The sequence below is a fragment of the Cohnella fermenti genome, from assembly GCF_004801405.1.
GTDB lineage: Bacteria > Bacillota > Bacilli > Paenibacillales > Paenibacillaceae > Cohnella > Cohnella fermenti.
In genome coordinates this window covers 1-57,671 of the sequence record NZ_SSOB01000044.1, presented here as the reverse complement: position 1 = coordinate 57,671, position 57,671 = coordinate 1, and the positions used below count along the sequence as shown (strand labels likewise).

45 protein-coding genes (1 of these 45 running past the window's edge) are annotated in these 57,671 nt (G+C 60.5%); 20 read left to right on the top strand and 25 right to left on the bottom strand.

The annotated features are described in order from the left end of the window. Positions 1–409 carry the 5' portion of an amidase gene (locus tag E6C55_RS26415; RefSeq protein WP_136372833.1) on the bottom strand. The gene continues 983 nt to the left of window position 1, outside the view, so the window shows 409 of its 1,392 coding nt (coding positions 1–409); it begins with the start codon at positions 407–409; its stop codon lies beyond the left edge, outside the window. A 204-nt stretch (positions 410–613) separates the two neighbouring features. Between E6C55_RS26415 and E6C55_RS26410 the strand changes: the two genes are divergently transcribed. The 7 genes from E6C55_RS26410 to E6C55_RS35120 all read left to right on the top strand — a co-directional run bounded on the left by E6C55_RS26410 (position 614) and on the right by E6C55_RS35120 (position 10,216). Then, complete coding sequence (locus tag E6C55_RS26410; RefSeq protein WP_136372832.1) at positions 614–1,591, top strand: ABC transporter ATP-binding protein; 978 nt, start codon at positions 614–616, stop codon at positions 1,589–1,591. A gap of 845 nt (positions 1,592–2,436) precedes the next feature. Next, positions 2,437–4,095 (top strand): ABC transporter substrate-binding protein, encoded by a 1,659-nt coding sequence (locus E6C55_RS26405; RefSeq protein ID WP_136372831.1) that lies wholly within the window; start codon positions 2,437–2,439, stop codon positions 4,093–4,095. A 34-nt stretch (positions 4,096–4,129) separates the two neighbouring features. Further along, positions 4,130–5,074, top strand: coding sequence for an ABC transporter permease (locus E6C55_RS26400; protein WP_136372830.1), 945 nt, complete (start codon positions 4,130–4,132; stop codon positions 5,072–5,074). A 50-nt stretch (positions 5,075–5,124) separates the two neighbouring features. Next, positions 5,125–6,021 (top strand): ABC transporter permease, encoded by an 897-nt coding sequence (locus E6C55_RS26395; protein ID WP_136372829.1) that lies wholly within the window; start codon positions 5,125–5,127, stop codon positions 6,019–6,021. Positions 6,022–6,033: 12 nt separating this feature from the next. Next, on the top strand, positions 6,034–7,014 hold the full coding sequence (locus E6C55_RS26390; RefSeq protein ID WP_136372828.1) for an ABC transporter ATP-binding protein: 981 nt from the start codon (positions 6,034–6,036) through the stop codon (positions 7,012–7,014). 54 nt (positions 7,015–7,068) lie between these two features. Next, positions 7,069–8,010 (top strand): carbon-nitrogen hydrolase family protein, encoded by a 942-nt coding sequence (locus E6C55_RS26385; protein ID WP_136372827.1) that lies wholly within the window; start codon positions 7,069–7,071, stop codon positions 8,008–8,010. A gap of 202 nt (positions 8,011–8,212) precedes the next feature. Continuing rightward, positions 8,213–10,216, top strand: coding sequence for a DEAD/DEAH box helicase (locus tag E6C55_RS35120; protein ID WP_136372826.1), 2,004 nt, complete (start codon positions 8,213–8,215; stop codon positions 10,214–10,216). A 342-nt stretch (positions 10,217–10,558) separates the two neighbouring features. Here the strand turns inward: E6C55_RS35120 and E6C55_RS26375 are convergent, their stop codons facing one another. Both E6C55_RS26375 and E6C55_RS26370 read right to left on the bottom strand, forming a co-directional pair. Further along, positions 10,559–12,256: a hypothetical protein gene (locus E6C55_RS26375; RefSeq protein ID WP_136372825.1), complete on the bottom strand. Its 1,698-nt coding sequence runs from the start codon at positions 12,254–12,256 to the stop codon at positions 10,559–10,561. After that, positions 12,249–13,310, bottom strand: coding sequence for a glycoside hydrolase family 88 protein (locus tag E6C55_RS26370; protein WP_136372824.1), 1,062 nt, complete (start codon positions 13,308–13,310; stop codon positions 12,249–12,251). Before E6C55_RS26370 ends, E6C55_RS26375 begins: the two co-directional genes overlap by 8 nt. 318 nt (positions 13,311–13,628) lie before the next feature. On the opposite strand from E6C55_RS26370, the gene E6C55_RS26365 reads away from it, so the two are divergent. Beyond that, on the top strand, positions 13,629–17,822 hold the full coding sequence (locus E6C55_RS26365) for a polysaccharide lyase 8 family protein (RefSeq protein WP_136372823.1): 4,194 nt from the start codon (positions 13,629–13,631) through the stop codon (positions 17,820–17,822). A gap of 123 nt (positions 17,823–17,945) precedes the next feature. On the opposite strand, the gene E6C55_RS34290 is transcribed toward E6C55_RS26365, so the two are convergent. The 5 genes from E6C55_RS34290 to E6C55_RS26340 all read right to left on the bottom strand — a co-directional run bounded on the left by E6C55_RS34290 (position 17,946) and on the right by E6C55_RS26340 (position 25,420). Then, complete coding sequence (locus E6C55_RS34290; protein ID WP_211093654.1) at positions 17,946–19,403, bottom strand: prolyl oligopeptidase family serine peptidase; 1,458 nt, start codon at positions 19,401–19,403, stop codon at positions 17,946–17,948. A gap of 36 nt (positions 19,404–19,439) precedes the next feature. Continuing rightward, entirely contained in the window at positions 19,440–21,764 is a 2,325-nt protein-coding gene (locus tag E6C55_RS26355; RefSeq protein ID WP_136372822.1) for a helix-turn-helix domain-containing protein, read from the bottom strand. Positions 21,765–21,875: 111 nt separating this feature from the next. Continuing rightward, on the bottom strand, positions 21,876–23,480 hold the full coding sequence (locus tag E6C55_RS26350) for an extracellular solute-binding protein (protein WP_136372821.1): 1,605 nt from the start codon (positions 23,478–23,480) through the stop codon (positions 21,876–21,878). An 87-nt stretch (positions 23,481–23,567) separates the two neighbouring features. Further along, the gene (locus E6C55_RS26345; RefSeq protein ID WP_136372820.1) at positions 23,568–24,434 is read right to left on the bottom strand and encodes a carbohydrate ABC transporter permease; all 867 of its coding nucleotides are present in this window, start codon (positions 24,432–24,434) and stop codon (positions 23,568–23,570) included. Next, positions 24,434–25,420 carry an ABC transporter permease gene (locus tag E6C55_RS26340; protein WP_136372819.1) on the bottom strand — a complete coding sequence of 329 codons (987 nt, stop codon included), beginning with the start codon at positions 25,418–25,420 and terminating at the stop codon, positions 24,434–24,436. The genes E6C55_RS26345 and E6C55_RS26340 overlap by 1 nt, the downstream gene beginning before the upstream one ends. 286 nt (positions 25,421–25,706) lie before the next feature. On the opposite strand from E6C55_RS26340, the gene E6C55_RS26335 reads away from it, so the two are divergent. Then, positions 25,707–26,624 carry a helix-turn-helix transcriptional regulator gene (locus E6C55_RS26335; RefSeq protein ID WP_136372818.1) on the top strand — a complete coding sequence of 306 codons (918 nt, stop codon included), beginning with the start codon at positions 25,707–25,709 and terminating at the stop codon, positions 26,622–26,624. 242 nt (positions 26,625–26,866) lie between these two features. Next, the gene (locus E6C55_RS26330) at positions 26,867–27,079 is read left to right on the top strand and encodes a YwbE family protein (protein WP_136372851.1); all 213 of its coding nucleotides are present in this window, start codon (positions 26,867–26,869) and stop codon (positions 27,077–27,079) included. A gap of 313 nt (positions 27,080–27,392) precedes the next feature. Here the strand turns inward: E6C55_RS26330 and E6C55_RS26325 are convergent, their stop codons facing one another. Further along, positions 27,393–28,148, bottom strand: coding sequence for a DNA-binding protein (locus E6C55_RS26325; RefSeq protein WP_168735888.1), 756 nt, complete (start codon positions 28,146–28,148; stop codon positions 27,393–27,395). 255 nt (positions 28,149–28,403) lie between these two features. On the opposite strand from E6C55_RS26325, the gene E6C55_RS26320 reads away from it, so the two are divergent. The 3 genes from E6C55_RS26320 to E6C55_RS26310 all read left to right on the top strand — a co-directional run bounded on the left by E6C55_RS26320 (position 28,404) and on the right by E6C55_RS26310 (position 36,318). Further along, positions 28,404–30,719 (top strand): type IA DNA topoisomerase, encoded by a 2,316-nt coding sequence (locus tag E6C55_RS26320; protein WP_136372817.1) that lies wholly within the window; start codon positions 28,404–28,406, stop codon positions 30,717–30,719. Positions 30,720–31,797: 1,078 nt separating this feature from the next. Continuing rightward, a complete protein-coding gene (locus tag E6C55_RS26315; protein ID WP_230986872.1) occupies positions 31,798–34,650 on the top strand; it encodes an EAL domain-containing protein in 2,853 nt (950 codons plus the stop codon). Positions 34,651–34,653: 3 nt separating this feature from the next. Then, positions 34,654–36,318 carry a thiamine pyrophosphate-binding protein gene (locus E6C55_RS26310; RefSeq protein ID WP_136372816.1) on the top strand — a complete coding sequence of 555 codons (1,665 nt, stop codon included), beginning with the start codon at positions 34,654–34,656 and terminating at the stop codon, positions 36,316–36,318. A gap of 66 nt (positions 36,319–36,384) precedes the next feature. Here E6C55_RS26310 and E6C55_RS26305 read toward each other — a convergent pair whose 3' ends face one another. From E6C55_RS26305 to E6C55_RS26295, 3 genes are all read right to left on the bottom strand, one after another. Then, on the bottom strand, positions 36,385–36,996 hold the full coding sequence (locus E6C55_RS26305; protein WP_136372815.1) for a hypothetical protein: 612 nt from the start codon (positions 36,994–36,996) through the stop codon (positions 36,385–36,387). A 442-nt stretch (positions 36,997–37,438) separates the two neighbouring features. Then, positions 37,439–38,827, bottom strand: a complete 1,389-nt coding sequence (thrC, locus tag E6C55_RS26300) for a threonine synthase (RefSeq protein ID WP_136372814.1) — start codon at positions 38,825–38,827, stop codon at positions 37,439–37,441. A gap of 132 nt (positions 38,828–38,959) precedes the next feature. Beyond that, positions 38,960–39,817 (bottom strand): class II fructose-bisphosphate aldolase, encoded by an 858-nt coding sequence (locus E6C55_RS26295; RefSeq protein WP_136372813.1) that lies wholly within the window; start codon positions 39,815–39,817, stop codon positions 38,960–38,962. A 337-nt stretch (positions 39,818–40,154) separates the two neighbouring features. Here E6C55_RS26295 and E6C55_RS26290 point away from each other — a divergent pair, with 337 nt between their 5' ends. Both E6C55_RS26290 and E6C55_RS26285 read left to right on the top strand, forming a co-directional pair. Next, the gene (locus E6C55_RS26290; RefSeq protein ID WP_168735887.1) at positions 40,155–41,144 is read left to right on the top strand and encodes an SGNH/GDSL hydrolase family protein; all 990 of its coding nucleotides are present in this window, start codon (positions 40,155–40,157) and stop codon (positions 41,142–41,144) included. Between the two features lie 69 nt (positions 41,145–41,213). Beyond that, on the top strand, positions 41,214–41,579 hold the full coding sequence (locus E6C55_RS26285; protein WP_136372811.1) for a DUF4180 domain-containing protein: 366 nt from the start codon (positions 41,214–41,216) through the stop codon (positions 41,577–41,579). A gap of 796 nt (positions 41,580–42,375) precedes the next feature. On the opposite strand, the gene E6C55_RS26280 is transcribed toward E6C55_RS26285, so the two are convergent. Both E6C55_RS26280 and E6C55_RS26275 read right to left on the bottom strand, forming a co-directional pair. After that, positions 42,376–42,795, bottom strand: a complete 420-nt coding sequence (locus E6C55_RS26280; RefSeq protein WP_136372810.1) for a hypothetical protein — start codon at positions 42,793–42,795, stop codon at positions 42,376–42,378. A 371-nt stretch (positions 42,796–43,166) separates the two neighbouring features. After that, positions 43,167–44,036 (bottom strand): helix-turn-helix transcriptional regulator, encoded by an 870-nt coding sequence (locus E6C55_RS26275; RefSeq protein WP_136372809.1) that lies wholly within the window; start codon positions 44,034–44,036, stop codon positions 43,167–43,169. Between the two features lie 34 nt (positions 44,037–44,070). On the opposite strand from E6C55_RS26275, the gene E6C55_RS26270 reads away from it, so the two are divergent. Continuing rightward, positions 44,071–44,763, top strand: coding sequence for a DUF4386 domain-containing protein (locus E6C55_RS26270; RefSeq protein WP_136372808.1), 693 nt, complete (start codon positions 44,071–44,073; stop codon positions 44,761–44,763). A 38-nt stretch (positions 44,764–44,801) separates the two neighbouring features. On the opposite strand, the gene E6C55_RS26265 is transcribed toward E6C55_RS26270, so the two are convergent. Both E6C55_RS26265 and E6C55_RS26260 read right to left on the bottom strand, forming a co-directional pair. Continuing rightward, entirely contained in the window at positions 44,802–45,590 is a 789-nt protein-coding gene (locus tag E6C55_RS26265; RefSeq protein ID WP_136372807.1) for a sporulation protein, read from the bottom strand. A 61-nt stretch (positions 45,591–45,651) separates the two neighbouring features. After that, entirely contained in the window at positions 45,652–46,512 is an 861-nt protein-coding gene (locus tag E6C55_RS26260) for an AraC family transcriptional regulator (RefSeq protein ID WP_230986871.1), read from the bottom strand. Between the two features lie 132 nt (positions 46,513–46,644). On the opposite strand from E6C55_RS26260, the gene E6C55_RS26255 reads away from it, so the two are divergent. Both E6C55_RS26255 and lspA read left to right on the top strand, forming a co-directional pair. Next, positions 46,645–47,976: an alpha-L-fucosidase gene (locus E6C55_RS26255; RefSeq protein WP_136372806.1), complete on the top strand. Its 1,332-nt coding sequence runs from the start codon at positions 46,645–46,647 to the stop codon at positions 47,974–47,976. 91 nt (positions 47,977–48,067) lie between these two features. Next, positions 48,068–48,538 (top strand): signal peptidase II, encoded by a 471-nt coding sequence (gene lspA / locus E6C55_RS26250; protein ID WP_230986870.1) that lies wholly within the window; start codon positions 48,068–48,070, stop codon positions 48,536–48,538. A gap of 38 nt (positions 48,539–48,576) precedes the next feature. On the opposite strand, the gene E6C55_RS26245 is transcribed toward lspA, so the two are convergent. Next, the gene (locus E6C55_RS26245) at positions 48,577–49,146 is read right to left on the bottom strand and encodes a beta-class carbonic anhydrase (protein WP_136372805.1); all 570 of its coding nucleotides are present in this window, start codon (positions 49,144–49,146) and stop codon (positions 48,577–48,579) included. 85 nt (positions 49,147–49,231) lie between these two features. Then, entirely contained in the window at positions 49,232–49,897 is a 666-nt protein-coding gene (locus E6C55_RS26240) for a TVP38/TMEM64 family protein (protein WP_136372804.1), read from the bottom strand. Between the two features lie 490 nt (positions 49,898–50,387). On the opposite strand from E6C55_RS26240, the gene rlmH reads away from it, so the two are divergent. Further along, positions 50,388–50,867 (top strand): 23S rRNA (pseudouridine(1915)-N(3))-methyltransferase RlmH, encoded by a 480-nt coding sequence (gene rlmH, locus E6C55_RS26235; protein ID WP_136372803.1) that lies wholly within the window; start codon positions 50,388–50,390, stop codon positions 50,865–50,867. 120 nt (positions 50,868–50,987) lie between these two features. After that, complete coding sequence (locus E6C55_RS26230; protein WP_136372802.1) at positions 50,988–51,872, top strand: putative phage abortive infection protein; 885 nt, start codon at positions 50,988–50,990, stop codon at positions 51,870–51,872. 11 nt (positions 51,873–51,883) lie between these two features. Here the strand turns inward: E6C55_RS26230 and E6C55_RS26225 are convergent, their stop codons facing one another. From E6C55_RS26225 to E6C55_RS26195, 7 genes are all read right to left on the bottom strand, one after another. After that, complete coding sequence (locus E6C55_RS26225; RefSeq protein WP_136372801.1) at positions 51,884–53,542, bottom strand: recombinase family protein; 1,659 nt, start codon at positions 53,540–53,542, stop codon at positions 51,884–51,886. Then, positions 53,539–55,101: a recombinase family protein gene (locus E6C55_RS26220; RefSeq protein ID WP_136372800.1), complete on the bottom strand. Its 1,563-nt coding sequence runs from the start codon at positions 55,099–55,101 to the stop codon at positions 53,539–53,541. The genes E6C55_RS26225 and E6C55_RS26220 overlap by 4 nt, the downstream gene beginning before the upstream one ends. A 2-nt stretch (positions 55,102–55,103) precedes the next feature. After that, positions 55,104–55,538 carry a recombinase family protein gene (locus E6C55_RS26215; RefSeq protein WP_136372799.1) on the bottom strand — a complete coding sequence of 145 codons (435 nt, stop codon included), beginning with the start codon at positions 55,536–55,538 and terminating at the stop codon, positions 55,104–55,106. A 49-nt stretch (positions 55,539–55,587) separates the two neighbouring features. Continuing rightward, positions 55,588–55,809 (bottom strand): hypothetical protein, encoded by a 222-nt coding sequence (locus tag E6C55_RS26210; protein ID WP_136372798.1) that lies wholly within the window; start codon positions 55,807–55,809, stop codon positions 55,588–55,590. Positions 55,810–56,066: 257 nt separating this feature from the next. Continuing rightward, positions 56,067–56,522, bottom strand: a complete 456-nt coding sequence (locus E6C55_RS26205) for a JAB domain-containing protein (protein ID WP_136372797.1) — start codon at positions 56,520–56,522, stop codon at positions 56,067–56,069. Further along, a complete protein-coding gene (locus tag E6C55_RS26200) occupies positions 56,519–56,887 on the bottom strand; it encodes a hypothetical protein (RefSeq protein ID WP_136372796.1) in 369 nt (122 codons plus the stop codon). Before E6C55_RS26200 ends, E6C55_RS26205 begins: the two co-directional genes overlap by 4 nt. A gap of 290 nt (positions 56,888–57,177) precedes the next feature. Then, positions 57,178–57,567: a hypothetical protein gene (locus E6C55_RS26195; RefSeq protein ID WP_136372795.1), complete on the bottom strand. Its 390-nt coding sequence runs from the start codon at positions 57,565–57,567 to the stop codon at positions 57,178–57,180. Between the last annotated feature and the right edge of the window lie 104 nt (positions 57,568–57,671).

Genomic DNA, 57,671 nt, shown 5'->3' with positions numbered 1-57,671 from the left:
TTGTCCCGGAAGCGAACTCATGCGTCTGAACCTTCCCCAGCAGCACCGTCCCGGCCTCAGCCAGCTTGGCGACTGCGGTAGAGTCGTAATCGGGTACGAAGTCCTTCAGAATCTTGGAGCTGGCGGTCGTCCGGATTCCCTTCGTGTAGTAGAGGTCCTTATGGACGATCGGGATGCCGTGGAGGGCGCCTTTATATCGGCCTTGGGCGATGTCCTCCTCGGCTTGCCGGGCTTGCTTCATGGCGAGCTCGGCAGTAACGGTGACGAAGGCATTCAGCGCGGGATTGACCTCTTCAATGCGCAGAATGGCTTGCTCGGCAACCTCGACGGGAGAAATCTCGCGGCTGCGGATACGGTCCGACAGCTCGTGAATGGTTGCGTACGTCAATTCGTGATTCAAGGTTCTCATAAGATCGATCGTCCTCCTCGGAGAATGAACTCAAGGTCGGCGGGCTGTTTGGGTCCGCTCTCCTTGGTGTGAAGAAATATAACACACAATTTCGATTTTGCGTCCCCGAGAGGCTATAGAATGTTTCGATATCCTCCATGCCAAATTAGTGTGTTAGTATTGGTGACACAAACATTCCAACACATTCGCGGGGAGGGAACTGGTATGTCGGAACTGCTGACCATCGACGAGTTAATGACGGAGTTCTCCATTCAGAGAAGAAGCGTCCCGGCCGTTCGGGGAGTGTCGCTGCAGGTACGCAAGGGCAAGACGTTGGTCATTCTCGGAGAGTCGGGATCGGGCAAAAGCGTCATGCTTCGCTCGATCTTGAACCTGAAGCCACCGGGGGCGCGCATCGCCGGCTCGATCAAGCTGGCGGGCGAGGAGCTGCTGACGAAGTCTCCCAGAGAGATGGAACAAATTCGCGGCAACCGGATTGCGATGATTTTCCAAGATGCATTGTCTGCGCTCGATCCGCTGTATCGCGTCGGCGACCAGATCGCCGAGACGATTGTCGCGCACCGCAAAGTCGGCAGAGCGGAAGCGAAGCGACAGGTTGCCGACTTGCTGGGGAAGGTCGGCATTCCATCGCCGGAGGAACGGATGCGAGCCTTCCCCCATGAGATGAGCGGCGGGATGAGGCAGAGAGCCGTCATCGCCATGGCTCTGTCGTGCAGGCCGGACCTGCTGCTGGCGGATGAGCCGACAACCGCGCTTGACGTCACCATTCAAGCGCAAATCCTTCGCTTGTTCAAGGATATTCAAGCGGAATACGGCATGTCGATCGTACTCGTCACGCACGATATCGGAGTTGCGGCCGAGATGGCGGACGATATTGCGGTCATGTATGCCGGCAAGATCGTCGAATATGGACGCGCTCGCCAGATTCTGTCGGCGCCCGCACACCCGTATACCGTAGGTCTGATCGAAGCGACACCGCGGCGCGGACAGAAGGGGAAGCTCCCGGCCATTCCGGGCCAGCCGCCGCTCATCACGGCGATGCCGGAAGGCTGCTCCTTCGCGAGCCGTTGCCCCGTCGCCCGAGAGTCGTGCCGGGAAGGCACGCCGTCGTTCACTCGCTACGGCGAGGCCCATGAGGCGGCTTGTTACTTGCTGGAGGAGGAGCAGCCGATTGCGCAATAAGAACAAGCATGCATGCAGAACAAGCAATAAGAACAAGCAAGCAGAGCAAGCGGGAAGGATTCAGCTATACAAGCTGAACGAATGAATCTCGCCCAGTAAGTTACAACCGCATATCGTTGCGGACCGAAAGCTCTTGAGCTGCTGTCCAGGTCGAGCGAATAAGCAAGCAATTCCGACTACAATCTGTGGCCAACCGCGCGATTCCGCCGAATATATGCGAAATTTCACATTCGTAGCTCGAACCAGCCGCGATTCTGCCGAATATATGCGAAATTTCACATTCGTAGCCCGATTCCGCCGCGATTCTGCCGAATGTATGCGAAATTTCACATTCGTAGCCCGGGTCAGCCGCGATTCCGCCGAATATATGCGAAATTTCACATTCGTAACCCGAGCCAGCCGCGATTCCGCCGAATATATGTGAAATTTCACATTCGTAGCCCGAGTCAGCCGCGATTCTGCCGAATATATGCGAAATTTCACATTCGTAGCCCGAACCAGCCGCGATTCTGCCGAATATATGTGAAATTTCACATTCGTAGCCCGAACCAGCCGCGATTCCGCCGAATATATGTGAAATTTCACATTCGTTGTTCTCGTTTGCGCCCCGAACGAATGAATAAACATGAAATTCCGACTACATTTCGTGACCTGCATCCACATTGCGTGGGGCATGGAAACAGGGGAGTCCGTTAAGTTCGCTAGTTCAGCTTATATAGGACGAGAGAGGGGGAAGGAAGCGCCTATCGTTGGAGGAGAGCTTCATGTTCGGCAATAGAAAACAGAATATTCAGATATAAAGGCTGCGTGCCGCCCATACAAGGGTAAATTGGAGGGGTTCAGGAATGAGACACATACGAATTGCAAACCGCAAGACAGTTGCACGAGCTTGGCTCGCATGCTTGATGGTCGCGGCAATGATCGCTCTTGCCGCCTGCGGCAACGGCAACACGGCCGGCTCCGATGCCGGAGCCTCCGCAGGCGGGGCGTCCTCCGGATCGGGCAAGGAGCAGAAGCTTATTATCGGGATGTCCGCGGCCAATATTCCGGTTCCCGACACATACCCGACCGAAGGCTTTGAGGGAATGCGCTTCGTCGGCTATCAACTCTATGACGCTCTCGTCAACTGGGATCTGAGCGATCCCGACCAACCGGCGGCCTTGAAGCCGGGGCTGGCCGAATCGTGGGAGACGTCGGAGGCGGACCCGACGCTGTGGACGTTCCATCTCCGTCAGAACGCGACTTTCCACGATGGCACTCCGTTTAACGCCGACGCCGTTATCTTCGGCCTCGATCGGATCATGAAGACCGACTTCGAGTATTACGACGCCCAGATCGCGGGCAACAGCGGCTCGGGCCTTCGATACGTCGATTCCTACGAGAAGGTGGACGACTTCACGGTAACGGTCAAGACCAAGGGCGTGTACAGCTTCCTGTTGTACGATCTGACGGGCATTCTGTTCGGAAGCCCGGATGCGATCAAGACAAGCGGGAAGGACTACGCCAATCATCCGGTCGGCACGGGCCCGTTCAAGTTCGTCAGCATGAAGCTGGGCCAGGAGCTCGTTATGGCCAAGAACGAGAGCTACTGGGGAGGAGCTCCGAAGCTCGACCAGGTGATTCTTCGTCCGATCAGCGATTCCTCGGCCCGGCTTGCCGCCCTGCAAGCGGGAGAGATCGATTGGGCGGAAGTGCCGCCGACCGAGTCGATCCCGCAGCTTAAGAACGCCGGCTTCCAGATTATGACCAATCCGTATCCTCATGTATGGCCTTACGTGCTGAACGTGCAGGACGGTCCATGGAAGGATGTCAAGGTTCGTCAAGCCGCCAACTATGCGATCGACCGCGAGGGCATGAGCGCCGCATTGCTGAACGGAGCCGCTACGCCGGCGACGCAGCCGATGTATTCGGGCCACGAATGGTACAGCGAGGACGGGGAGCCGTATACGTACGATCCGGAGAAGGCGAAGCAGCTATTGGCGGAAGCGGGCTATCCGAACGGATTCTCGACGACATTCATCGTGCCGACCAGCGGCTCCGGCAACATGTGGCCGATCCAGATGAACGAATATGTGCAGAAGAACTTGAAGGCGGTCGGCATCGACGTCAAGATCGAATCGATCGAATGGCAATCGCTGCTCAGCTCGTATGTGCAAGGGTTCCCGAAGGATAAGGAGGTCGGGGCATACAACATCTCGTTGCCGACCATCTCGCCATCGTTCTACTCGACCTTCTTCGCGACCTCGGCAATCTTCCCGAACGGCATCAATATCGGCGGCTATTCCAATGCGGAATTGGACGATCTGATCGGCAAGGCCATGGCCGAGTTCGATGTCGTCAAGCAAAGCGAATATCTGAAGCAGGCGTCCGCGATTCTGGCCGATGACGCTCCATGGATCTACGTCGTCCACGATCTCAACCTACGCGCCCTGTCGCCCAAGGTCAAGGGCTTCGTCCAGCCGCAGTCGTGGTTCGCGGATCTGAGCACCGTCTCGATTCAATAATTCATCGGAATCATTCATCAAGGAGGGATCGCGCGTGGCCTCATTCGTTCTCAAGCGTCTTGCACTCATGATACCCACGCTGCTCGGCGTGTCGATCATCGTCTTCCTCATGCTCAAGATCGTCCCCGGGGACCCCGTCAACTCCATTGTCGCCCCGGATGCATCGGAAGCGGAGCGGGCCGTCGTCCGCACTCAACTGGGACTGGATAAGCCGATTGTCGCCCAGTACGGAATCTGGCTCGGCAGGGTCGTTCAGGGCAACCTGGGCGACTCGGTCACCCGCCGCCTTCCGGTGACCGAGCTGCTGCTGCCGGCGCTGAAGAACACGGTTATCCTGACCGCGGCCTCGGCCGCCGCCGCCTTCGTTATCGCGCTTGTTATCGGGGTTTACAGCGCGTACCGCCCCGCCTCCCGAATCGCGGCGCTCTTTAACGGATTGAGTCTGGCCAGCATCGGCTTGCCCAACTTCTGGGTCGCTCTCATCCTGATCGGCATCTTCTCCGTTACGCTCGGCTGGCTGCCTTCGTCCGGCATGTCGACGGTCGGAGGCGGGGGAGGCGGAGATCTGATCAAGCATCTCATTCTGCCGACGGCGGCGACCGCATTGTCGAGCGTAGGCGTGCTTACCCGCATGGTTCGCAGCACCGTCGCCGGCATCCTTCAGCAGGATCACATCTTCGCGCTCCAAGCCAAAGGGGTTCGCCGGACGACCATTCTGGCTCACGTGCTGCGCAACGGCATGCCGACGATTCTGAACGTGACGGGGTTGCAATTCGGAGCATTGCTTGCCAGCTCCGTGCTCGTGGAGACGGTCTTCTCCTGGCCCGGAATCGGCCAAGTGATCTATCAGGCGATCGGCCAGCGGGACTTCCCCGTTGTCCAGGCCGGGGTTCTCGTGATCGCCGTTGCGTTCGTCCTGCTCAACCTGCTCGTGGACGCCATTCACGCCGCCATGGACCCGCGAGTCCGGCACGCTTGAAAGCATCCGCAGTACTATTCGCCAAGACCGATCGGAAAGGAGCCATCCGCATGACGATCCACGCTACGACCGCACGAGATGCGGCGTCTCTCCGCCCGATAAGCCGGGAGCCTTCCCGAGTGCTGCTCATCTGGAGAGCGTTCTCCCGCCGGCGATCCGCGCTCATCGCGCTGGCCGTTCTGACGGTTATCGTGTTCTCCTGTGTGCTTGCTCCCTGGGTTGCCCCTTACGGACCGAGCGAGGGAGAGGTTACCGACCGGCTGATGAAGATCGGCAGCGCCGGCCACCTGCTCGGAACCGACGAGCAAGGCCGCGACATTCTGTCCCGCATCCTCTACGGAGGCAGGCTCAGCCTGCTGTCCGGCGTATTGCCGGTGCTGCTCTCCAGCCTGATCGGCGGAGCGCTCGGCGTCATTGCCGGCTACTTCGGCGGCTGGACGAACACCGTCATCATGCGCAGCCTTGACATCGTCTTCTCGTTCCCGGCGATTCTGCTCGCCATCGGCATCTCCGCCGCTCTCGGGCCGGGCATCACGAATATCATCATCTCGGCGACGGTCGTGTTCATTCCTCCCGTTGCCCGAATTGCCGAGAGTGCGGCCAAGGAGGTGCGCAAGGAGGAATACATCGAAGCCGCCCGGTCCAGCGGAGCGGGCGCCGGGCTGATTATTCGCTCTCACGTTTTCCGCAATATTTTCAGCAAAGTGTTCGTGTTCAGTACGTCCCAGATCGGCGTATGCTTGATGGTCGCCTCCGGTCTCAGCTTCCTTGGTCTCGGAGTCTCTCCTCCGACGCCGGAATGGGGATTCATGCTCAACAACCTGAAGCAACTGATCTTCGTGAACCCGATGGTGACGATCGTCCCCGGCGTGTTCATCTTCCTGACCTCCCTGTCGCTTAACCTTGTCTCCGACGCCCTCAGCGACGCTCTCGAAATCAAACGGTAGGAGGCACCTTGAATGGACAATATCCTCGAAGTTAAAGACATCGGCAAGACATTCCAGGTCCGCAGCCTGCTTGGCCGCGTGAAGGGGGGCGTATCGGCAGTCGACCGCGTGTCGTTCTCGCTCGGAGCCCAGGGCACTCTCGGCATCGTCGGGGAGTCCGGCTGCGGCAAGTCGACGCTGGCCCGGCTGCTGATGCGGTTGATCGAGCCGGACGCGGGCGAGGTGAACTATCGCGGACGCAACGTGCTCGACTTGTCGGGGGCGTCGCTTAAGGAGGTTCGCCGTCAGTTGCAGATGGTGTTCCAGAATCCGTACTCTTCGATCGATCCGAAGATGTCCGTGCTCAATAACGTCGCGTTCTCGCTCTGGGCGAACGGAGTGTCCCGGCAGCAGGCGCGGAAGACGGCTTACGAGTATCTCGATGCGGTGGGCTTGTCGAGAACGCACGCGGATCGGATGCCGGGCAGCCTGAGCGGAGGGCAGCGGCAGCGCGTGGCGATCGCCCGGGCGCTCGTCCTGAAGCCGGAGATCGTGATCGCCGACGAAGCGGTGTCCGCCCTGGACAAGTCGGTGCAGGCGCAAGTGCTGAATCTGTTCCAGGATCTGAAGAAGGAGTTCGCGCTCTCGCTTATCTTTATCTCCCACGATCTTCACGTTGTGGAGTATATGAGCGACGAAGTGATGGTCATGTACCTCGGACGGGTTGTCGAGAAGGGACCGACGGAGAGAATCTTTAACCATCCGGCGCATCCGTACACGCGCGCTCTGCTCGCCTCGGCTCCTTCGCTCGAAGTCGACCGGGCCGCCGGGAGCGGCGCGCCGGCACTGTCCGGGGACCTGCCGAGTCCGCTCAACCCGCCGTCCGGCTGTCGATTCCGCACCCGCTGCCCGATGGCGACCGAACGGTGCGCGATGGAGACGCCGGAGCTGACGGCTGTCGGCCCGGGTCACCAGGCCGCGTGCCTGCTGCTGAAGGAGAGCCTCACCGCTTGACCTCGAGTTAACCGAACACACCATACTTTTTCTATAAGAAGGGATGAATGGACGATGGCCTACGACAATATCGTTAACGTGGCAACGGTCAACTTCAACGCGGAATGGGGCAACAAGGCGGGCAATCTTGCCCGCATGAAGGGATATATCCGAGCGGCCGGCGAACGGGGAGCGAACATCATCCTGTTCCCCGAGACGGCGCTGACAGGCTACAATGTCAAGGGCGAATCCATCGAGATGCAGCTCGCCGATGCGGAGACGGTGCCGGGTCCGGCAGCGAACGAGCTGGCGGAGCTGTCGATCAAGTACGGCGTCTATGTCGTGGTCGGCATGCCCGAGCGGGATGCGGCGACCGGCGATGTGTACAACTCCGCTCTCGCCGCAGGGCCGCAAGGGCTCATCGGCACCTATCGCAAAATCCATCCGGCAGGCAAGGAATCCATGTGGGCGAAGAAGGGAAGCGAGCCGCTGCTGTTCGACACGCCTTGGGGGCCGGTCGGGGTCGGCATCTGCTACGACACATACAGCTTCCCGGAGCTGTTCCGCTATTACGCCGCTCTTGGCTCCCGCCTGTACTTGAACCCGACGGCGGTCTCCGACGTGCACGGCTGGAAGGAATATTACTACACGCTGCTCAAAGCGCGGGTGCTCGAGAACGGTTCCTTCCTCGTCAGCGCCAATCTGGTCGGCCCCGATAAGGACTTGCAGTTCCCGGGCGGCAGCCTGATCGTCGGCCCGAGCGTGACCCCGCTTGGCACCCGCTATTACGCGGAGCCGGTGGAGAACGAGGAGGCGCTGCTGCTGGCGACCCTCGATCTGTCTATTGTCGATAAGACGAGGGGGATGCTGACGCTCTACAACGATAACCCGATAACCGGAGTGCCGGATTGGCGGCCGGATATTTACGAGAGGCTGCTCACCGACTTGAAGAAGCAGAACAAGTGGAGCGGCAAGGTGGTCCCTGTCGGCGCCGTGCAGGCTTCCGCAGCGTTGTAGAGCACCGAGCTGCCCAAGGCCCATTCCGACTCCGTCGCGGCTTCCCCGCCACCTCCGTCCCCGGACGCGAGGTGGTTGTTTGTCTATTGCGAGGCATACCCGGCCCCGGTCGGTATCGGAACAGGCTCCGATATGGTACGATAAGGGGAGCAGCAGAACGCAGATGGGGAAAAGAACGCCAGATGGCGAATGAGGTGCTTACGTGACAGGTTTTGCAAAATTGGGAATATCGGAGGACCGGGTTGCCCGGTTGACCGCGCAAGGCATACAGACGCCGACTCCGGTTCAGGAGGCGGCTATTCCGCTTGTCCTTCAGGGGCGGGACGTGATCGGACAAGCGCAGACGGGCACAGGCAAGACGCTTGCCTTCGTGCTGCCGATGCTCGATCGGATCAACGTGAAGTCGGACAAGCTGCAGGGGCTTATCGTGACGCCTACGCGCGAGCTGGCTCTGCAGATTACGAATGAAGTCAAGCAATTGGTCGGCCCCGAGGAGGGCATCCGGGTGCTTCCCGTGTACGGCGGGCAGGACGTCGAAGCCCAATTGCTGAAGCTGAAGGGCAACATCCACTTGATCATTGCGACGCCGGGACGGCTGCTCGATCACCTGCGCCGGGAGACGGTGTCGCTGTTCGGCGTGCAGATGCTTGTGCTCGACGAGGCCGACCAGATGCTGCACATGGGCTTCCTCGGCGATGTGGAGGAGATTCTGCGGAACATGTCCTCGCAACGCCAGACGCTGCTGTTCTCGGCGACGATGCCGGGGACGATCCGCGAGCTGGCCGGACGCATCCTCCGCAAGCCGGAGGAGGTAACGGTCAAGGCGCAGCAGGTGACCGTCAAGGACATCAAGCAGCAGGTCATCGAGACGTCGGATCGGGCGAAGCAGTCGGCGCTTGTCGAGACGATTCGGGATAACCGGCCGTATTTGGGGATGATTTTCTGCCGGACGAAGCGGCGGGCGGGCACGCTCAACGAGGCGCTGCAGCAGATGGGCTTCGAGAGCGACGAGCTGCACGGCGACCTCTCCCAAGCGAAGCGGGAGCAGGTCATGAAGCGGTTCCGCGAAGCCAAGCTGCAGCTTCTGATCGCGACGGACGTCGCCGCGCGCGGGCTGGACGTGGAAGGCGTCACCCACGTGTACAACTACGACATTCCTCACGATGTGGAGAGCTACATCCACCGGATCGGCCGCACCGGCCGCGCGGGCGGCTCCGGCGTCGCGATCACGTTCGTCGCGCCGAGGGATCGGCCGGAGCTGGCGCGGATCGAGGACGGCATCGGGATGAAGATCGAGCGCCATTCGTACGGCTCGTATATTGGCGACGAGGACGATCTTGAGCCGGGCGGCGGCGAGAGCGCGGAGAACGCTCGCCAAGGCCGGGCAGGGGGAAGAGGCGCGGCCGGCAGCAGGAGCGGAGCCGGTGCCGGCAGGGGCAAAGGCGTCGCGAGCCGCGGCGGTTCGGGCAAGAGCGACGGTTCGGGCGGCGGCTTGGGCCGAGGGGCCGCAGGCAAGGGCGGTTCGGGCCGGGGCGCGGCAGGCAAGGGCGGTTCGGCCGGCTCGGGCAGGGAGCTCGGAGGCAAGGGCGAATCGAGCGCCAAGGTCATGGCCGGGCTGAGCGCCAGAAGCAAAGCCGCGCGAGAAGGCAAGGAGGCGGCGGGCCGAGCCGCCGGAGGGCGTTGGGAAGCCGGGGCGGAAGATGCCGCCGGAGCCGGCGCTTCCCGAAGCGGAGGCGCATCGCGGCCGGGCCTCGGCGTGCAGAAGCGAGCGGGCGGAAGCGACGGCGGGAGCCGCCGAAGCGGGGAAGCGGGCTTCGCGGGCGCAAGCGCCAGGGGAGCGGAAGGCGGCGGGCGCGGCGGAAGCCGCAGCTCCGGAGGCCGCGTCAGGGCGTCCGACGGCGGCGACCGGAACGGCGTCGGCGGTGGACGCAGCCGCGGCGCGCAAGGTTCTGAAGGCGGGCGGAGCGGCGGCGGTCGGGCGCAAGGGCGCGATGGCGGGCGCGGTGCCAATCGCGCGGAGAACGCGGCGGGCGGCAGCGGCCGGAGCGGGCGCAGCGGTTCTGCGGGACGCGGCGGTGCGAGCGCCGGCAGCGGCGGACGAAGCGGCCCGGGCGCGGGCGGCGGGGCCAGGGGCGGACGGCCGTCCGGCGGTTCCGGCGGCAGCGCGGGACGTTCCGGCAAGCCGCCGCGCGGGCGCTCGCGGTAACAAGGAAGCCTCCGGGCTCTGTCCGATCGAACGGACGGAGCTCGGAGGCTTTGTTTATGTTCCGGTAGGAGTGGGAGCCGCGATAGCCGGATTTAATGTGAAAATTCACATTCGCGCTGCCCGATAACGGGTAGTTTGTATGATTTTATGCGAAAAACCGCATTCGTAGAGGAATTCCCGGTACGAAACGCCGGATATATGCGAAAAATCACATAAAACGCCGAGATTGCCCCATCCTCCAAGCCGACGAATGTGAAAAAACGCATAAAATCACAGCAATCGACGGGTCAAGGGTACCGTCAAGAGGGGGCAGAGTCTGTTGCAAACGGGCGTCAGGGGCGGTCAGTCTTCCGCCCCGCCCAGCGATGCGGGCAGACGTACCCGATTCGCTGCGTACAGCACCTGCGTCGCACCGGGCGAGCGCGCGATCTCGATCTCGCCGCCCGAATCGCTTCCGAGGGCCGCCGCTACGGTGCGCTCCGTCTCCCGAACCGTCACGCCGGGCAGAGCCCCGGACGAATCCAGCGACAGCGCGAACAGCCAGGCCGCCTCGCGGATCGCGTGGAAGTCGAAGTCGCGTTCCTCGCCCGCGTAGACGACGTAGTCGAGGCAGATTCGACCCTCTTCGTCCCGCCCGTTCTCGGCGCGCAGCGGGCCTTCGTCGCAGCGCTCCCACACCGGTCCGACCGTCAGCACCGTCGCCTCGCCGAGCGGCAGCCGCCAGACGAGGGACTCGTCGGCCCGCGGCACGGGCAGCGCCTCCGTGTCGCCGCCGAGCGCCAGGCGGATGCGCAGATCGCTCGCCCGGAAGCGGCCGTCGATCTTGTCCAGATCGGAATGCCAAGCGCCGTTGTCGAGCAGCCAGTTGAAGCCGAACAAGGCGCGGGCGCGGTCCTGCACACCCGTGTACATCGCCGAGCAGAAGTCGCGTCCGTTCATCAGGAACTGAAGCTGGACGTAGACGGTGCCCTCGGGAATGCGCACATAGGCGAGCAGGTTGCGCCGCTGGTTCCACATGACGCCCCGGCTGAACGAGCCGAGCGACAGCGCCTCGTTGCGGTACAGCGTCGCGTGCGCCTGATAGCCCGTCTCCGACGCCATCAGCGTGCGTTCGGTCAGGAGGAGCTCTCCCGACTCCGCGAAGAGCGGCCGATACTGCTGCGGGCAGCGTATCGTCTCGCCGTACTCGGACGGCGCATCCTGCAGCGCGTCCGCAAGGAAGCGGCGCTCGACGGGCAGCAGCAGCGTCGAGTAGGAGCGGCTGTGCGGGCCGCCCCATGCGGCGGTCGGCGCATGATAGTGCAGCGCCGTCGCCCGCCAGGCCAGGTCGGTCAGCGCTTGGGCATAGCGGTGCGCCTCGGCCGATTCGCTGTCCGCCAGCACGGCGTGCAGCTCGCGGATCGCGATTGTCGTGTAGCAGGGACTGTTGTACTCGGAGAAGGCGCCGATCTCCATCGTATATTCGTACAGCCGCTTCAGCCTCGCCAGGCCGTAGTCGCACAGCTCCTCGTCCGCCAGCAGCTCGCCGCCCGCCAGCGTTACGAAGGCGCCCATGATCGCGATGTTCGTATAGCCGGGCCCGACGTCGCGGCGCACGATGGCGCGGCAGGCATGTCCCAACGCCTCGCGCAGCAGAGCCGCCAGCTCGGCGGGCAACTGGCCGCCATGGCGCTTCAGGATAAGGCAAAGCAGCTTGCCGTGGAAGTCCGCCATGTTCCAGTCGGGCCGGTCCATCTCGTTCAGCGGCTCCTCGTCGTAATAGGGCCAGATGCCGTATGTCGCGCTGACCGGATCGCGGTCCTGCCGGGCGGCGACCCGGCGCAGAATCGCGGCCGCGCGTTCGACCGACGGGCCGTCCCCGAGCTTGAGCAGGTGGAAGGCGTAGTCGACGGAGCCGAGCAGGCCGTATACGACCGGATGGCGGTCCGGCTTCAGCGCCGTATGGTAGGTCGCGGTGAGCGGGATGCGCACGAGCTGCCGTCCGGGATCGAAGTCTGCTTCATGCCGTCGCAGATGCGCCAGCAGTTCCTCTCTATTCATCCGCAATCGCCCCCTTCAGCCGCTGTGCGAGCAGCATAAGCGCCAGCCCTTGACCGTACAGCGTCGGATAGACCGGGATACGGCCGTAAGCCTCCTCGTCCTCCATCACGGGCGTCCCGCCCGACACGCCGCCGACGCTGCCGTCCGGGCCGACCTGCGCCAGCACAGCCGCCAGCGCCCGCTCGGCGGCGAGCCTGCAGCGCGCCTCGTCCGGCAGCAGATCGGCCTCGAGCGCCTTCAGCAGGCCGCAGCCGATCCCCGCGCTGCCCGATGTCTCGCGATAGAAGTCCGGGCGGTCCAGCACGGTGCTCCACAGACCGTCCTCCTGCTGATAGCACAGCAGGCCGTCCATGAGCCGAATATATCGCTCCTTCAGCTCCTGCGGCACGGGAACGAGCGCCTGAGTCTCCTGCACGATCATCGGCACGGCGACGGCGATCCAGGCGTTGGCGCGCGCCCACCGCACCGCCGACATATGGTTGCCGGCGACGCAGTTCCAGCCGTGATACAGCACGCCGTTCTCCTCGTCCGCCAGCAGCCGGAGATGCAGCAGCGTCTGCCGCTGCGCTTCCGCCGCATAGTCCGTGCGTCCGAGCAGCGCCGCCGCTCGCGCGAGGAACAAGACGGCCATGAACACCGTATCCGCCCACACCTGCTCCGCGAACGCCACATTTTCCGTAACTGTATGCTCGAACGCATCCTCGCGGGTGCGAGGCGCGGTTCCGACCAGCCATGCCGCCATCCGTTCCGTCTCTGCGCGATACCTCTCGTCTCCCGTCTGCCGGTACAGCTCGGGGAAGATTGCGCAGGGGGCGACGGCATTGATGACCGCGGCCTCCGCAGATTTGGCCCAATTGCGTTCCATCCAGCGCTTCAATTGCTCCAACGTGTCCGTATGTCTCGCCTCGAGGCCGTACTCCAGCAGCGCGATCAAGCCGACCCCCGGCACCCAATCCCATTGGTTCAGGTCCATGCCCCAATTCCCCGCGTGGTTCGCCGTCATCTGCGCGCGTATGCGCTCCGCCGCCTCCGCCCACTGCTCCCGTTCGTTCATCAGCGTTCACTCCTTCATCAAGTGGCATAACCCCCTGCAGTCTAGCAGAAGGCCGATCCGCCTTCTTGGGCTTCCGTCGCGAAAAAGCGGGGAATCGTCCAGAAGCACAACTGCGCATCCCATAAGTAAAGCGCTTGCAACACAAATAAGCGGATCGGACTTCTCCCCCTTCGTCCGCCGAATGCCATAATGGACGGGGAGCGGAAAGGGGGGAGCGGATGAAGGAACCGGGGCGGCGAAGAGAGCCGGAGGAAGCCGCCGCGCCGGACGATACGGTCGACAGTACGACAATATGGATGCGAAGGAAGGGAAGGAAAGATGGAACAGAGGATGGCAGGAAGGATTCGACGCAGGCCGCTTCGCGAACGCGCAAGGGCAGCATGGCTCGTACTGGCGTGCCTTATCCTGATCGGCGCTTCGATCCCCATAGGCGCGCAACAGGCAGCGGCGGCCGACGAATTCGACATGCTGCGGGACAGGTGGCTCGTCTATCTGACCGGAGGCAACGATTATAACCCGGCGGACCCCGATCTGGCGGCCAAGATCGGCACGACGTCCTCGCCCGAAGGAACGATTGTCTCGGATGCATACGGCTACTGGACGTCGATGGACAAGAGCGTCGGCCGGACCTATCTATGGCCGGACGCGCAGACGGGGCCGACGGTTGTCACCGACAACGCCTCCAGACTGGCCTATATGGCGATGGCCTATGCGACCAAGGGCTCCTCGCTGAAGGGAGACGCGACGCTCAAGGCGGACATTCTCGGAGGGCTGGACTGGATATACGATCATGCGTACAACGAGACGATGCCGTATATGGCCGAGACGTGGTGGGATCTGACGATCGGCGGGCCGCGCCAACTGCTCAATATTCTGGTGCTGATGTACAGTGACGTCGATACCGTCCGGAAGGACCGCATACTCGGCACGATCGAGCACTTCGGCGCGACGCCGATGGGCTATACGTATGATTTTCAAGGCGCGAATCGGGTGTGGAAAACACAGGTGACGATGCTGGACGGCATTCTTCGCAAGTCGGCGGAGACGCTGGCGCTGGCCCGCGATGCGCTCGACGACGTGTTCCCTTATGTGTACGATATCGCCGCCGACGGATTCCACGAGGACGGCTCGTTTATTCAGCATGCCTATTATCCCTACGCGGGCGGCTACGGCATCAATCTGCTCAAAGAGCTGAACGGCATTCTGTATGTTGTAAACGGTTCCAGTTGGGATGTGACGAACCCGGAGCGCAGCAATATTACGCAATGGATATTCAAGACGTTCGAGCCGATGATCTACGACGGCGCTTCCATGGATATGTTCAGGGGGCGCAACATCTCCCGCTACCAGTCGCAGGATCATGACAGCGGACACTGGCAGATTCCGGTTATTGCATTCGCGGCTTCCTACGCGTCCGCTTCCGATGCGGCCCGCATCAAGAGCATGGCCAAGTATTGGCTGCAGCAGGATACGCACGGCGCGTCGTCGATCTATGCTGCCGTGAGCATCTTTATGGTGAATTATTTGAAGGGCATCCTGGGCGATTCGTCCGTTGCGCCGCGCGGCGAGCTGATCGGCCAATACAATTTCCCATTCCAGGATCGCTATGTGCACTTCAGCCCGGGCTACGCTGTCGGAATCGCCATGCGTTCGACGCGCACGCGCAACTACGAATATTGGACCGGAACGCCGGGATATATGGAGAATGCGCGCGCCTGGTACACGGCCGAAGGCACGACTTATCTGTACAACGCGGACAGCGACCAGTTCGGAGACAGCTTCTGGCCGACGGTCGACCCGAAGCGGCTGCCGGGAACGACGGTCGATACGAAGAGCAAGGCGGACGGGGGCGACCGCAGCGTCCCGTGGGACAACAGCATCACCTGGTCGGGAGGCTCGGAGATCGGCGGGCTGTACGGGACGGCCGGCTTCTATATGTCGGCGGTCGGCAGCACGCTGAAGGCCAAGAAATCGTATTTTATGTTCGATGACGAGGTGGTCGCGCTCGGCTCGGGCATTACCAGCACCGACAATCGTACGATAGAGACGATCGTCGAGAACCGCAAGCTGAATGCGGCGGGCAGCAATGCGCTCACCGTCAACGGTGTCGTCAAGTCGGCGGCGGCCGGCTGGAGCGAGACGATGACGGGCGTCAACTGGGCGCACTTGGACGGGACGGGCGGCTACTACTTCCCCGCTGGCGCCACGGTCAAGGGACTGCGCGAGACGCGAACCGGCTCGTGGTCGGATATCAATTCGGTGTATACGGACGGGCTGACGCATACGAACAGCTATGCGACGATGTGGCTCGATCACGGCGTCAATCCGACGAACGGCACCTATCAATACGTGCTGCTGCCGGGCAAGTCGAGCGCCGAGACGAGCGCCTACGCCGCCCATCCGCAGATCGCCGTGCTGGAGAACGGCACCGATGCGCAGGCGGTGCGGGAGAACACGCTGAACGTGACCGGCTACAACTTCTGGAACGATACGGTCAAGACGAGCGGCGATATCACCTCGAACAAGAAGGCTTCGGTCATGACGCAGGAGAAGCCGGGCGAGTCGTTCGAGATCGCGATCGCCGATCCGACGCAGACCAACAACGGAACGATCGAGATCGAGATCGCCCGCAGCGGAGCCTATGTCGTCTCCAAGGACGCCGAGGTGACGGTGACGCAACTGCGGCCGACGATCAAGCTGACGGTGAATACGAACAAATCGCAAGGCCTGCCGTATCGGGCGAAGTTCAGTCTCGGGCAGCCGGTGTCGACCGATACGTTCGACAGCCAGACCATTGGCAGCGTGCCGGCCGGCTGGACGGCCATGCAGACATCGGGCACCGTCTCGGTCGAGGCGTTCCCCGGCACCGCCAACCGCAGCGTCAAGCTGGCGAAGACCTCGACCGCAGCGGGCAGCCTCGCCAAGCTCGTCAAGCCGTTCGCCACGGCATTGACCGGCAAAGTCTCCATCGAAGCGCGCATATACCGAACGGCGACATCGAGCTTCTGGAGCGGACCGTATCTGTACGATTCGGGCGGCGTGCTCGTCGGCTCCGTCGGCCTGTCGGGCGGCAATATTGTCGCCAATGTCGGCGGCGCTTGGCAGACGGTGCAGCCGTTCGCGGCGGGCACCTGGTACACGGTCAGGATCGTCGCGGATACCGATGCGGACACCTTCGATCTGTACGTCGACAATGAGCGCAAGCTGTCGTCCGTCCCGTTGCGAACGGCAACGGCAAATATCGCGAGCGTGGCGTTCTATGCGGCGGACAGCGAGACGGGCACAACCTATATCGACGATGTCCGGGTGGCGCGCGAAGGGGCGTCGGCCGTGGAGACGCTCGTCTCCGACAGCTTCGATGCGCAGGCGGCGGGCAGCGATCCCGCCGGGTGGGCGGTGACCGAGAACGGCGGCTCCGTCGGCGTCGCGAATGTGCCGAGCGCGGCCAATCGCAGCGTGCAGCTCGTCAAGACGTCCGCGGACACGGGTTCAATGGTCCGCATGTCGCGGACGCTCGGCCAGCCGCTGTCCGGCAGCATCGGCATCGAGGCGAAGGTGAGCGCCGCCGCGACGACAGGTTGGTGGAGCGCGCCGTACGTGACCGACTCGAACGGAACGCTGATCGCGAGTCTGGCGTTCAGCAACGGCAATCTGCTCGCCAATGTCGGCGGCACCTGGCAGACGGTGCAGTCCTATGCGGCGGGTACCTGGTACAGCTTGCGGCTGAACATCGATACGGTAACCGATACGTTCGATCTGTACGTGGACGGCGTGCTGAAGCTGAACCATGCCGCGCTGCGCCATGTCGCCGACGATGTCCGCGAGGTGTCGGTGTTCGCCGCCGACAGCATCACCGGAACCTTCGCCGTGGACGATGTCGGCATCTATCGCTGCGGCACCGCGCCCGTCGTCGCCGCGCCGCGGACACTCCCGCCCGCACCGGCAGCGGCGCCGATCTATTACGCGCACTTCGAGAGCCAGACGGCCGGAGCCAATCCTGCGGGCCTCTCGGTGACGGAGAACGGAGGCACGGTCGACATCTCCGAGGTTGTCAGCTACGGACAGTTGACCGACCGCAGCGTCGAGCTGAACAAGACATCCGGCGGCTCCGGCACGAAGGTCGGCATCGCCAAGAGCCTCACCGCGCTCTCCGGCACCGTCAGCGTCGAATCCTATGTCAAGAGCATGTCGACCGCGAGTTGGCTCGCTGCTCCGTATATCTACAGCGGAGGTTCGATTGCCGTCTCGGTTGCGCTCGATCACGGCAAGATCAAGACGTACTACGACGGAAGCTGGCATGAAGTGGCCGCTTACCAAGCGAATACGTGGTATCGGATCAAGGTGGTGCTGAACACGGCAACGGATACGTACGATCTGTACGTGGACGACCGTCTGAAGGTGTCGGGCGCCGCGCTACGGACGCCGGTCTCCGGCATTGACGGTATTCAATGGTTCATCGCGGATGCGGAGACCGGCAAGAGCTACGTAGATGGCATCCGCGTCTGGCAGTAGCGTGCGTCGGACACGCTCCGAATCGGCACAAAAGCCTGCAGACCGACATCCTTTGCCACACGGGGGTATCCCGTTCGGGCAAAGGATGCAGGGTTGCAGGCTGTCGATGCTGCTGTCTCCCGACTACGGACCGTCCGGCGCTTGGGAGCAGCGGAGGATAAAGGCGACGATCGGCGCCGGGTCGGACAGGCTGTGCGGATGATGTCCGACGCCGGGCTTGACGATCGTCTCGATGGGCCCGCCGAGGAGGCTGTACCGTTCGGCGAGCAAGGCGCCGTTCTCCGCATAGGGAACGACGATGTCGGCGTCGCCGGCCACGAGCAGGATCGGGATGCGGGCCTTGGCCACCGGCTTTATCCGGTCGAGCGGCGAGACGCCCGCGTCGGATGCGGTTCGCTCGTCGAGTCCGTAGACGGCCAAGCATTCCGCCCATTCGCGGGCTGCACCGATGCCCGTGCCGCGTCCGCCGGGCCAACTGCAGATGTCGAGCACCGGCGCGTCCAGATACAGCGCGGCGACTCGCTCCGGATAGGTTGCCGCATAGTTGAACGCATACAGGCCGCCGCGGCTGAGGCCGAGCAGCACGGGCCGCCGGGCCAGGCCGAACGTCTCCGTCACGTAGGACTGGAACCGTCCCATTCGCGCCACGGCCCCCGGACAGCCGTACTGGTCGCTGAGCCGGAAGCAGGCCAGATGCCAGCCCGCCGCAAGCAGCGCCCGGTCGGCCTGGGCGAAGTCGCCGAAGAACTCCGTCCGCCACAGCCAGGGACGTCCCGGCGCGGCTGTCCGCGGCGCAACGACGAAGCCCTCGCGGCCGTCCAGCATGAAGTCGGTGCATTCGTGCCCCTCCCACTCCGAGCGGCCGAGCGCCGACCGAAGCCGAGGCGATGCGTCGATCAGCGACCGGATGCGCGCCTCGATTGCGGCCGCCTCGGTCAGCGCTTCGGACAGCGGTGACTCCAGCGCCGACTCCAGCGGCGCATCCGCCGTCCGCGGCGAGCCCGGCGCGAGATGCGCCTGCCAGGCCGAGCTCAGCAGCCGGTGCCGGGTCAGCGTCTCCGCGAACAGCGGGTCGCCGCTGCCGAAGCCGAGCTGATCCGGGGTGCGCGTCAACGCGACATTAAACAGCGTCTTCAGCAGCGTCCGGGCAACGGTCCAGGGATCGGCGGCGCGACAGGCCGCGCCGCCTTCAAGGGCAAGCATCCAGTCGTCATCGCGATGCGGCGCATCGTCGCTCGAAGGCGGCGTCATCGCGATGGCCTTGGCGCCCGCGTCCCGAATGCGGGCCAGCGCCCGCGTCAACTCGTCGCGACGGGCGTGCTCCTCCTCGTCGAACGGGCGGAGGAGGCCGTCGTTCCTGCCGCAGCAGACGACAACCCAGTCCGGGCGGATCGTCTCGAGCGCCCGGCCCAACCGCGCAAGGCCGCCGAGGCCGATCAGCTCGATGGCCGACAGCGGCGCATGAAGACGGAAGTAAGCGTCCATATAAGCGATGTAGATCCAGTCCTCGGCGGTGTCTTCGCTTAAGAATAAGACGCGAAGCCGCTCGGGCAGCAGCGCGTCCTTGCCGTATAGAGGCATGATGCTCGCATCCTTTCTGCAATAGATATTATGGCGTCACTCGGTCGGCTCCGTACCTGCGCGCAGAAGCTCCTCGCGGTAGGCGGCCGGCGACTTGCCGGTCTCCAACCGGAAGGCCTTGGAGAACGACTGCGCCGACAGATAGCCCACCTGCCCGGCGATGTCCGCGATGCGCAGCTCCGTTCCCCCGAGCAGCTCGATCGCACGCTCCATCCGCGCGCGGAGGATAAAGTCCTTGACCGTCCCGCCCGTCTCGTCCTTAAAGATCTTCCTAAGATGCGAAGCGCTGATATAAAATTGCTCGCCCAGCCTCTCCAGCGACAGATCGTCGTGCAGCTGTGCGACCACATATCTCTGCACGGCGTCGATCAGCTCTTTGTTCTTCCGGCTGCGCTTCGATTCCTGGTGAAGCAGAATGCGGTCGTACACGCCGCGCATGTAAGCCGTCATTCCCCGCATGGTCTCCGCGCCAAGCAGCTCCGCGTGTGCCGTCTCGCGCAGCAGCGACCCCGGTTCGAACTCGGCGTCCATCTCGTAAGCGCACTTGAGCGTCGAGGAGAACAACTGGAGGTAGTAGCTGCGGACCATCTCGGGGCGGTCGGGCGCATGGCGCTGAATGTAGGCCTCGAATTCGTCGAGATGGCGGCCGACCGCCTCGGCGTCGCCCATCTTGAGCGCAGCCAGCAGATGCCGCTCGATGGCCATCGGATAGGCAATATGCCGATCACCTCGCTCGATGCTCTCATAGCGGATGACGCTGCCGTTGCCGAGCAGCAGCCGGCTGTCGACGGCGACGCCGGCCTCGTAGCAGCTCTCGCGCAGCCGTCCGATGCCCGTATGGGGAGTGCCCGCGCCCAGCGTGAAGCTGTGCGGGTGACGCTCGCCGAGCAGCCGGTGCACGGCCTTGGCGACGGCGTAGACTGCCGCTCCGGCTTCCTCGGCGGGCATCTCGGCGGCGAAGCGGAGCGCCAGCGCGATCCGGTTCTCATCGACCTCGACGATGAACGCAAGGTGCTCCTGCGCCGTTCCTTCGGCCATCGTCTCCATCAGTTGAAGGAACAGGGCGTTGCGGGCGCGCTCGGAGTGCTCGGCGCTGTAGCGGGCATATTCGTCCATCGACAGCAGGCAGGCCGCATATCGTCCGTCCAAGGGCAGCTCGAGCCCGTAATACGCCAGCTTGTCTGCGGTCCGCGGGTCCTCCTCTTCGCCGGATGTCAGCAGATCCGCGAGGAACTTGTTGCGGCTGTAGGCTTCGTATTCGGCGAGCAGCAGCCCGAGCCTGCGGTTCTGGTCGAGGATGCGGCTGACGCCGCGTTCGATCTGCATGACATCCTTCCCGCGGCGCGGTCCGTCCTCGTCGTTGCGGAGCATGGACAGAAGCCGCTTGAGCGGAGCCGCCATCCGCCTGGAGAACAGCAGGGAGCAGAGCAGACTGACAAGAATAACGAGCAGGCCGACGAGCAGTGCGGTTTTGAGCCAGAGCCGGATTTTCTCCGTGACAACCGCCATCGGTATCGTATAAATATAGGTCCAGCCGTACTTCTCCGACGTCACGTACGAGACGAGCGTGTCCGAGCCGTCGATGATTCTCTCATAAGTGCCCGCGGCCTGGGGCGGAGGGAACGCCATGTAGGCCGAGGCGCTTCGCACGCTCGCGGCTCCGGTCTTCTGGGTAATGATATGGCCCGACTCGTCGGCGACCATGATCGCCGCGTCCGGATTCGTCTTGATGGCGTCGAGCACCTGCTGCAGATAGAAGCCCTTGAGATTGACGACGACGTAAGCGGCAGGCAGCTTGGTTGTATAGAAGATCGGGATCGCCTTGACGATCGTGATCACCGTCTCGTCGCCGGACAAGCCGCCGGGCACCGAACGGGTTCGCGCATCGTTCTTCTGAAGCGGCAACGTCACGAGCTGTTCGGCGAACGCCCGGTCGGCGAAGTCCTCGATCCGCACGGGCCCCTGCGACGAGGAGAGCACAAAGTCGTCCTGGTGATAGTAGATATATACGGAATCGATGTAATCGTTGGTCGAGAGAACGTTGTCGAGCTTGGCCTGCAAGTTCCGCAGCGTCACCATATCCTGCCGGTAATAATAGTCCATGTAGGAGGCATAGAAGGAATCGAGGAAGATGTTGCCCATCGACTTGTCGACCTCGGACAGGATCAACTCCTGGGCATTGCGGAGCAGCACGAGCGAGTTGCCGGCATTCGTCTTCGCTTCCTGCCGCAGCAGGGAGGAGGAGTAATAATACAGCGAGCCGCCGAGCAGGGAGGCGACGATGATGGATAATCCGAGAAAATAGTAGAGATATTCGGCGGCGCTGCTCTTCAGCATGTCTTTGTAACGCTTCGACCTCATTGCTACCCCCTGCGCATCTGGACTCTGGTTGAAGAAGGAGAGGGGAGAAGCCCAGCTTCCCCCCGCCGTTAACTCATTATACCGGAATCCGTTATTTGCAGGCAGCCGGGATCAGACGCCTGCCTTGTAGCTTGTGCCGTGCATCTCGTTATAGGCTTGCACGCGCGCTTCGAGAATTTCTTTGCCGCCTTTTTTCTTCCAGTTGGCGACGTACTCGTCCCACTTGTCGAGCGATTCCGCGCCTGTGATGAACTTGATGAACATCTCGTCCTCATACTTCATCAGATCGGGATCGAGGTTCTTCTCCGCGTCCGTAAGCGGAACGCCGTAGAAGAAGTCGGCGTACAGGTTGTATTCCCGCGCGGCCTTGATGAAGCGGTTGTCTTCGATCTGCGTCGGGCTCTGCGAAGCATCGTTGACCTTGTCGACCATGTCCGGACGATAGATGATTTGGGCGAGCGGGTCGAGCCACTTCTCGTCCATCGCCTTCTGCCCTTCTTCCGTGCGCCCTTGGGTCAGGTCGATATAATGCTGGCCCTTGATGCCGTAGGTCGCCAGCTCCCAGCCTTCGTCCGTGGCGAGGTAATCGAGGAACTTGATCGCCGCGACCGGGTCCTTGGCCTTCGCCGAGATGTTGATCGTGCCGTTGATCGAGCCGCGCGACTCGAGTCCGCTCTTGCCGTCCGGGCCGGTCACCGCAGGCAGGAGCGGGTTCCACTTGGCATCCGGATTGATCTCGTTCATCTTAAGGTTGTTCTTCAGCACCTCCGGCGCAATGGACCACCAGGCCGTGAACAGACCGGCCTTGCTCTGAACGAGCTTCTGCTGCGCCTGATCCGACTTGATGATGAACACCTCGGGGTCGATCACCTTTTCATCCCACAGCTTTTTAATGTAAGCGATTGCATTTTTGTAGCCTTCGGATATTTGCGACGAATAGACGACGCCGTCCTGCAGGTACGCCTGGCGCGTGCCCGAGGAGTCGAACGGCATGACGCCGAATGCGCCGAAGATCATCGTGAAGTCGCCCTTCCAATTGCCGGTCGAGCCGAGGCCGTACGTGTCGTTCTGGCCGTTCTTGTCCGGATCGTCGGTCGTGAACTTCTTCAGCATCGTCTCAAGCTCGTCCAGCGTCTTCGGCATCTGCAGGCCCAGATTGTCGAGCCAGTCCTGCCGGACGGCGGGCACAATCTTGCCGGGAACATTCTGGTAAGGGATCGCGTATTGCTTGCCCTTGTACTTGACCAGATCCCACAGCTCGGGATCAATGGCGTTCTTCAGGTTCGGCGCATACTGGTCGACAAGGTCTCCGATGTCGAGGAACAGGCCGTTGTCCGCGTACTTCTCGAATTCAAAGTTCGGAATCTTGCTGATGTCGGGGATCGAGCCGGAGGCGGCCATGACGTTGTATTTGTTCAGGAAGTCCCCGGACGGAATCATGTTCACCTCAAGCGACGTGTTGGTGCGCTTCTCCAGCTCCAGCGTGGCCGGGTTGTCCTCCTTCCAGACGCGTCCGCCGTCCATCTGCGCAATCGTCAGCTTGACCGGCGCGGATGGAGCGGCCGAAGCGGAGGCCGAGGCGGACGCGCCGCCCGCAGCCGGGGAGCTCCCGGAGGAGCCCTCCTCGTTGTTGTTCGAGCTGCAGCCTGCCGACAGCGCGGCGACCGCGCACAGGACGGCCAGCAGGGAGATACTGCTTGTTCTGCTCATCTTCATTGGTACGAAACCCCTCTCGTATGCTTTATATTATAAACCCTCGCGGGATTATAACCACTGAGTGAACGAATGCGGCGATCCCTTGCGTCAGCCCTTGACGGCGCCGACCATCATGCCTTGCACGAAATATTTCTGCAGAAAAGGATATACGCAGATGATCGGCAACGCGGTCAATGCAACCGTGGCGGCGCGGATCGTCTCTACGGGCGGCGGCAGGCTGTCGCCGTCGACCTCGCCGATTGCCGACGTGTACATGCGCCGGAGCAGCACCTGGAGCGTGTTCAGCTTCTCGTCATTGACATAGATGACGACGTTGATGTACTCGTTCCAGTGGCCGACGCCATAGAACAGCGCCAGCGTCGCCATGATGGGCATGGACAGCGGCAGCATGATTCGGATCAGCGTCATCAGCTCCGAGCAGCCGTCGATGCGGGCCGATTCGCGCAGCTCCTTGGGGATGCCCTGGAAGAAGTTGCGCGTCAGGACCAGCAGCCAGGCGCTGATCGCGCCGGGAAGCATAAGCGCCCAAGGCGTATTGACGAGCCCGATTCCTTTGACGACGAGATAAGTCGGGATCAGCCCGCCGCCGAAGAACATCGTCACCAGCACGAAGGTCATCAGCGCATTGCGGCCCGGCATGTCGCGGATCGACAGGACGTAGGCGCCGAGCGTCGTCATAACGAGATTGATCGCGGTTCCGACGACAGTAATGAAGATTGTCATCTTGTAGGCGTCTGCCAGGCCCGCATAGCGCAGGATATAGTCGTATGCGTCCCAATGGATCGATCTCGGATAGAGCAGCATCCCTCCGCTGCGCATGACGTCCTCCATGTCGGACAACGAGATGAAGATGAGATTGAGCAGCGGGTACAGCGTGGTTGCGCAGAGCAACAGCAGGACGATCAGAATGATGACGTCTGCGGGGCCCTTGCGGCTCATCGAACGGGTGCCCATTACCAGATGCCTCCCTCTTCATCGAATTTCTTGGCGAACCAATTCGCGATCAGCACGATGCCGAGGGCGATGACCGAGCGGAACAGCCCGACCGCGGTCGCGTAGCTGAAGTTGTTGGCGCCGAGCAGGCCGACCCGGTATACGTAGTAATCGATAACTTCGGCAACGGGCGATACCATGGCGTTCATCATGACGACGACCTGTTCGAAGCTGACGGACAGGATGCTGCCGAGCGCAAGCAGCAGCATAATGCTGACGATTGTGCGGATGCCGGGCAACGTCACGTGCGCCAGCCGCCGCCAGCGGCCCGCGCCGTCGATGGCCGCCGCCTCGTACAGGTCGGAATCGATGCGCGTCAGCGCCGCCAGATAGATGATGGCGCTCCAGCCGATCTCCTTCCAGATCGAGCTGCCGACGAAGATCGTGCGGAAGTAGGCCGGATCGCCGAGGAAGGCAATCTTGTCTCCGCCGAGGCCGGCGATGATCTGGTTGAAGAAGCCCGTATCCGACAGGAAGTTGTAGGCGATCGCGTAGACGACGACCCAGGACAGGAAGTGCGGCAAGTACGAGATTGTCTGAATAAACCGTTTGATCTTCGCGAAGCGCATCTCGTATACGAGCAGCGCGAACAGGATCGGAGCCGGGAAGCCGAACAGAAGACGATAGAAGGCGAGCAGAATCGTGTTCCGGAACACAACCCAGAAGTCGCCGTTGCTCAGGAACCGCTCGAAGTGATCGAGGCCGGCCCAGGGGCTTCCGAAGATGCCATCCAGGAAGTTATAGTTCTTGAATGCGATTACAAGTCCGCCCATCGGCGCATACCAGAAGATTAAATAGTAGGCGAGCACGGGCAGGAACAAGACGTACAACGGAACGAACGGCCGGGTGCGGCTCCACAACGGGCGCCTTGCCGAACGCCGCTGTGTGTCCGGCGACTGCTCGCGGCGTGCAGGATTGGTGCATCTGGGTGAGGAAAGGGTCTGCATGGCGTATCTCCTTCGTCTGGCGGGTCTGACGGTCTGGCGAGGCGGCCGGGCGATGGATTGGACAAGCGATCTCGGCCGGCCCCGCAGCCGTTGTTGCTGGCTTCATTATGTCACTGGCGCGGAACCGCCCGTAAGCTTCCATATCGCTTTTTTGGGATGTAAACGCTTCAAATGCAAGCGTCGAAACCGATTTAATGGAACGGGAGCGCTTAGGACAACTGGCCGACTGCGCAGCGGAACGGTGTGGTGGTAAGATAAAGGGACGGAACGGCAGGAGGGGGAACCTATGGAAGAGGCGGCCGGCCGCGTGGGTTTGCCCTGCGTGGCGGATGAGGTTACCAATCGGATGCTGGCCGAGCGCCCGGTGCATTGCGAGCTGCGCACCGCTCCGCTCGGGCAGAAGACGCTGCACGCGCACGACGGATTTGAGATATACGGGCTGCTCCGAGGAACGGGAGCGTATATTGCCGGCGACCGTCTGTATCCGCTGCATGCCGGCACGATCACCGTCATCCGGCCGCAGGTAATTCATCGCCCGTATTCCTCGGACGGACGCGAATTCCATCGATACGTTCTGTCCCTGAGCGAAGCGTATATGGCAGGCATTGACGCTCTGTGCCCCGGTGTGCCGGGCGGCATTGGCAGCCTATTGACCGAGCCCGGCTGCGGCAGCAGTCACTTCTTCCTGTCGGTGCCGCAGATGGCGAAGGCGCAGGGCTTGCTGGGGGATATGGAGAGGGCATTGAAGGCCGACGCCGCGCGCTGCGGCGAGCTGTCGGCGCTGCGGTCGGTTGCGGAATTGCTGCTGATGCTTGCGGACCTGCAGGGGCAGCCCCGGGCGGCCGGCGCCGAGAGGTCGGAGAACGAGCGGCTTCTTGGCGATGTGCTCGCTTATTTGGTCGCTCACTATCAGGAGGATCTGCACATCGAGAGCTTGCTTCGGCAGTTCCCGATCTCGCGTTCGCGGCTGTTCGGAATGTTTAAGGCCCATACGGGCGTGACGATCAACCAATTCCTGACGGAGTACCGGATCGAGCGGGCCAAGGCGCTGCTGGCGGGCACGTCGCTGCCGGTGACGGAAGTTGCGCAGCGGAGCGGCTTCAACGATCTATCCCACTTCCACCGTATATTCAGACGCCAGGCGGGCAACACGCCGCTGCAGTACCGGTCGAGGACGGCAGGGAGAGAGACTTCCGCGTTCTAGCGGCGCAGGAGAGCAAGCGGATGATACGTCGAAGATTTACTCTCTGTGGGGGATGAGCTCAACGTGCTTGTTTTCCAAGAATAGGAGGGTCGCCCGGCGATGAAGACGCGGTTCTAGGTGAACGCAGGCTTGTTGGAGTACAATAGGGGGCGCGGGAGTCGGCGGTGACGGCGGCTTCCAAGATCGAATGCGTTCCGGACAGTTGCTTGAGCCGACCGGGGCGGAAGGAAGGGGAAGACGGCATGGCGGGCAATGGGCGGAACCGGGCGGACGTCAAGCCGGGACTGCGGGTGGACATCGTGCTGAAGCAGGACCAGCGGACCGGCAAGCGGACGCGCGGAACGGTGAAGGATCTGCTCACGAACTCGGCGTTCCACCCTCACGGCATCAAGGTCAGGCTGGCGGACGGCCAGGTCGGCCGCGTTCAGGAGATCGTTGGCGACGAAGAGATCTGAATAGCGAGAGAGCGAGCCCGGTCTTCGGAGGAAGGCCGGGTTGTTGCATAAATGGGAGGGCGTCATTATTCATTCTTGGATGCCTGTATATTCGGTCCCATTCACCATATACGGACGAATAAATTCAAAAGCATCGCGCAATGTTCGCACTTCATAATTTGCCCTGCGTTCGCTTCGGTTCTTCGGGTCATGATGATGGTGATGGGGTTCGGATGGTCCCTGAACTTTGTGTGGTTCTCCAAGAGCGCTCCGAATTCCTCTAAGATCTCATCGATGTCAGCGGGAAGAAGAACGGCATCGTTGTTCGCATACTTCAATTCCCGCTCGCTCCCCCCGCGACCTTGAGGATCTCATCCAGCTCTTCGGCAAGATCCTTCCAACGATAGAAATCGACGGGATCGTCTAGCTGACTCTCATGTACGCGGAAGGCTTCCTGATAAGTCTTTTTACCGTATTTCAGTTGCAGCTCGGCTATTTCCCGGGTTATCTCAAGGAGGCGCTCTTCCGGTGTTTGCTCCAGCATTTTTTTCTTCTGATAATTCATCTGCATGCGGATGGAGTATACGGGGTCCTTCATTAATTCTACGGCATGCTTAGGGATTTTGTGCTGAGAACCGTTGTCCAGGCATTCCAAGCCTAGCTTGATGTATTTGTTTAACGTCACTTTGGAGATGCCCAGTGCGGCGGCGGCGTCCATTGGTTTGAGCAAATAGGAATCATGGTAGACGAATTCAATCGAGGTTCCGCCCAAATCGTAGTACCACGTCTCGAAATCCACTTTAAGCTTGCCGAAATCCAGGTCGCTGGCTGGGAAGCGCGTAGCATACAACCGTTTCAACCACTTAAAGAGATTGCTTTTATGTTTGGGGGAAAAGAGGTATTCGGGCTTATATGCAACCTCGTCATGGCTTATCTTAATGCCGATTAATTTGTCTGAATGAAGGGTCGATAACAAGGCGAGAACTTTGGTAAAGATGTAGTCGGTTTCTTTCTCGATATAAAGCCCGTTCTTCTGTTCGAACGCAAGCTCTATTTGTTGGTGAGAATAGTCATAGATTGCTTTACTCATCTTTATCATCTCCTCAACTCCATTCTACAATTTATTTACGATTTTTCAATAACGTTAATTAACGTTATTGCCATAATGAAAATCATTCATACTCTACGCTATGCTATGAGACCTAAAAATTGCCGACGATGATGAGCGGGAGATCGCAATGGCCGCATGCCCGCCGAATCGACAATGTGGTAGAATGGAAGCAATCGGCATGGCAACGCGCAACGTCATGCCTTATTCTACTGCCGGAAGAGAGGAACATGCCCTGTGAAAACGTTGGTTATCGCGGAGAAGCCGGACATGGGCCGCAACATTGCGTCGGTGATCGAGCCGAGGGCGCAGAACAAGCGCACGCATCTTGAAGGGGAGCACTATATCATCACGTGGGCGATCGGGCATCTCATCGGCTTGGCCGAGCCGGATCGGTACGACGACAAGTATAAGAAGTGGAGCTTCGGGGATCTGCCGATCATTCCGGATGAGTTCAAGCTGCTGCCGAACCCGAAGACGAAGGACCAACTGACGGTCATCAAGGAGCTCGCGGCCCGGTGCGACAGTCTTGTTAATGCTTGCGATGCCGGGCGGGAGGGACAGCATATTTTCTCGCTGATTCGGCGGCACTTGAAGCTGAGGCAGCCGGTGCGGCGGCTGTGGATCTCGGACCTGACGGCGGAGACGATCCGGCGCGGCTTCGACGAGCTGAAGGACGACGCGGAATACGCGAATCTGACAGAGGCGGCGCGGGCGCGGAGCGAGGCGGATTGGCTGATCGGCATGAACGGGTCGCGCGCCTTCACGACGAAGCACAACGAGCTGCTCTCGGTCGGCCGCGTGCAGACGCCGGTGCTCGCGCTGATCTATGACCGCCAGAAGCAGATCGAGTCGTTCGATTCGCAGAAGTATTACGAGGTGTACGGCTACTTCAAGCAGGGGACGACGGCGTATCGCGGCATCTGGCAGGGCGACCGCATCACGGACGAGGAGAAGGCGAACAAGCTCGCGGCGAAGGTGCAGGGCAAGCAGGGCGTCATCGAGAGCTACGACGTCAAGGACACGAAGGAGTACCCGTACAGGCTGTACGACTTGACGCTGCTGCAGCGGGAGGCGAACGGGAAGTACGGCTTCTCGGCGAAGAAGACGCTCGACGTGGCGCAGGCGCTGTATGAGAAGCACAAGGTCATCTCCTACCCGCGGACGAATTCGAACTACGTGAACGAGCAGAACATTCCGGAGATGCACAAGGTGCTCGATTCGCTGAGGGGCAACGGGGATTACACGGAGCTTGTGAACGGGGCGGAGAAGCGGTTCGTGCACAAGAACAACAAGGCGGTATGCAACCCGGCGAAGGTGGAGGACCACCATGCGATCATGCCGACGTTGAAGCGGGCGGGAGCCTTGAGTGCCGATGAGCAGAAAATATACGATTTAGTTGTGCGTCGCTTCCTCGCGCACTTCTACCCTGCGGCGGAGTATAAGGTGCATACGGTCATGACTCTGGTCGAGGAGGAACGCTTCAAGACGACGATCAAGCAGCTTCTCTCGCTCGGCTGGAAGGTGATCTACGGCGGCGACGCCGGGAACGGCGTTGGCTCGGGGGCCGGACCCGGCAAGAAGGGCGGACGCAAGGGAGGCGCCGATTCGCAGGAGCCGGAGGAGGAAGAGGAGGAGACGGACGGCGTCTTCGAGCTGAACGCCGCGGAGCCGGTGCTCTGCGAGCGCTCGGAGGCGAAGGCGAAGGAGACGCAGCCTCCGAAGCCTTATACGGAAGGCACGCTGCTCAAGGCGATGGAGAGCGCGGGCAAGCAGATCGAGGACGAGGAGCTGCGCGACGTCATGAAGGACAGCGGGCTCGGCACCCCGGCGACTCGGGCGGCAACGATCGAGCGGCTGAAGAATGTCGGGTACATCGACATGCAGGGCAAGCGGATCGTCATTACGCCGAAGGGCCGCACGGCGGTCGAGCTGATCCGCGGCGCCGGCGTCGAGCTGCTCACCTCGCCCGAGATGACGGGGCGCTGGGAGCAGCGCCTGAACGAGATCGCCCGCGGGCAGGCGTCCGCCGAGCAGTTCATGAACAATGTGAAGCGGTTCACGGTGCAGATCATCGACAAGGTGCGGGTGCAGCGCCCCGCCGTCAAGACCGCCTTCGCCCAGCCGGAGAAGCCGGCGCGGGCGAAGCGGAGCGGCGGCTCGCGAGCGGCTTCCGGCAGCGGAAGCGGGCGCGGCGCCGCCAAGGGCGGGAGCGGGGCGGCAACGGCCTCGGCCTCCCGCGCTCCGCAGGAGAAGACGGCCGCCGCCCCCGGGGCTCCGGCCGTCGTCGGCTCTTGCCCGCGGCCTGGCTGCGGCGGGCAGATTTTCATGGGCCGCAAGGGGTACGGCTGCAGCCATTACAAGACCGGGTGCTCCTTCGTCATCTGGAAGGAGAACCAGGGCCGCACGCTTACCGACAGCATGGTTCGCAGCCTGCTCGAGAAGGGCCGCACGAGCAAGCTCAAGTTCAAGCACGCCTCGGGCGAGCCGTACGACGCCCGGATCATCCTCGCGAACCCGGCGACAGGCGAACTGTCGCTGGAGCGCGAATAAATCATCGCGCCCGGCAAGGCCCGGCATCCTCCGAATCTGGAAGATGCCGGGCCTTTCTCTCCAGCCAAACTCCGCGCCTCAAGATTATCCTGCTCCAGACTAACTCTGCTGTTGCCGCCCGGAACGACTTCGCTTCCTACGCTGTCTCGTGCCCGCACCTCAAGACCATCCTGCTCCAGACTAACCTCGCCTCCCTGCCGCTGCCCGCTGGTTCGAGCAGGGGGAGGCCGCTGCTCGAATCCGAATTTTATGTGAAATTTCACATTCGCACCCCTGCAGATCCGCTGTTTCGCAAGGTTTTATGCGAAATTTCACATATATAGGCGCTCTGTGCAGTCCCGATGCTGCGATATATATGAAAAACCGCATAAAAACCTGCAAATCCCCGTTTGCCGCCGGAATGAATGTGATAAATCACATTCATTCGTCGTCGCAGCCCTGGCGCCGGCGGAGGGGGGAGGGGAAAGCAGACGGAAGTTGGCCTTCGGGAGCGAGAGTGTCAGAGTGAGCACGCCAAAGCGAGGTTGCAGCGAGGGCACAAGGAAGCACGCCGGGCAAAGCCGGGCAGCGACCGCGGAGCGGCAACCGTGCATCTGCCGGAGGAGCGCACGGCGCGGCGGCAATGGTCAATAATGGCGGCGCCGGCGTTCGCTCCTGCGTTCGCGGCGGCCCGGCTGGCTAGGGAGCTTCCGAGTCGATAAGATGGGCTCCTCGATTGCTCTCTCTTGGTCCGATGCGCGATGTAGCTTAATGCAAACCATAAGCGGTTCCCAGAGGCTGGATCGGCCACCGGGAACCGTACTTTTTTCACCGGACCGATTGGCCTATCCGAATGCGAACAATGTCGATTGAAGCCGCATAAATACTAGGTTCTTGTCGCCTTCTGCCGCTTCCCGTCACCTGCAAAAAAAGCCACAAAAATTCTCAAATGGAAAAAAGGAGAAATGAAAAAGATGTAGAATATTTGTCCATTACCTCAACCTGTGGATGATCTCGGATGATGAAGCGAGGTTTTGTTGAACGGCAACTTGGTGGATGCTGTCGCTTGGACTACATTTCTAAGAATGGGGTCGAAAGGATGCTGATTCGAGAGCAAATGAGGTATTCCCGTCTGGCGAATCTGACCAAGCTGATCAACATGAACCTGGAGCTGCGCGAGGTGCTCGTGAACGTGACGGCGGCGATCTCGGAGGAGATCGTGCAGTGCGACTCGGTCGGCATCTACCTGCCTCAGGCGGACGGAACGTTCCGGGGTTATGTGGGCAAGCCGGAAGTGCTGAACGGATGGACGCTGGACATGCACGTGATCGATCTGGAGGTCGATCGGCTGGCCAAGGAAGTGATCGAGACGAAGCGGACGATCTACATTCCGGATACGTCGAAGGACGATCGGCCGGACCCGCGCGCGGTCGAAGGGTTCCGGATCAAGTCGCTGCTGGCGCTGCCGATCTCGTACGAGCAGGAGGTGTACGGACTCGTCTTCCTGTTCGACTACGGCATTCCGATGAATCTGACGGATTCGGAGATTCAGACGGTGGAGGCGTACCTGAACATGGCGGCCGTGGCGATTCAGAACGCGAACAATCTGGCGCACAAGGAGAATCTGATTGCGGAGAAGCAGTTGCTGCTGGACGTGACAAGCGATCTGGCGATGTGCTCCACGATGCAGGAGAGCCTGGACACTTGCTTCTCGTACCTCGCGAAGGTGCTCGGCAATGCGAACATCGGCGTTCATCTGCTCGATCCGATCACGGAATCGAAGATTAAACCCGCGAGGCTCAGCCGCGATAGCGACTGGACGGAAGAGGCGTGGATGCAGGCGCACAGCAAGGTGACGATCGACGAGAGCAACGATGCCGTGTTCCAGGAGGTTATCCGTTCGAAGCGGGCGGTGCTTATTCCCGACGTCTACGCCGACGACAGGCCGAACCACGAGCTGTGCCGCAGCTTCGGCATGAAGGGGCTGGTCATGTTCCCGATGCTGTCCCGCGGGGAGGTGCTCGGGGTGATCCCCGTCGTCAGCCTCCTGGAGGGAGAAGCGAGCGGGCACCCACACTACTCGAAGTCGGCAATCGAGCTGGCGCAATCGATTGTGGATGCGACCGCTTCGACGATTTCCAATTTGCTTTTCCGAGAGAAGCAGGAGGGCATCATTCGCGAGAGAACGTCGGAGATTACGGACAAGAACCGGGAGCTGGAGAAGCTCGTCGCGGAACTGAGCCAGCTCAGCCGGGAGAAGGAGCTGATCCTCAATTCGGCGGGCGAAGGCATCTTCGGGCTTGATCTCGAGCGGAGGATCACGTTCTGCAACCCGTCCGGCGTGTCGATTCTCGGCTACGATTCGCGCAAGGAGCTGATCGGCCGCTGCGCCAGCCTGATTCTGTGCGGACCGGAGGCGGACAGGGGGTCGAAAACGCAACGGGAGTCGGAAAGCGAGGCTGCGGGGCACTGGGACATGTTCTTCCAAGCCGAGGCGTTCTATCGCCGGGACGGCTCCAGCTTCCCGGTCGAGTTCGTCATCTCGTCGATCCGGGAGAAGGGGGAGATCGTCGGCGAGGTCGTTACGTTCAAGGACATTACGCTGCGCCGGCAGATGGAGGAGAAGGTGCGTTACCTCGCCTACTACGACAGCCTGACCGATCTGCCCAACCGCGTCTATCTGAAGGACCGGCTGCACGAGGCGATCTCGGCGGCGGTGCTGGCGGACGAGAAGCTGGCGCTGCTCTACCTCGACCTGGACCGGTTCAAGCTGGTCAACGATTCGCTTGGCCACAGCTTCGGCGATGTCGTGCTGCGGGAGGTGGCCCGGCGCCTGGCGGGCTGCGTGCCGAAGGGAGCGACGCTTACGCGCGAGGGCGGGGACGAGTTCGTCATTCTGCTGCCCGGCATCTCGGGAGAAGAGGATGTGCTGGGCGTCGTGCAGGCGGTCAAGGATTCCTTCCTGAAGCCGTTCCATCTGCTTGAGCATGAGATCTACATGAAGGCGAGCATCGGGATCAGCGTGTACCCCGACAACGGCTGCTCGGTCGACGCTCTGATCAAGAATGCGGACGCGGCGATGTACAAGTCGAAGGAGGTGGCGGGGAACTCGCATCACTTCTTCCGCGAGGGGATGGACACGCGGACGTTCGAGAGCATGAAGCTGGAGAACGACCTGTACAAGGCGTTGGAGCGCCAGGAGCTGATGCTCTACTATCAGCCGCAGGTCGATTACGGGACGGGGCGGCTCGTCGGCGTGGAGGCGCTGCTGCGGTGGAAGCATCCGGAGCGGGGCATGATTCCGCCGGACCAGTTCGTCCCGATCGCGGAGGAGACGGCTCTTATCGTGCCGATCGGCGAATGGGTGCTGCGCACCGCCTGCCGGCAGCTTAAGGAATGGCACCGGATGGGGTATCCGCGGATCAGCATGTCGGTCAATCTGTCGGCACGCCAGTTCGAGCAGAACAACCTGTTCGCGCTTGTGAAGTCCATTCTCGAAGAGACGGAGCTGTGCCCGGAATACCTCCAGCTCGAGCTGACGGAGAACCTGATTATCAAGAACACCGAGGTCACGGTGAGGACGATGAAGGAGCTGAAGGGGCTTGGCATCAGCATCGCGGTCGACGACTTCGGGACCGGCTATTCCTCGCTGGGCTACCTCAAGAACCTGCCGATCGACATTCTGAAGATCGACAAGGCGTTCCTGCAAGACATCGCGAAGGACATGGACAATGCCACGATCACCAACGCGATCATCGCACTCGCCCAGAACCTGAAGCTGAGCGTCATCGCCGAGGGGGTGGAGACGAAGCAGCACGTCGACTTCCTGTCCGCCCGCAACTGCTATCTGATGCAAGGCTATTACTTCAGCCGCCCGATGAGGGCGCAGGATATTGCCGATCAGTATTTTAGTCCGGACAGGCGTCTGGATAAAAAAGCAGGGGGGCTGTAAACGATGAAGGCAGCGAGAATGGCGCTGGATTATTTGCAAAGGGGAGACATCACGTATTTATTCGGCATCCCGGCAGGCTCGGTGAATGCCTTCTTCGACGCTCTGTGCGACCTGCCTCAGCTTGTGCCGATCGTCGCCAAGCATGAGGGAGCCGCGTCGTATATGGCGGCCGCTTACGCGAAGTATTCCGGCCGCCTCTCCGTGGCGATCGGCTGCAGCGGGCCGGGGGCGACGAACCTTGTGACCGGAGCGGCCAACGCGATGAGGGAGCATCTGCCGGTGTTGTTCCTCACCGGCGCGGTGCCGGTCGGCACGATGGGGCTGAACGCTTCGCAGGAGCTTGATGCGGCGCCGGTGTTCGGGACGGTGACGAAGTACAGCGTGCTCGTCAAGGAAGCGAAGGATCTGCTGCCGGAGCTGGCGAAGGCGTGCCGGATCGCGCTGTCGGATGTGCCGGGGCCGGTTCATGTCGCGATTCCGATCGACGTCCAGCACGCGGAGGTCGGGCAGCCGGACTTCCCCGCGTTCCCGGCGCGCAAGCCGATCATTCCGGAGCTGGAGACGATCCGGCAGGCGGCGAAGGAGCTGTGGAAGCGCAAGGACGGCGTCATCCTGGCCGGGCAAGGCATTCGCGGCTCGGCGGACCTGCTGCTCGAGCTGGCCGAGCTGTTGCAGTGGCCGATCGTGACGACGCCGCAGGCGAAGGGCTGCATCCCGGAGCAGCACCCGCTGCTCGTCGGCGTGTTCGGCTTCGCGGGCCACGAGGCGGCGACGAGCCTTGTCGCGGACGGCGGCGGGCAGGCGCTGCTGATCGCCGGTTCGAGCCTCGGCGAGACGGCGACGAACAATTACAACGCCGGACTGACGCAAGGGCGGTACACGATGCAACTGGATTATGACGCGGCGGTTTTCCATCGGAGGTATCCGATCGATCTGCCGGTGCTCGGCGACATCAATTTAAGTCTCCTGCTGCTGCTGGAGGAGCTGCGGGGACTCGGGGCGAAGCGGGGCGATCGCGAGCCGGCGAAGGGCTTCGGGAAGCGGGTCGGAGCCGGGTCGGGGACGACCGAGGCGGCGGAAGGCGAGTACAACACGCGCAATGTGCTTCTCTCCCTGCAGGAGAAGCTTCCGACCGACGTTCGTTACGCGGTCGACATCGGGGAGTTCATGTCGTACGTCATTCATCACATGAAGGTGGTGGAGCCGGATTCGTACAGCATCAATGTCCACTTCGGGGCGATGGGAAGCGGGATCGGCTCGGCGATCGGCTCGAAGCTGGCGGAGCCGGAGCGCCCGGTCGTGTGCATCACGGGCGACGGCTGCTTCTTCATGCACGGGATGGAGATTCTGACCGCGAAGGAGCATGGGCTGCCGATTCTGTTCGTCGTCGTCAACAACGCCCGCCTCGGCATGGTCTATCACGGCCACTCGCTGCAGTTCAAGCGAACGCACCCCTCCTTCGAGCAGGAGGAGGTGGACATCTCGGAGATGGCGGCGGCGATGGGAATTCCGAGTTACCGGGTGTCGGAGCTTAACGATCTGCATCCGGAGGCGATCGATCGCTTGCTCGGCGCGAAGGGACCGGCGCTGCTCGAGATCTCGCTTACGGACGACAGCACGCCTCCGATGGGAGACCGGGTGAAGTTCCTCTCGTCCTTCGGGAAGTAGGAGAAGGGGGAAGCGACGGGACATAGCGGGCGGCGATGGGCCATCAGCAATGGGTCGTGAGAGCGGTTACAGTCGAGAAAACACTCCAGCCAAGGCTCGGCGCAGAATTTGGATCGTGCGGCCTTTGAACGCATCGTCGACGGGCCCGCCGGTCGGGTTGCGATAGAAGTGGCTGCTCGAATCCTCATCGAAGTCATAGCCGAGGAGCAGCATGTCCGTCATGTATTCGTCGGGCAGGGAGTCGCCCGTATAGCTCATCCAGAAGAAGGGAGTCGGGTAGATGCGCACATCGATATCCTGGGCTCCCGTATGAACGATGAAGAGATCGGTCTCCTGCCGGATCATCCATTGGTTCTTGGAATAGATCGAGATTCTCGAACCTTCCAGCGCCGACAGCGCGTCCAGATTGACGCCGAGAGCGAGGTTCAGCGTCGCGCGCAGCCCGGCTCCGGAGAGCGGGACGGACTCGCTCCGGCAGAGGTCCATATAGTTCCGGATGATTTCCCGAGCCGACTCGCCGCTGGGCGAGAAGGGCAGGCCGCCGACATCGATGCGGAAGACGAGCTTGATGAGCCTGATGATATTGTCGGCGTTCAATTTATGCTCGGAGGCTGCGATCAGCCAGCGATCCATTCTCTCGGTTTGGCTGCCGGATGCGGCATCGTAGTCGATGGTCATGGTTCTTCTAGTCCCCCTACTAGTTCCAAAATCCTATAAATTACTAGTATTATAAACGATTGCAAGGAAATTAACGATAAGGAACAAGAAGTAGATCTACTCTCCAGATGCCGGAATGTATGTGAAATTTCACATTCGTGCGGCTCGATAACGGGCAGGTTGAGTGATTTTATGTGAAAAATAGCATATATGGCGGAATTTCCGGACCGAGTTGTCGCATGTATGCTAAAAATCATATAAAACGCCGCGATTGCCTCCCATCCACGCCGACGAATGTGAAAAACCACATAAAATCGCAAAAGGCAGGCGGCGCCGCGCCAAAAGCCTCCCAACCGCAAAGAACCGTCGAGGGAGATCCTCCCTGACGGTTCCTCCTTATCCTCGACGGTTCTTCTTCATTCGTCTCTATTCCTGCTCCATGCCGGCGCCCAGTCCGTTCCGATCAGAAAAACTTCAGCAGCTCCGCCTTCACTTCGTCGTTCGAGCCGCCGACGAGCGTCTGGCGCTGCGGCTTGTCGAACAGCGCTTCGATCTGCGGCGGGAACGTCTGCTCGATGCCGATCAGCTCAATCGCCTCGTTGAACTTCGCCGGGTGCGCGGTCGACAGCGACACCGTCGCCTCGCCCTGCGCCGTGAACTTCTCGGCCGCCGCGACGCCGCAGGCGGTGTGCGGATCGAGCAGATAGCCGTGCTCGTCATGGCAGTTGCCGATCGTGGCGAGGCACTCGTCGTTCTGCACGCCGTGCGCGACGAAGTCCTTCTGCACCTCGGTCAGCTTCTCCGCCGGGATGACGATCTTGCCTTCCGTCTTGTAGGAGGCCATCATCGCCGAGATCGTCGCCGCGTCTTCCCCGTACAGGTAGTACAGGTAACGCTCGAAGTTGCTCGCCACCTGGATGTCCATCGACGGGCTGTACGTCATGTGGAACTCGCCCGGCTCGTAGACGCCTTCGGTGACGAAGCGCTCGAGGATGTTATTCTCGTTCGTCGCCAGGATAAGCTTGCCGATCGGCAGGCCCATGCGCTTCGCGAGGTATCCGGCGAAGATGTCGCCGAAGTTGCCCGTCGGCACGCTGAAGTTGACCGGCCCGGCATGTCCTTGCTTCGCGAGCCGGAACGCCGCGTAGAAGTAGTACACCGTCTGCGCCAGAATGCGGGCGATGTTGATCGAGTTGATCGCGCGCAGATGGTACTCCTGCTTAAACTTCACGTCCGCGAACAGCTCCTTGATGATGCGCTGGCAGTCGTCGAAGTTGCCTTCGACGGCCAGGTTGAGCACGTTGGCGTCGTCCACCGTCGTCATCTGCAGTTCCTGAACCTTGCTCACCTTGCCGCTCGGATGAAGAATGCAGATCCGGATGCCTTCCTTGCCGCGCACGCCCTCGATCGCCGAAGCTCCCGTGTCCCCGGACGTTGCCCCGAGAATGTGGATGATCGAATTTGTTTTCCGCGAGATGTAAGAATACAGATTGCCCAGGAACTGCAGCGCGACATCCTTGAAGGCGAAGGTCGGTCCGTGGAAAAGCTCCAGAATGTGCAGGCTGTCGCTCACGCGGCGAACCGGCGTCACCTCGCTGTGGCGGAACGTGCCGTAGCTGTCGTCCACGAGCTTCTTCAGGTCTTCGCGCGGGATCTCCCCGCCGATAAACAAGGAGAACACCTCGAGCGCCAGCTCTGGATAGGAGAGCTTCTGCCACTGGGCGAGCGTGTCCGACGATAGTTGCGGAAGGTGCTGCGGAACGAGCAAGCCGCCGTCGTCGGCCAGTCCCATCAGGACGGCATCGACGAAGCCGATCGCGCCTACTTGTCCCCTTGTGCTGATGTAGTCCATAACGATCCCCTTGTGCGAACTATGGTTCGCTCCGATTTTCACTCATTGTAACAAATAATGCGGGGGAATCCCAGAAAAAAACGGTCCGAAACCCTCCAAGGAGGATTCCGGACCGCTGGATTCAGGCTTGGCTTACGCCTTGCCGTTCGAGCCGAACTCGCGGATCTTGCCGATAACCGTCTGCTTGATCGCTTCGCGGCCCGGGCCGATGAACTTGCGCGGATCGTAAACGGTGTCGTTGGTGGCGAGAATCCCGCGAACGGCCTTGGTGAACTCGATCTGGTTCTCGGTGTTGACGTTGATCTTCGCCGTGCCGAGCGAGACCGACTTCTTGATCTGTTCGGTCGGGATGCCGGTGCCGCCGTGCAGAACGAGCGGAAGGCTGATCGTCTTGCAGATCTCTTCCATCTCCTTGAAGCCCAGCTTCGGCTCGCCCTTGTAAGGACCGTGAACGGAACCGAGCGCAGGAGCGAGGCAATCGATGCCCGTGCGTTGAACGAGCTCGAGGCATTCCTTCGGATCGGCATAGATGACGCCGTCGGCGATGACGTCGTCTTCCTGGCCGCCTACCGTGCCCAGCTCGGCTTCAACGGAGACGCCGTGTGCATGAGCATAGTCAACGACCTTCTTCGTCGTCTCGACGTTCTCTTCGAACGGATGGTGGGAAGCGTCGATCATGACGGATGTGAAGCCCGCGTCGATAGCCGCCTTGCACTTCTCGAAGCTCGAGCCGTGGTCGAGGTGGATTGCGACCGGAACCGTGATCTTGGATTCTTCGATCAGAGCCTTGACGATAGCGGTAACGACCTTGAAGCCGCCCATGTACTTGGCTGCGCCTTCGGATACGCCGAGGATGACCGGAGCTTGCTCGGATTGAGCGGCGTCGAGGATCGCTTGCGTCCATTCGAGGTTGTTGATGTTGAATTGGCCGACGGCATAACCGCCCTTAAGCGCGTTGTTCAGCATGTCCTTCATCGATTCCAATGCCATTGTTGATTGCCTCCTAGACTGTTGTAGAATCATTGCTTCTGTGGTGCTTCTATGGTCTTGCCGCAATTCCCGATCGGGACACGGTCTGCGGGATCGTTCTTAGCCGTCACAAACCAAGCAACTCCCAGCAGGCTTGTCCTCCAATCTCCTGTCTCTGTGTCACTCAATTTTCTATTATACATCATCTCTCCGAATTTAGCCGTGTTTGAACATAAAAAACGAACGTTTTCCCGCTGTTTTTGTTGCTGGCGGGTGTGTAAGCGCTGTCGATTGGCCTTCCCGGGGAACGCGATGCTAGAATGGAATCATATCGACAAGGACAATGGAGGTTCATGACATGTTCGGGGAAAAGGCGGCGATTCCGTCCGGGGCAACAATCGTGTTCCTGGGCGACAGCATTACCGATGACGGTACTTATATCAGTTATCTGGATGCGCACTTCCATATTCATCGGCCCGAGGTTCGGCTGAACCTCATCAACCTCGGGGTGAGCAGCGAGACGGCGTCCGGGCTCAGCGAGCCCGCGCATCCGTTCCCGCGCCCCTGCATCTTCGATCGCTTGGACCGGGCGCTGGCGGAGTCCGAGCCGGACATCGTCGTCGTCTGCTACGGGATGAACGACGGCATCTATTATCCGCTCGGGGAGGAGCGGTTCGAGGCGTATCGCGCCGGGATGCGGCGCCTGCTGCGGACGATCCGCGCTTCGGGCGCGCAGGCGATCGCGGTGACGCCGCCGCCGTTCGATCCGGTCTCGTTCGAGCGGGCGGCCGAGCGGCTGCGCCCGGCGGATGCGGCGGAGTTCAGCTACGACAAGCCCTACGAGGATTACGAGTCCGTGCTGAAGGCATACGCGGAATGGGTCATGACGCTGGACGAGAGCCGGGCCGACGGCGTCGTGAACATCCACGACCCGATGCTCGCCTGGATTCGGGAAGCGCGGGCGGCCGATCCCGGCTGCCGGACCGGCGACGGCATCCATCCGAACGCGCAGGGGCACCGGGTCATCGCCCGGACGCTGCTCGCCGGGCTGTTCGGCGAGACGGCGGCTGAGGCCCCGGCGGATGGGGCCCCGGTGGACGCGGCTCCGGCGGATGAGGCCGGTCCGGTCGGCGCGGCGGCGGACAGGGATGCGGCGGTTGGAGGGACAGCGGCGTATCCGCTTGTCTGGGAGCGCCACCGCCTGCTCAGCGCGGCGTGGAAGGAGCATGTCGGCCATACGAACGTGACGAAGGCGCCGAACGCGCTTCCGCTCGCGGAAGCGCAGGCCCGCGCGATCGAGCTGGAGGAGCGGATTCGCGAGCTGGTTGCGGCAGGGCGAGCCGAGTAGGCGGAGGGCATTCGCGCCTCCGACGGGCCTCCGTTGCGGAGGGATTTATTATGGAAGGAGAGAGGAATTATGCAGATGCGGGTAGACCGGCGGGGGAGCTCCGCCGTGGCGGTCATCGACAGCGAAGCGGTGCTGATCGCGGATGTGCAGGATGCGCTCGACCTGATGGCGACCGTGAGGTACAACGAAGGCTGCGATAAGCTGCTGATCCGCAAGATGAACGTGGCCGAGTCGTTCTTCGACCTGAGCACGCGCCTGGCGGGAGAAGTGCTGCAGAAGTACGTGAATTACCACGTCAAGCTCGCGATCGTCGGCAATTACGACGGCTATTCGAGCAAGAGCTTAAAGGACTTCATCTATGAGTGCAACAAGGGGAGCCAGGTGTTCTTCCTTCCGAGCGAGGAAGCGGCGCTGGAGGCGTTGCACGGAGCTTGACGATCGGGGCGGCGGTCGCCGATTGAAGTCGGAGAAGGCCTCGCCGCCGCGGACGTTCGGAATATATGTGATAATTCACATTCGCGCAGCGCGATAGCGGGCAGTTTGAGCGATTATATGTGAAAAATAGCATACGTGGACAAGGTTCGGGACCGAGTGGACCGTTGGAGAGGTTGATGTGGCGACTCATCTCGGTCCCTCCGCACGCCAATCGCCGCTCCAGTTGACCTGTGGTTACTCATCTGCACCCACCATGCCAGCACGGATGCCCGCACTTGAGTAATGGCGACTCATCTCGGTCCCTCCGCGCGCCAATCGCCGCTCCAGTTGACCCGTGGTTACTCATCTGCCCCCACCATGCCAGCACGAACGCCCGCACTTGAGTAATGGCGACTCATCTCAGCCCCTCCGCGCGCCAATCGCCGCTCCAGTTGACCCGTGGTTACTCATCTGCACCCACCATGCCTGTACGAACGCACGCACTTGAGTAATGGCGACTCATCTCGGTGCCTCCGCACGCCAATCGCCGCTCCAGTTTGACTCGTGTCTAGGAACAATGTGCCGGGAACTCGCACAACGACGCTCCGAAGAGGCGGTCGGAGGTGGATAGGCACGGATCGATGGATCGTCATTAAGCGGGCTTAATTTTCGTATTAAACCACATACAACGCTTCGATTGTCTCCAATTCAAGCCGCCGAATGTGAAAAATCGTATAAAATCGCAAAAGTCACCGGCCTGGCGAAGGGGCGACAGAGCAGGGCAAGGCAGCAAAGGAAAGCGCCCTGATCGCCAGAATCAGGAGTATTTCTCCAGAATGTAGATCGCTTCCTCAATGCCCACCGCGCGCCGGCTGTTGTCCGTCAGGTCCGTCAGGCATACCTGCCCGAGACGCCGTTCCTCCCCGCCGATCAGAACGGCGAACCGAACGCCGTCCTGATCGGCGCCGAGGCTGACGCGAATGCCTTCCGCGCGGAGCAGCCCCGCGGCGAGAAGCGCGTCTGCGCCGTCGTCGTCGGAGGCCGCGATGACCGTCGCCAGCGCGGCTTGCCTTGTTGCCGGAGCCGGCGACTCTTTCCCTGCCCGGAGCAGGGCATCCAGCAGCAGGAGCTCCGGCGTCGCTTCCTCGCCGCGCATGATCGCTTGAATGCTGCCCCGCAACCCTTGCTCGTTCCCCTTCGTACCGTCGTCGCTTTGGTTTTTCCGCAAGTTGTCCATTCCCATCCTCTCCTCATCGGCCCAAATAAAAAACGCGCCGGACCCCATGGTCCTGCGCGCTCTATGCCGCAGGGGGGCCAACGCGAGAAGCGTTAGCCCTCCCTGAATGAAGATCGGGAGTGCTAACGCCGCTTGTAATGGTAATGAAGTTGTCCGAGAGAGATCGCGTTCGTGCCGCCGCTTGCGAAGCCGTTCATGCGATCCCCTCCTTCATCGTTTGGTGCCATTATAACGAATCGGATGTGTGCTGGCAAGAGCATGACAGCAGAGAATTACAGCAAGATCGGGAAAGCGCGGCGGGAGCCGGCATGGTATCTTGGGTTCATCCGATCCTTCATCCGATCCTTCAACCGATCCTTCACGGAATAGCGCTATTCCTCATCGGAGTCGATGGGCAGTCTGCGGATCGGAGCGAAAATATGATAGGACGACTGCAGATCGCGGACATCGTCGAAGCGCTGAACGAGCTCGATGGGAGATTCGTCGGTCTCCTGCCGGGCAATCTTCAGGAATCGCGCGTAATCGGTCTTCAGGACATCGCCGATATCGAGCAGGTCGCCCGCATAGGTGAACTTGGCGCAGAAGAACGACGGTACGTCCACGGTAAAGTAAAAGGGCTTCTCGATGCGGATATCCTGCGGGATGCCGAACAGCGCCTTGAAGCGTGTCGACCCGGGCTGGCAGTTCGAATAGACGACGTAGCAGGGGCCTTGGACGGTGCGATCCAGCTCCTGCAGCAGCAGGTGCGAATGGGAATGAATTGTCTCTCTGTAATTTGTTTCCATATCGACCTCGAAGACGATGCCGCACAGCCGGATGGATTCGAATTCCGTCAGGGTGAAGCCGGTCACCACGTCGCCGTTGATGTTCTTGATGGGCCGTCTCACTACGTGGGGGACCGGACTTGGCCGAAGCCCGGGATTCCGGGTTCTTAGCAAGCTTGGAGCCGTGCCGTATTGGCGGCTGAACGCGCGAGTGAACGAGGACGGGGTCCCGAAGCCGAGTCGGATTGCGATGTCGGTGAGCGGCAATTCGCCGGCTTGAACGAGCGCCAGGGAAGCGTTCAGCCTTCGCGACAGGATGTATTGGTTCAATGAGCACCCCATCATGGCCGAGAAAAGCCGATGGAAGTAGAACTTGGACGTGTTGGAGGCATTCGCCACGGAATCCAGCGACAAGGGCCGGTCCAGCCGATTCTCTATGTGAATCAGGGCTTGCTCGACAATCTCGTAATGGTCCATGGGAATTCTCCAATCGAATTAGGAGGCCAAGAGGATGACGCAAGACAGGAGAAACGGGATTCTGATCGGGATTTGCTACATTGCGGCCGCGGTCACATCCGTTATTGCCGTGCTCTGCTACGACCCTGTGTTGAGCGAGAAGTGGTACTTATCTGTCATCGAAGGGCGACGAATGCAAGTGCTGGTCGGCGTCTTGAACGATCTCGTGCTCGTTCTGACGGCGATGGGCACTGCGGTGATGCTGTTCCCGTATCTGCGCCGCTGGAACGAGCGCCTCGCGCTCGGTTATCTTCTCTTCCGGTGCATGGAAGCCGTGTTCATCGCCATCGGAATTGTGAGCATTCTGGGGCTGTTGCAGCTTAGTCTTCACTATGAAGCAAACCGTTCGCTTAATCAAGACAATCTCGTCGAGCTCGGTTATCTGCTGCAAGGCGTCCATCGCTGGACGTCGATGCTGGGCCCTAACTTTATGCTGGGAGTCAACACGGCCCTGTACAGCTATCTGCTGTTCCGGACGAGGCTGGTTCCAAGACCGCTGGCCTCGTTCGGAATGGCGACGGCGGCGCTCGTGTTCGCGGCGGGGCTGCTGGAGATGTTCGGCGTCATCGAGCCGCTCTCGGCAGTCAAGGGAATGCTCGCTCTGCCGGTCGGCGTGTACGAGATGAGTCTGGCCGTCCGCTTGATCGCGAAGGGGCCGGGAGAGCCGCGGCAGCTTCGGGCATCATAAGCGGATTCAGCGGATTCAGCGAATTAAGCGGATGAGCCTCACAGATGCCGCCGGATCGTCGCTTCCAGCCGCTCGGCGATGCGGTCCGCGCCGAGGTCGAGCTCCTCGCGGCCTATGCGCAGCAGGATGAAGCGATCGCGATCCGGGTCGGCGCCGGCCACTTCGGCCAGCCAGCCGGCAAGACCGCGGGCCTTGCGGTCGATCTGCAGCAGCAGGGAGGCGCCGTCCTCGTCGAGCCGGAAGACGAGCTCCAGCTCGTCAAGCTCTCCCTGGAAGGCCGAGGTCGGCACGAATTCGAATTGCTGCACGAAGGCGACGCCGAGGGCGTTGTTGCAGGACGAATCGTATTCGTTGGACACCTTGCGCAGCAGCAAGCCGAGCCGGCTCGCCGCTTCCAGCACGGCCGCCGCATACGGGTGAGGCTTCACCTGGAGGTAATCCTGGTCCTTCGGGTCGATCGCTTCCTTGATATCGAGACCGGTCTGAATCCACACCGGGATGCGGTCCAGCGTAACGGGTGTGTCCAGCGGCAGCCGGAACGAGACCGGGAACTCGTACACTCTCTCCGCTTCGACGGTGAACCCTTCTGCCAGCAGGATTTTCGTAAGGGCCGCATCCGCTTCAACGACGCTCCCGCCGGATGGCTTCAAGTATCGGGTCATGACATAAGCGTAGACGTCGTCGACCTGCTGCTCGACGCGCCCGCCCTCGATGCGGACGACTCCGCCGATCGTATCTCCCGCCGTCACCGTATCCGTATCGAGAACGAGATCGACCTTGGCGGCTCCGATCCCGGCGCTGGCCAGCATTCGCTTGAACATGGACATTCTCGTTGCCCCCTTCCGCTTCTCTGTTCACTTCTATTACGATATGCCGACTGAAGCGGTTTCAAGTCCGGGTGCGCCCCGCCCGGAGACGGTATTCCTTCGGAGAGCAGCTCGCTTCCCTGCGGAAGACCTTGGCGAAGTGGTTCGTGTCGGGATACCCGACGAGCTCGGCGATCTCCTTCACGCTAAGATCGGACGAGCCGAGCAGCGACTTGGCCTTCTGCATCCGCTTGCGGCTTAAGTACTTGAGCGGCGGCATCGCAAAATGCTTGTTAAAGTACCGGACGAGGTAGTTCGGATGAAGGTGGACATGTCTCGCGAGCTGGTCCAGGGTGATCGCATCGGCCAGCCGTTCGTCGATGAACGCCTCGATCCGCCTCATTCGCTCGATCTCGCCGCTGCGCCCCGGCACAATCCGAAGCTGCGGGCCGACCTCCGCCAGGAAGGCGGCGACGAGCTCGAGCAGCACCGCCTTCTCGCGAATTCTCGCCAGGTAGCCGGGGTCCCGATGCAGGACGATCAGCTCGCGGAATCGTGCGGCGAGCGGAGCCATCCGCTCGGGCGGGATGTCGATGACAGCGGGGATGTCCACCCATTGGAACAGGTCCGCTCCGGCGAGCGTTGCCGTGAAGTGGCACCAATGCTTCGCATACGGCGCGCGGCTGTCGAGGGCGGAGAAGGATTGCCGAACGTGAGCCGGCATGTGGGCAAGCTGACCGGCGACAGGGAAGTACTCCTTGCCGTCGATCTTCAGCCAGCCTTCCCCGCTGTCGATCAGGTAGAGCTTGTTGTGCGACGGGACGTAGTCAAGCTCTCGCCACTCCGGCGTGCACCGGGTATAATCGCAATCCACCAGGTGAACCTGGAGCTGCTCCAGCAGATCGCCGAGGAAGTCGGAATTCGGATTCGGGGGGATCGTCATGCCGGCGGCACCTCGCCCTTCGTTCGAAAGTAGTTAATCTGGTCCCCATACAAGCTAATTCTCTGCCTATAGCGTACCACAAATCATTGCTAGACTTGGGGTATATCTTGAGGTATGGGAGCGTGTACACACATGAGCGGATCGTCTGGCGCATCGTCTATCGAGCAAAGAACCGAACGAACAAGAGGGTTCCTCCGGGATCGCTTCGGCATGTTTATCCATTGGGGGCTCTACGCGATTCCCGCGCGCGGCGAATGGGTCCGCAGCGTGGAGCGCATCAGCGCCTGGGACTATCAGCCGTACTTCGAAGAGTTCAACCCCGAGAGGTACGACCCGAAGGAATGGGCGAAGACGGCCAAGGCGGCGGGGATGAAGTACGCGGTGCTCACGGCGAAGCATCACGACGGCTTCTGTCTGTTCGACAGCGAACTGACGGACTACAAGTCGACGAACACGAAGTGCGGGCGCGACCTCGTGCGCGAGTTCCTTGAGGCGTTCCGGGCGGAGGGGCTCAAGGTCGGCCTGTACTATTCGCTGCTGGACTGGCACCATCCGGACTATCCCGGATACGGCGATCGGCATCATCCGATGCGCGACGACGAGGCCTATAAGCGCGATCCTGCGCGGTTCGACGTCTACCTCGACTATATGCACGGGCAGGTGCGCGAGCTGCTGACGAATTACGGCAAGCTCGACATCATGTGGTTCGACTTCTCGTACGAGGAGCTTACGGGGGAGGCGTGGCGGGCAACCGAGCTGATGGAAACGCTTCGTTCGCTCCAGCCGCACATCATTGTGGACAATCGGCTTGAAGGAGGGGGCGAAGGCGGCGGCTCCATCTACACAAGCGATCCGACCGTCTATTCGGGAGACTTCGCCTCGCCGGAGCAGATCATTCCGCCAAGCGGGGTGACGGATGAGGACGGGCAGTCGATTCCTTGGGAAGCTTGCATTACGCTGAACAACAACTGGGGGTACTGCGCATCCGACCGCGCGTACAAGTCGGCCAAGACGGTCATTCGCAAGCTGGTGGAATGCGTCAGCAAGAACGGCAACCTGCTGCTGAACGTCGGCCCGGACGCGAAGGGAGAGATTCCGCGCGAGTCGCTGGACGTGCTCGCGGAGGTGGGCGAATGGATGCGCCGCAACGGCGACAGCATCTACGGCTGCGGCGAGGCGGGGCTGCCGAAGCCGGAGTGGGGGCGCTACACGCGAAGCGGCGACAAGCTGTACGCGCATCTGCTCGAGGAGAGCGTGGGGCCGATCAACCTCGCGGGCCTGGCGGGGCGGGTGAAGCGGGCGAGGCTGCTGGCGGACGGCTCGGAGCTGATTCTGTCGCGACCGTGGAACGTCGGACTGTTCGAGAAGGACGCGTTCGTCAGCTTCGCGAAGCCGGAGCACTTCACGTATCCGCTGCCGGACGAGCGGGATACGGTCATCGAGCTTACGTTGGACGAGGAATAAAATACAACTCCATGCGGCGCCGCGGAATCGACTCTTCCGCGGCGTTGCTGTTATGATGAAGGAGGCAGGGATCGTACAAGGTGGTGGGGGAATGGGGATGAGGTGGATTTTCTACGGGGGGCTGTCGCTCGTCGTCTTGCTGGACCAGGCCGCCAAGCTGTGGGTTCGCCTGCACCTGGAGGTGGGGGAGTCGCTTCCCGTCCGGGACGGCTTCCAACTGACGTACTTCCGCAACTCCGGCGCCATGGGCAGCAGCTTCGAGGGATACGGACGCTGGTTCGTGCTTCCCGCGCTGCTCGTCGCCGTCTGGGCGGTGTATTCGCTGCACAAGGGGATGATGAGAGGAGTGCTGATGAAGCTCGGGGCGGCGCTGTTCGTCGGCGGGGCGATCGGGAATGCGATCGACCGCATCGCCTTCGGCTGGGTGACGGACTTCCTCGACTTCGGCCGGGGCATCTCCAACCTTGCGGATCATGCAATTACGGCCGGGCTGGCGCTTATTCTGGTGCAGGAGCTCGTGATCGGACCGCTGCGCAGAAAATACGGAAAGCCGTGCTACTGAGGCACGGCTTCTTCGTTGTGTCGGATCGGATCTCCCGCTCAGACCGGCTCCCGGTAATCCTCGACGATAATCTCGAGCCGGCCCGTCTCGGGGTCCATGACGCAGCCGTGCACGGGCACCGCCTTCGGGAACAGCGGGTGCTTGCGGATCATCCGCACGCTGTGCATGACGCCGTCCTCGGCCCGCTCGAAGCCGCGCAGGAACTTCTCCATCCGGATGCCGGAATGCTCCAGCGTCTCGATGACGAGAGGATCGATGCCATGGGCGATGAACTGTTCCACCATCTGCTCCGGATCGATCTCGGTCATGCCGCAGCCGTGGTGCCCGATCACGACGACCTCCTGCGCTCCCAGCTCGTAGACCGCGACCAGAACGCTTCGCATCGCGCTCCCGAACGGCTGGGTCAGAATCGCGCCCGCGTTCTTGATGAACTTGGCGTCGCCGTTCTTCAGGCCGAGCGCCTTGGGCAGCAGCTCGACAAGTCTCGTATCCATGCAGGTCAGGATCACGACCTTCTTGTCCGGGTACTTGTCCGTCAAGTACGCCTCGTACTGCTTCTCCTCGACAAAATGACGATTATACTCCGTCAGGCTTGTCAGAATGGACATGTCGCTCTCCTCCTTGTTCACTTTAAGGTGAATTCATTGTCGCATGAGAGGCGAGCTCTGTCCATCGGGCGGATTGGGGGGGAGGCTATTGCCCGGAAGAGGACAGGGCGGTCCGCTTCTTGCGGAGGCGATAGAGCACGACGGCCAGGACGACAGCGAAGATGGCGAGCAGCAGGTAGAGGCGGCTGTGCGATGCGGCCGACAGCAGGCTGAAGGAGACGGAGGACAGCACCAGGCCGTAGATCAGGTTGCCGATCGTCGTCGCCAGAACGAAGTGCGACGTTCGAATCGAGCTCAGCCCCGATGCGATGTTGATCAGATTCGTCGGCATAAACGGAAGGATGCGCCCCGACAGCACGAACACGAAGCCGCTTCGCTCGATTTTCTCCCGGAATTGCTGCATCTTGGAGTGGACGAACACATCGTGGAACAGGTGGCGGATCGAGAGGAAGACGAGCGTGCTGCCGACGACGCTGCACAGGCAGCCGTACAGGTAGCCGGTCCAGAACCCGAACAGCGCGATATTCGCCGTAATGACCAGGATCAGCGGGATGAAGGTGAAGATGTTCTGCAGCGTCATGATGACGAGCATGATCAAGAGCAGCAGCGCGAGATTGTCGTGTGCCAGCGACCGGATCGTGTCCGGGGATATGTCCGCAACGGTCAGGCCGCTGCTCCGCAGGGCGAGGAACAGGCAGAGCAGGAAGACGAGATACCCGGCCGCGCGAATGAGCAGTTTGCGTTTATTCATGACGTACGTACTCCTTTTGGCGTGTCCGAACTGTTCTCTTTATTATAAGGGATTTTGGGAGCGGGGAGTGCTTAAGATTACATTTAGGGGCGGGTGGGGGCTATGCGGTGACAGGAGCGGACAGGGCTGTCTGGTGACTAACAGACGGTTATCTAGAGAATAGCCGGTCAATATCCGATGGACTGCCCTGTGGTTACTCTGAGCACAATCTGAGCCCATTCGCTCCCACTCTGAACGCCTCTAAGCTGATACTAACCGCTCTTAAACCGATACTAACCGACGTAAGCCGATACTAACCGCCCCTAAGCCCGCCCTGTGATGCAAAATTACGTCTGTTTATGCCCGAAGGGGCGGGTTGAGTGCGATGAGATGCAAAAGTAACGTGTGGTGCAGATGGGCAGGAGGTGGCGCCGCGCTTTGTTTTGCGTTTGTTGCCGGCGATAGGATAAGCTGAGAGCAACCAGATATTCGTGCGGAGGGACAGGTTATCATGCAAATTCAGATCGTGTGCGTGGGGAAGCTGAAGGAGAAGTACTGGACGGACGGGGTGGCGGAGTATGGGAAAAGGCTGAGCGCCTACGCCAAGCTCGACATCCGCGAGCTGCCTGACGAGAAGACGCCGGACTCGATGAGCCCGGCGGAGGAGGAGCAGGTGCGCGTCCGCGAAGGCGAGCGCATCCTGGCCGCGCTGCGGGACGGCGCACACGTCGTGGCGCTCGCCATCGACGGCGAGACCTGGTCGAGCGAGCAGCTCGCCGCCCACCTGGACAAGCAGGCCGTCTACGGCGGCGGCTCCGTCAGCTTCGTCATCGGCGGCTCGCTCGGCCTATCGCCGGCCGTACTCAAGCGCGCCGACAAGAAGCTGTCGTTCGGGCGGATGACGTATCCCCACCAGATGATGCGGGTCATGCTGGTGGAGCAGATTTATAGGGCGTTTAGGATTGTTCGGGGGGAACCGTATCATAAGTAGGGCGAAATTTGCGGCTTCTCGTAGATCGATATCAACATTTTTTGAATCGAATGGAAATTTCTGATACTATAAAGTTGGCATTTAATTGCAGTATTTATCTTACGTCGTGGGAGAATAAAAATGAAGTTAGGAATGAAAGTGTTCTTTGGAATTGTTGTGGTAATTGCCATTCTTGCTTTAGCTGCTGGTATTGGGAGCCCATTTTACATCCAGTCGGAATACCTGGGCGATGGTGCCTATCCAACGCATAAAGATTTAGGACCAATTGGGGATTGGCTTGGTGGATCGTCGACTCCGTTTTTTACAGTCGCGAGCTTTTTTATTTTGGTTGCGGCACTCATTGCGCAAATGGCTGAGCTTAGAGCGACGAGAGAAGAATTCGCGCAGCAGAACAAGGAGTTTAAAGAACAAAACCAGTTGATGAGCATCCAGCGGTTTGAAAGCACCTTCTTTCAAATGGTGTCTTTGCATCATCAGATTGTGAACTCCATTGAAGATGTGAGAGAGACAAGAGGATACGGATCTGCGCTTTATGTACAAAGTGCACCGGATTCCATTTCTTCCGTGGTCATAAGAGGCAGACAGGTATTGGCGGATTGGGGTAGCGAACGAAAGTGTTTTTTCGCTAAGTTACAGTTATCTGAACAAGAATTAAGAGATGACTTTGAGGACTTCTACAACAAGAAAGAGTCAAATTTAGGACATTATTTCCGTAATCTGTTCCATATTGTTGAGTTCATCGATAAAAGCTCAGAGCTCACCGTTTACGATGATAAAGGGGAACCGGATACAGATAAGACAATGGAGCAAAGACGCAAATACATTCGAATTATTAGAGCGCAGCTATCGACAACGGAAATGATATTGCTATTCTATAATTCTTTAACGACGTATGGAACAGCTTTTCATGATTTGATTGTCAAATATAGGCTGCTGAATAATCTGCGCAAAGAGTTATTGCCGGTAGCGATGCGCCCTGTTTTTATTGCCATGAAGCAGAACTGAATAAAGCTATCTCAAATGATAATTGTAAGCATATGACCGAAGTTGGGGGCTTTTCCGGACAAAGGAAAAGCCCCTTCTGCTTGTTGTTCAGCAGAAGCGGCCACGCTTAAAAAATGCTTCTCAGTCTCCTCGTTGAAGGCGAGCTCGACACTGCCGACGCGCTTTCTGTCGTCCAGCGTGATCCGCTTCACGATCAGGTGCAGCAGGGTCTTACGCTGCGGGAATGGCGAACGGCGGAGCAGGGTGTCGAGCCGGCCCACCAGGGAGCGCACGAGCTCGTAGGAGACGGGCTCGGCATGGTCGTCCTGGAGCTCCAGTTGCAGCTTCGACCGGCGGGTGAGCTCGACGTCGAGCTCCCGATTCAGGTCGTTTAGGCGTCCCGCGAACAGGTCTCGGTCGATCTCGTCCATCTCGTACAGCCCGAGGTACTTGCGCTTCTTCTCCTCCAGTTTGTCGATCCGGGCCTGAACCGCCGCCAACTCGTCGCAGAGGGGCTTGATCCGGCCCGAGCGCCGCTCGTTGACACTCTGGACGACTTTCTTGAGAATGTCGGGCTGCGTGACCGCCTGCCGGATGCGCTCCGTGACAGACTTCTCAGCCTCGTCCTTGCGGACGCTGTTGGCGTGGCAGACCGCGCTGCCCTGGCTTCGGAATCGCCCGCAGGAGTAGTACATGCGAACAATTTTTGCATTGTCCTTCTTCCTCCGGTTCACCGTTCGGCTCGCGGTCATCGCCGCGCCACACTCGGGGCAGCGGATGAGCCCGGTCAGCAGGTACTCGCCCTCGAAGCGTTTCTTTGGCAAAACGCATTTTTGCCGCCGCAGCAACTGAACCTTATCCCAGAGTGGCTCCGACACGATCGCCGGGTGATGCCCGTCAACGAGGATCATCTCGGAGGACTTGCCCCTGCGCCGCTTCTCGGCCCAATTCTCGTATTGGTTGTAACGAATTCGCCCTATAAACATGGGGTTGTCCAGCAAGTCCCGGACGGCTGTCGTCGAGAACGACTTCCTTTCTTTGGTTCTGTGCCCCTTGTGATTCAAGGCGTTGGCGATAGCTTTAAGTCCGTGGCCGAGAGCGTATTGCTCGAAAACATACCTGACGATAGAGGCCTCTTCCTCGACGACGACAACCTTGGAGTCCCGGTCGCGGATTCCGTCCTCGCGGGAGACCACCTTGTAGCCGAGCGGAACCTTCCCGTTGTGCTTGCCCGTTCGTGCCCGTTGCTTGTGGCCCATTCGGACGTTGTCGACAATCGTATTGCGCTCAAGCTCACCGACGGCTCCCATCATTTGCAGGGCAAATTTGCCCATCGGTGTGCTGGTGTCAAAGTTTTCGGAGAAGGAACGGAACACGATGTTGCACTTCTCCAGAAGCTCGACGATGTGAAGCAAATCAATGGTTTTGCGAGCCATGCGGTTGAATTTCCACACGATGACTTCGGTGAACTTTTTCTCCTTGGCATCGCTAAGCAGTCGTTGAAGTTCGTAACGCCCCTTAATGCTTTTGCCGCTTACGCCTCGGTCGACATATTCGTAAGCCACCTCCTTGTTGTAGAGCTTGCAGTAGTTGCGAAGGGTTTCGAGCTGCGCGTCGATTGAGTAGCCGTGCAAGGCTTGCTCCTCGGTGCTGACCCGAACGTAGATGGCCACTTTTTCAATGATACTCATGCTTGCTGACTCTCCTTTGCTGATTTGAACTGTAATTCCAGGCCGTGCAAGGCTGCGGTGCCGTAGATGGTTGCTTCGGCGATGTTCCGATTCGCGGGGATGGCGATGCGGTCGATCAGGCTTTGGAAAAGCCGCTTTTTCTGGGGGCCTGAGGCCGACCGCAACAGCGGGCGAAACCGCTCCAACGCATCCCGGATGCTTGTCTCGGAATGGTGCGGGTCCGATTGCTTCTCGACCGTTCGTGCGGTTTGTCGGCGCTCATCCTCAAGCAGCACGGCTTCTTCACGGACGGAATCCATCCTTGCCTTGAATTCTGCAGAATCAAGCTGCCCGTCTTCGAACATCTCGTAGCAGTGCAGGCGGCTTTTTTTCAGGAAGGCCAGGCGGTTGTCAATCTCCTTGAGCCGCTGTCGAGATGGAAGCAGCCGTTGTTCCCGTTTTCGGTTGATCTCGGCAATCAGTTGCTCGGCCACATGGGGTCGAAGTAGGACATCGCGCAGTCGCTCTTCAACCCAATCTTCTGCAGCATCCGCTCGGATGTTATGGGGTCGACAGGCGAAGCCGCCGCCGGAGTTGTAGCGACCGCAAACGTAATAAAAAGACAGGGCGGAAGTGCCGTCCCGCCGTCTGCGCCGGACATGGCCGGGGACCATGCCGCTGCCGCAAGCCGGACACTTCAGCAGACCGGCCAGCGGAAAGGAGCGGGAGACCGCTTTGGCAACCGGTCGGGAACGCTGCTGCAAGCGCTCTTGGACGCGATCCCACAGCGACTGAGGCACGATCGGCGGCTGAGAGCCTTTCACGAGGACGCGCGTGTTGGCTTCGTCCGAGTAAGTGATGATCCCGATATAGTTTACATTGCTCAGAATCCCTCGCACGGAGACACTGCAGAACATTTTCCCCCGCTTGGTTTGAACTCCGGCACCGTTAAGCCGATTGGCGATGGCCTTCAATCCCAGGCCGGACGCGTACCATTCAAACATGGCTTGAACAACCTCTGCTTCTTCGGGCACGATCTCGGCAAAGGATTGCTTGCTGTTCAGCGGATTGACGATCCAGCGGTAGCCGAGAACCTGATTGCCGCTGTTCCACCCACCAAGCCGATTCCGCTTCTGCATGCCGTGACGGGTATTTTGTATGATCTGCTCCCGCTCATACTCGGCCACGGAGCCCGCCATCTGGAGGTAGAACTTCCCCGCTGGCGTGTCGGTCTGAAAGTTCTCCGTCAAGCTGTGGAAGGAGATGCCGTTGCGATCAAGCCGTTCGATGATGTGCAGGAGATCGACAAGCTTGCGCGACAAGCGGTTCAGTCGCAGGCACAGTACAACCTGAAAGCGGCCTTTGTCGGCATCGTGCAGAAGCTTGCGCAGGGCCGGACGCCCGTCAATCGACTTGCCCGACAACCCGGCATCGACATAAACGTCGTAAATGTCCATGTGGGCACTCGTGCAGTAGCGGGTCAATTCATTGCGCTGCGCCTCAAGACTGAAGCCTTCGACTTGCTCCTCGGAGGATACCCGGATGTAGAGCGCGCCAGTGCGACGCTGTTCGGGGAGCAAGATTACATCTCCGCGGAAGAACTATCGACAGCATCGTTCAGAGCGGCTTCAAAGGATGCAAGTGCTCCCAAAATCTTAATTGAGAAAAGATCAATTGGCTTTCTGAAGTCCATGTTTGATCCGGGGCTGTTCAGAGAAACATTACTTGCTTGCAAATCTTCAACAATGTGTAGGAGATCAATTGTCTTCCGTGAAATATGTTTAAGCTGAGGCGTCATCACTTCATTGAAAAGTCCGTTCTTGGCGTCGTCCAACAAGCGGTTCAAGGAAGGACGGCTCATGTCATTGCCACTGTATCCATGATCGACGTAGATGTGAACCAGCTTCTTGCCTTGCTTCAGGCATTCTTCGGTCAATAATTGAATGTCCGAAGCCATTCGGTCTTGACCGTGGAAGTTGCTGCGGATGTAGAAAGCGACTTTGGTTGTTGGGTTCATTTTGTATGGTCCTCCAATTGGTTGTGGTTTTGACAGGGGGATAAGCGGCTTAAGCGACTGCGCGAATCCGGAATTCCGTGGTACCCAGCAGCTCGCAGGTCATTTCCCAATCGAGTTGTTCCTGCTGCTCCTCCTCCATGATGGCAAGAGTGGCGGCGCGAAGCTCCGGGGAAGCCTGTTTCTCCAGGTATTTGAATATCATATCGCTCAAAATGTCGAGCACGAGCTGAAGTTCTGATTCACGTTCGGCGAGATTCGGGGTATCGATCATCCTCAACGCCTCCCTTGCCGTTGCCAGGGCGGAAGACGGCGTTGGGATTTGGCCCAGCTCTCCGCTTTGGTTTTGGGAGGCTTGACCAGTTCGGAGGAAAAACGGGCATAGAAGATAAGAGCAGGCTTGCCGGATGGCTTATTCATGGGATCATTTCTTCCCCTTCTTTTTGGATTTTCGGTACTCGATAAACTCCAGTAAAAGCTGGGTGGCAGCGACAACAAACGAGACAATCGCTTTTTTCATTCCACGATCACCTACATCAAACCCCGTTCCTTCAGGCTGACGAAGTTGCCGTCGCCCAGCACGAGATGATCCAGCAGCTCGATCCCGAGCAGGGTGCCGCTGTCCCGCAGACGCTCGGTCAGTTCAATGTCCTCCGGGCTCGGCTGAGGCTCACCGGAAGGGTGGTTGTGGCAGGCGATGATAGAGGCGGAGTTCGCCAGAATGGCCAGCTTGAACGTTTCGCGTGGATGAACCAGTGAAGCGTTTAGGCTGCCGCTCGACACTTGATGCAAAGCTGTCGGCTCGTTTTTGGTGTTCAAGCAAAGGATGCAGAACGTCTCCCGGTCGCAGTCGCCGATGAATTGGCGGAAGATTTCGGCAGCCTGGCGCGGAGAATGGATCTTCCGTTGCGGATAAAGAATGGAAGGTCGTTCGCGTACCATGCGCAAGGAAAGGAATTCAATTTTTTTGGCGGCATTCGCTCTCATCTTCCCGCACCTCCAATATCCATGCGCTCATTCAACCAGGCTTCTGTACGTTCGTCCAAAAGCTCGGACGGAATCACGTACTGGACGATAAAATCGGAATCAAACAGCACCCCGACCCGGTACACGGCCAGATCGGCCAACGGTATGCGTTCGAAATACTCCAGCCCGTAGGGAGCTTCCTTCAGTAGCAGTAAAATCGAATCACCGGGTTCGCAAAGATAAACTGGGTCCGATAGAAAGTGTTCCTCCGGCTCCCCAGCCTCGATGGATTCGGCAATCAGGCTGCGGATGTACGTCACAAGAGAGGAGGGAAATCCCGCCTGCTCCAAAGCTGCAATTCGGGAATGGGTTGAAACAATAATCATGATTTTGGCCCCTTTCATCGGTTCTCAAATGGATCAAAATCATAATATAAGTTCCAAAACCGTCTGCTTCCGGTTCGCCACATCTCGGTCCCTGCCCTGTCCGATCCACACCGAGTCAGGGGGGGGGGGCTCCCCCTTTGTCCCTTTCTTTGGGGGAGGGTTGCGCCCTTCTTTTCCAGACAAGTTGTTGTTGTTTTTTCGGGGGGCTAAGGGGGACAAGCGTCTGCAAGCCTTGCCCCGCCTGGCTTCCGGTCGTCCCCCAGTGAAGGGAACACGGGGGGAGGAGGGGGCTACAGAACGTCGAACGGGTTCCCGTTCCCGCCTGGGGCAGAGGTGCTCGCCGCCGACTCTCTCCTGACGCTCTCCCGGCTCGGATGGTCGTCCCCTTTTTCCACGAGAAACTCGCGTTTGATCCAGACGGTCGTCACTCGCTGGCCGTCGATGCTTTTGCGCCGTCGCCGTTTCGTCTTCTCCTTGCCGTTCTCCGTCGAGATCTCCGGGATCAGGCAGCCCGCCTCCTCAAGCTGCTTCCAGAGGGACTCCTGCTTGAGCGGGATCTGCTCACCCTGCCGGGACAGGAAGGAGCCGACCTTGTTGTACAGAATGTCCGGCAGAAAGTAAAAATGTTCGGCATCCGACCAGCCGACATGGCTGTCGGAAGTCCAGCGGTATGATGTCAAGCCCCTGATTCATGAGAATTGGAAATTTTTTTGGCCATGAGGCGGATGAGTCAAGAAAAAGGGCACATCAAATCAAACCCAGTCGAAAATCGAGTTATCTACCA

Coding starts and splice junctions, on each gene's coding strand:
- E6C55_RS26330 (WP_136372851.1), top strand. CDS start 26,867: ATGGCGGGCAATGGGCGGAACCGGGCGGACGTCAAGCCGGGACTGCGG.
- E6C55_RS26365 (WP_136372823.1), top strand. CDS start 13,629: ATGGAACAGAGGATGGCAGGAAGGATTCGACGCAGGCCGCTTCGCGAA.
- E6C55_RS26210 (WP_136372798.1), bottom strand. CDS start 55,809: ATGATCGATACCCCGAATCTCGCCGAACGTGAATCAGAACTTCAGCTC.
- E6C55_RS26260 (WP_230986871.1), bottom strand. CDS start 46,512: ATGACGATCCCCCCGAATCCGAATTCCGACTTCCTCGGCGATCTGCTG.
- E6C55_RS26390 (WP_136372828.1), top strand. CDS start 6,034: ATGGACAATATCCTCGAAGTTAAAGACATCGGCAAGACATTCCAGGTC.
- E6C55_RS26290 (WP_168735887.1), top strand. CDS start 40,155: ATGTTCGGGGAAAAGGCGGCGATTCCGTCCGGGGCAACAATCGTGTTC.
- E6C55_RS26405 (WP_136372831.1), top strand. CDS start 2,437: ATGAGACACATACGAATTGCAAACCGCAAGACAGTTGCACGAGCTTGG.
- E6C55_RS26310 (WP_136372816.1), top strand. CDS start 34,654: ATGAAGGCAGCGAGAATGGCGCTGGATTATTTGCAAAGGGGAGACATC.
- E6C55_RS26270 (WP_136372808.1), top strand. CDS start 44,071: ATGACGCAAGACAGGAGAAACGGGATTCTGATCGGGATTTGCTACATT.
- E6C55_RS26385 (WP_136372827.1), top strand. CDS start 7,069: ATGGCCTACGACAATATCGTTAACGTGGCAACGGTCAACTTCAACGCG.
- E6C55_RS26265 (WP_136372807.1), bottom strand. CDS start 45,590: ATGTCCATGTTCAAGCGAATGCTGGCCAGCGCCGGGATCGGAGCCGCC.
- E6C55_RS26295 (WP_136372813.1), bottom strand. CDS start 39,817: ATGGCATTGGAATCGATGAAGGACATGCTGAACAACGCGCTTAAGGGC.
- E6C55_RS26355 (WP_136372822.1), bottom strand. CDS start 21,764: ATGAGGTCGAAGCGTTACAAAGACATGCTGAAGAGCAGCGCCGCCGAA.
- E6C55_RS26335 (WP_136372818.1), top strand. CDS start 25,707: ATGGAAGAGGCGGCCGGCCGCGTGGGTTTGCCCTGCGTGGCGGATGAG.
- thrC (WP_136372814.1), bottom strand. CDS start 38,827: ATGGACTACATCAGCACAAGGGGACAAGTAGGCGCGATCGGCTTCGTC.
- lspA (WP_230986870.1), top strand. CDS start 48,068: ATGGGGATGAGGTGGATTTTCTACGGGGGGCTGTCGCTCGTCGTCTTG.
- E6C55_RS26370 (WP_136372824.1), bottom strand. CDS start 13,310: ATGAACGAACGGGAGCAGTGGGCGGAGGCGGCGGAGCGCATACGCGCG.
- rlmH (WP_136372803.1), top strand. CDS start 50,388: ATGCAAATTCAGATCGTGTGCGTGGGGAAGCTGAAGGAGAAGTACTGG.
- E6C55_RS26200 (WP_136372796.1), bottom strand. CDS start 56,887: ATGATTATTGTTTCAACCCATTCCCGAATTGCAGCTTTGGAGCAGGCG.
- E6C55_RS26225 (WP_136372801.1), bottom strand. CDS start 53,542: ATGAGTATCATTGAAAAAGTGGCCATCTACGTTCGGGTCAGCACCGAG.
- E6C55_RS26350 (WP_136372821.1), bottom strand. CDS start 23,480: ATGAAGATGAGCAGAACAAGCAGTATCTCCCTGCTGGCCGTCCTGTGC.
- E6C55_RS26375 (WP_136372825.1), bottom strand. CDS start 12,256: ATGAATAGAGAGGAACTGCTGGCGCATCTGCGACGGCATGAAGCAGAC.
- E6C55_RS34290 (WP_211093654.1), bottom strand. CDS start 19,403: ATGCCTCTATACGGCAAGGACGCGCTGCTGCCCGAGCGGCTTCGCGTC.
- E6C55_RS26410 (WP_136372832.1), top strand. CDS start 614: ATGTCGGAACTGCTGACCATCGACGAGTTAATGACGGAGTTCTCCATT.
- E6C55_RS26215 (WP_136372799.1), bottom strand. CDS start 55,538: ATGAACCCAACAACCAAAGTCGCTTTCTACATCCGCAGCAACTTCCAC.
- E6C55_RS26345 (WP_136372820.1), bottom strand. CDS start 24,434: ATGGGCACCCGTTCGATGAGCCGCAAGGGCCCCGCAGACGTCATCATT.
- E6C55_RS26275 (WP_136372809.1), bottom strand. CDS start 44,036: ATGGACCATTACGAGATTGTCGAGCAAGCCCTGATTCACATAGAGAAT.
- E6C55_RS26340 (WP_136372819.1), bottom strand. CDS start 25,420: ATGCAGACCCTTTCCTCACCCAGATGCACCAATCCTGCACGCCGCGAG.
- E6C55_RS26305 (WP_136372815.1), bottom strand. CDS start 36,996: ATGACCATCGACTACGATGCCGCATCCGGCAGCCAAACCGAGAGAATG.
- E6C55_RS26245 (WP_136372805.1), bottom strand. CDS start 49,146: ATGTCCATTCTGACAAGCCTGACGGAGTATAATCGTCATTTTGTCGAG.
- E6C55_RS26395 (WP_136372829.1), top strand. CDS start 5,125: ATGACGATCCACGCTACGACCGCACGAGATGCGGCGTCTCTCCGCCCG.
- E6C55_RS26230 (WP_136372802.1), top strand. CDS start 50,988: ATGAAGTTAGGAATGAAAGTGTTCTTTGGAATTGTTGTGGTAATTGCC.
- E6C55_RS26255 (WP_136372806.1), top strand. CDS start 46,645: ATGAGCGGATCGTCTGGCGCATCGTCTATCGAGCAAAGAACCGAACGA.
- E6C55_RS26280 (WP_136372810.1), bottom strand. CDS start 42,795: ATGGACAACTTGCGGAAAAACCAAAGCGACGACGGTACGAAGGGGAAC.
- E6C55_RS26205 (WP_136372797.1), bottom strand. CDS start 56,522: ATGAGAGCGAATGCCGCCAAAAAAATTGAATTCCTTTCCTTGCGCATG.
- E6C55_RS26325 (WP_168735888.1), bottom strand. CDS start 28,148: ATGAGTAAAGCAATCTATGACTATTCTCACCAACAAATAGAGCTTGCG.
- E6C55_RS26315 (WP_230986872.1), top strand. CDS start 31,798: ATGCTGATTCGAGAGCAAATGAGGTATTCCCGTCTGGCGAATCTGACC.
- E6C55_RS26240 (WP_136372804.1), bottom strand. CDS start 49,897: ATGAATAAACGCAAACTGCTCATTCGCGCGGCCGGGTATCTCGTCTTC.
- E6C55_RS26285 (WP_136372811.1), top strand. CDS start 41,214: ATGCAGATGCGGGTAGACCGGCGGGGGAGCTCCGCCGTGGCGGTCATC.